Here is a 57,671-nt window from a genome sequence, read left to right on the forward strand (position 1 = left end):
GATTACAGGCGAAATTAAACGGCCTCAGTCCGATGGAATTTAGGACTAAGGCCGCATAACTGGTTTTTATTATTTGTACTGTCTACTTGACGGGGCGCAGTTCATAGGTACACCTCCGGCAGCCTTATTTTGTTATGGAAGGCATCTCGGCTAATCATCTTCCCAGACGGCTACTAATTCGTTGTTTTCGTTGTAGAGCTCAGCTGGATCCGATTCTTTGTTATTCCAAATATTCGCTGCACCCCATTGAAGCAGGTCAAAGTCCGAAGATATTGCCTGGTCTGCAGAGGTGATGACCACTTTTTGCTTCGCGTCCAAAACGTAGTGCTCAAACGGGTAGGTCTGGTTGCCGCGAACACTGATGAGCTTCCAGCCATTCATAGGGATCATTTCATTTGTCGTATTGGCTATGGTGACAAGCTCAGCTTGTTTGTCTACCTCGATGAGAATACCGTTTCGATCCGCTTTCTTCACAGGGAAAACGATAGGATTGCTTTCGGAGCTGCTGCTCCAAAGACCTTGCTTTGCTTGCTTGGCTTGCTGCTCAAGTTGTTTGTATGCGTTTTCCATCTTGACGTTTGGTTCAACAATTAATACTCTCGCCAGACCTTGCTCCAACAGCAGCTCGTTTAATATCCGGCCGTCCTTAAGCTCGACGACCGCAAGCGTACGCTCGAAACGATCAGTCAGCTCCTTGTCGAAGGATAGCCTGACCTCTTGTGATTCAGTCAACAGCTTCTCGGTAAAAGCGGATGCCTCAGGTCCGAACGCCTCCACCGGGTTATTAGGTTTCTTTGTTTCCGGCGTATCTACATAAAGCAGCCGTATCGTCGTTTCATCGGAACCGGTTTTGATCTTAAAGGTGTCGCCGTCAATAAAGCCGGCTACCTGATACCATTGGTTCGTTTGAATAACATTCGAGGAAATCTCAGAAATGGTCGAACAGCCGGCAAGCGGCATACAAATGAGCATGAGGAGAATGATTATAATTCTTTTCATCGATGCGGTACCTCCAGCCCGGTTTACGGTCAAAATAGGAACTACTTATTACTATAACACATTTCGCATATGAAAATCGCGCAGAGCAATTTATAGCAGAGGCATAAAAAAGTGTTAAATTTTGCATACTGTCAGAAAGAAGAACTCTGTTTAGGCTTATGCTTTCGAAGTACGTTTGTTCCACAAACGTAAGCTTATGCTTTCGTAGCAGGTTTGTTCCACAAACTTTTAAGGAGGAGAAGGATGCACGATCTTAATGAAAGGCCATTGATCGTTCAATCGGATTTAATGGTGCTGCTTGATGAGAGCAAGCCTTTGGCACAGCAGGCAAGAGAGAAGCTCGTTCTCTTCATGGACGCCATAAGAAGAGCAGGCTCTATACATACTTATCGCATGACGCCATTAACGCTTTGGAATGCGGCGGCTGCGGGAATCGCAGCGGACGATATTGTCGGGTGGCTGTCGGAATACGGACGGTATGAGCTGCCTTTTCAAGCGGAGGTAATGATACGGAGGCTGATTGGCAGATACAATAAGCTCTGGCTGACGACCGATTCGGATAAGCTGGTCCTGCATGGTGATTTGACTATAATGAATGAGCTGAAAGAGCAACCCTCCATTATGAGCTGTATTACAGCACCGCTGGAGGCCGCTGCTTGGGTGCTGAACGAAAGCTGCAGAGGAGCCCTGAAGCAGGAACTGACGCGTCTTGGATATCCTGTCATTGATATGGCGGGCTATCATTCCGGCGAAGCGCTTGCCCTGCAGCTAAAGGATCGTACGTCAAGCGGACGCAAATTCGAATTGAGGGACTATCAGCAGTCTGCGGTTGAGCTCTTTTATAAGGAGGGGACGGTGCAAGGAGGCAGCGGCGTAATCGTACTGCCATGCGGAGCGGGAAAAACGATCGTTGGAATTGCTGCACTGACTCGTTTAGGCAGAGCAACGCTTATTCTCACCTCCAATACGACCTCAGTCAAGCAGTGGAAGAACGAGCTGCTAGATAAAACGTCGCTGATGGATGCGGAGGTGGGTGAGTACTGCGGCACGTTGAAGCAGGTTCGACCGGTTACCATCGCCACCTACAACATTTTAACGCATCGAAAGTCGAAGGAGGCTCCCTTTACTCATATGAAGCTGTTCTTTGAACGGGATTGGGGGCTCATTATATACGACGAGGTGCATCTGCTGCCAGCTCCGGTATTCCGGATGACTGCGGATATACAAGCAACCCGGCGGCTCGGCTTAACGGCCACATTGGTTCGGGAGGATGGCTGCGCCGAGGATGTTTATTCCTTGATCGGCCCGAAGCAATTTGACATGCAGTGGAAGGCGGCGGAGGCCGGCTCTCATATTGCTGCTGTTTCGTGTACAGAAATAAGGGTGCCTCTCCATAAAAATAAGGAGCTTGTGTACGCACAGGCCAGCGCTCGTTCAAAGCTCAGATTGGCAGCTGAAAATCCGGGTAAAATCCCGGTCGTCCAGAGGCTTTTGCGTGAGCATACAGGCAAGCCGACCCTCATTATTGGGCAATATTTGAATCAGCTGCATGAGCTGTCCAAAACGCTGTCGGCCCCCGTGCTTACCGGAGAGGTGTCCCAGCAGGAGCGGCAGCAGCTGTATGACAGCTTTAAAGCAGGAGATCTATCGGTGCTGATCGTTTCGAAGGTAGCGAATTTTGCCGTTGATCTGCCTGATGCGGCAGTCGCAATCCAGCTCTCAGGCAGCTTTGGCTCGCGGCAGGAGGAAGCGCAGCGGATTGGAAGATTATTGAGACCGAAGGCCGGTAATAATTGTGCATGGTTTTATACGATTGTGACGGATCAAACGAAGGAAACGGAATTTGCGATGAAGAGACAACTGTTTATGCTTGAGCAGGGCTACCATTATGAGAGACTAAGCTTACCGCATGATGATTCGGGGATTGAGGAGGCTGCGGCTTTATGAAAATGCAGCAGCTGGCAGCTAAGCTTTCCACAGAGCATATGGCGAGCTTTATGCAGGCGCCGGCATGGCATTCAGCCAGTCAAAAGGGGCTGACATGGGCTGAGGCGGCTGTAAAGGACGGGGCTATTAAAGAGGCTGCAGCTTTGCTGACGCCATATGCAGCGGAGGTTTTCAAGGAGTTGCTTCGTCTCTTTGCGGCTATGCCCGTTGAAGGAGAGCGGCTCATTAAAGAATTGCGGAGGCACACCGGTCTATCAGGTGCCGAATGCCAGCATGGAATAGCAGTGCTTGAGGAGGCAGGCATTTTGTTTTCCGTGCAAAAAGTATGGGGGGAGAATCTGTATTTTACGCCGTTGGAATGCTTCACCGGATGGCAGAGGGCATTATTCCCATGCACAGCCGAACCGATATCCGTTCATGAGAGGGAAAGACTAATGAATGGCGTCATGAGGCCTTATTGCAGACCGTTGGGAAGACAGCTGTTATCTGCCTTTTCTGCTTTGGGAAGATGCGGTTTAGGTCTTACGGTTAGCGGTACGCTTCCTAAAAAAACGGTGGCCAAGCTGATGCAGGCTGTCGATATCGATGAACGCTATCTAAAAACATTCGATTTAAAATGGTCTTATCCGGACGTTTATCCTTTGACCGTGGCCTTTATTCTGGAAGCTGCGTCTGCATTTGGCTTGCTTGATGCTGCGGAAGGATCACTGAAATGGAACGAAGTGATGCTAAGCGGCTGGCTTAAGCTTGAGGAAGCAGCAAGGGAGCGTCAATTAATGAATTGGTGCCTAGGATTGCTCCTTCCTTCCGGAGCGGGAAGCGCACATTTAGCGGGGGCATTGATTGGATTGCAGGCAGGGGAATGGTATTCGGAGCGGGATATGGAAAAATGGCTGCGTGAGGCTACTGGAATGGATATGCTGACTAATGAAGGCATTACGGAGCTTGGCTGGTTCGGATTATGGCATAGCATGGGATGGCTCGAGCTTGTGGATTGTCATCAATCCGATGATAAGGAGATGTTTTTCAGATGGAAGTCTTCCGCGCCTTTGTTAAATGACAGCCAAACAGGTATCCCGGAGTCTTCTCCTTTCATAGCTGTTCAGCCGAATGGAGAGGTGATGGTTCAGCCGGAATGTCCCTTCAAGATCAGGTGGGAGCTGGAGCTGCTGGCGGAACGGAAATCGGATGAGCAGATCGCAGTCTACCGGCTGGAAGCCGCCTCGATATCCCGCGCACTGGAGCTTGGCAGAACACGGGCGGTCATTCAGGCTTTTCTTCAGCAGTCTTCGGGCGGAGCAGCCTTACCCCCTACGGTGGAGGCGTTGTTGGAAGTATGGACCAGCCGCGCATGCCGCACTGAATTTGCGGAGGTTGTGCTGCTGCGCTGCGATAACGAAGCGATGGCGGCGATCGTCCAGAATGATGCGGCCCTTGCTCCAATGCTCCTTCAAAAGCTTGGTTCCTTAGACTTCATTGTGAATAAGTCTCAAATCAATGAAATTAAAAGCATGCTGCAGAAAGCGGGCTATCCTGCACGCAAGGCGATACAATCAGGCGCTCGGAACGAACAACCCGGTTATCCAATTATTCATTCAGGATGTGAAGACGAAAGAGTTCTGGAAATATGCGCAACAGAAAAGACTAAAACGACTGCACCTTCTTATATTTATGAAGCTTTTCCGCTTCACCATTTTGAACTGAATAAATATGCTGCCAGGAAAAAGCTTCAAGCCTTTTCTCAATTGGAGCAAGTGCCTGCGATGTGGACGAAGCAGCTTCGCGCTTATCACCACTCTACGAGAAAGGAGCTTATTGAACAGGCGCTGCAATGGCAAACACCGGTGCAGCTGCGAATGGATCGCGAGCTTCGTTCATTTATTCCTGAGAAGCTCGAGCAGAAGGATGGCGGCTGGGCTGTCGTTGGGCTGCTGCGGGACGAACCGCAGCGCGAGTTGATCCGGCTTACACCGGATATGTGGGAGGAAATGCGGCTGGTCATTCCCGGTCAAGGAGCACCAATATAATTTCTAACTATTGGCTAAGCGAATATGATATGATAATGTAGAAAAAAGCGAATTGAAATGAGGTGGATGAATGCCAACGGCTGAAGGTTTAACGGCTGTTCAGTTGGAGCAATCGCAAGGCGGCGTTTCTTCTCTCGATATGGCGTCACTGCTGCTTTGTGCTTATGAATTAGGTGATTGGATCAATCAATCGGCTGAAGTTGCCGAATATTTATATTGGAAGTCGGCTGTGAATGAAGACGATGAAGTAAAGCAAATGTCGAAACGATTCGCGAAGGCAAAGGAGCTGTTTGCCGAATGCGAACGATTTGGCCGCTTTCACCCCGATTACAACGAAGCGAAAGACAAGGTAAAGCAAATTGAACGAGAGCTGAGCGAAATCGAAAGCGTTCGCCGCTTCAAGTTCGCGGAACAGGTCGTAGATGATATGCTTTACGATGTATCTCGTACCATTGCGGAGTCTGTTTCGGACAATATTAAAGTGCCCGGCAACGAAAAGGCCGGCGGCGGGGGCAGCTGCGGCAGCGGCGGTTCATGCAGTTGCGGAAGCGGCGGCTGCGGCTAATTTGATGCAGAACGCGGGCATTTGGTTTACGCTTATGAAGCAGGCTTGCGCGCAAACCTAAGCATATGCTACGAAGTAAGGTTTGCAGTGCAAACCTTTTAGGAGGGAAAGGATGCTACCGGATCGAACGGGATATATTGTATGGGTAAGTGATTTGAAAGCGGCTAGATCACTGGAAAGATTCGGGACGGTTCATTATATGTCGAGGAAGATGCATTACGTCGTCATGTACATGAATGCGGAGCGTTCTGATGAGGCTGTGCGGCAAATGGGGAAGCTTCCGTACGTTCGTAAGATTGAACGTTCTTACCGGAATGAAATTAAGACCGAATACAGTAAAGACAGTGAAGATAAAACGAGATTTTACAGCTTATAGAGAGCGTGAACGGTCAGCGCCGTTAATGACGGCGAAAGTTCATAGCGCTTAAATGATAAGCAGGTGCATGAATGAAAAATATAATCAATTATTTTCATAAAACGCACTTCTCAGTGACGAATAACGCTGAGAAGTGTTTTTTTATGCACTTATATCCATTAACTTACAAAAATGGTCTGACTTCAATTTATTGTTGTATTATCGGACAATCGTGGTAAAATGGAATTAAATTCATAGTATAAAAGCCCTGGTTCCTTGGAAGGAGTAGGTTGCGCATTGAAAGATAAAATGACGAGAAGGTGGAGCACATACGAGTCGTTTTATATCGATCTAGGCGATAAGAAAGTAGCGGATATCGTCATTACGAACCATGCCAAGAGTCGGTGGTTAGACCGGATCGAAAGCGAGAAAACCGGTTTTGAAGACATTGCTGAATTTCTATGGGAATGTTTGAAGCAAGGGCGGATCGAGCCCTATTACCGCAACGAACAGGATGTCTATTTAATTGACGATGATCTCGTATTTGTTGCTGAATTTGCTGAATCACTTACGGAAACGGATATTACCGGAATCCCTTTACATAAGATGATCATCGTAACCTTCCTGGGGCGCATGTCAGAAACCATTGAGCTTAGGGATCTTAAGTCCTATTATTCATGGCTTCGTCATTCTCGGCGCATGACTCTTGTAAAGAGCAGCAGAAAACGAAAATAAATTATTATTACTATACAATAATGAGCCGAGCGTGCAATCTGAATAAGATTGCACGCTTTTTTGATACGGTTGTAAGATTCTGTACAAGCTTTGTAGTATAATAAGCACCAGAAGAAAGGATGATTGGTTCATGGCGCTTAATTTTCATCAGCTGCACATATTTTGTACGGTTGCGGAACGCGGAAGTTTTTCAGCGGCGGCGCAATCATTACATATGACTCAGCCGGCCGTTACAATGCAAGTACAGTCACTGGAGGACTATTTCGGCACGAAGCTGCTGCAGCGCTCTACGAAACGGATTGAGCTGACGGAAGCTGGAAGGGCGCTTATGCCTTACGCTCAGCGCAGCATCGATTTAATTCGCGATACGGACCAGGCGATGTCCGCTTTCACGAAGCAGTTGAAGGGAAGACTTCAGCTCGGCTCGAGCTTAACGATAGGCGAATACATTTTGCCGCGCTTGCTCGGTCCGTTCGGTCAGGAGTATCCGCATATCTCAATAAGCATGAAAGTAATGAACACCTCGCAAATCATGGAAGATATTTTAACTCATCAGCTAAATTTTGGTTTGATCGAAGCTCCGGTTAATCATCCGGATATGCATATGGAAGCGGTTATGAGTGACGAGCTTAGATTGATTGTTTCCAAATCGCATCCGTTAGCTGAGCGTTCTTCCGTCACTTTAGAGGAAGTTATGAAATTTCCCTTCGTGCTCCGTGAGCAGGGCTCGGGGACTAGACTTGTTATGGAAGAGCAGCTGAGGAGGAAAAATATCGATCCCGCTTCGATGAAAATCGTAATGGAGCTGGGAAGCACGGGCGCTGTGAAATCGGCTGTTGAGGCTGGCTTAGGCATTTCCTTCGTCTCTTCCTCATCCGTAAAGCATGAGGTGGCGCTCGATTTAATCCGGATGATCAAAGTGTCGGATTCCAAGTTTCAGCGACAGTTTTATTCCATTTATTTGAAATCGGCTATATTGCCGATATCAGCCGTAACCTTCCTAACCTTTCTGAGAGAGAGGGATTTACAGCAATGGCTCTAATGAATGGTCGTGCTGATTTGCACACGCATACAACGGCTTCAGATGGCATGCAATCTCCGGCAGAGAACGTCCGATTGGCTAAAGCGGCGGGACTTTCGGCGGTCGCCATCACGGATCATGATACGGTCGCGGGCGTAGCGGAAGCGATGCTGGAGGGGGAGCGCCTCGGCATAACGGTTGTACCGGGTGTTGAGATGAGCACGGTTGCAAACGGGACGGATATTCATATTCTTGGTTATTACACGAATAATGATGATGTAAAGTGGCTGACGCGTCTCGCAAGCCTGCGCGGAATAAGAGATCAACGGAATGAGATGATCGTAAATAAGCTGCGGGAGCTCGGCATTGCTCTAACAATGGATGAGGTCATAGCTGCCGCACATGGAGAAAGTGCGATGGAATCGCAGAAAGCAGCTGACGCCAGCATCGGTCGCCCGCATATTGCTGCGGCGCTAATCCGCAAGGGTATCGTCTCTAATATGAAGGAAGCGTTCGATCGTTATTTAAAGACAGGTGCAGCGGCTTATGTCAATCCTCCAAGGCTGAATCCGTTTGAGGCCATTGATTGGATACGGGAGGCCGGCGGCACAAGCGTTATTGCGCATCCCGGCTTATACGGCAATGATTCATTAGTAGAGGAGATCATTCGTTACGGCGTTCAGGGGATCGAAGTGCTCCATTCTGACCATGGGCCCGAAGAAGAGCGGCGCTATGCTGGGCTCGCAGCGAGTTATCATTTGATTGCTACGGGCGGCTCGGATTTTCATGGTTCGCGTTCGGGAGTCGTTTTTCATGGTGCCATAGGCAGTCGTACAGTTCATGCAAATGTGCTGCAGCAGCTGGAGCCTTCTTGGAGAAGACAGCAATATGACGCGTAAATCCAATTCGATTTATGAAGCAGCGATACGCGGAGCATTGTTTCCTGATTGCGGAAATGGCAAGAGCTGCATAAAAAAATCAAAAACACGGCTTCTTATTCCAGGTGAATGAGAGACCGTGTTTTTTGATGTTTAAGCTCGTATGAGCTGCTGGCTATTACATAAGATTGTTGAACGCATTTTTTATTTTTGGCATAAGTTTAAACTTCGGCCGTTTACTTTAATTCACATGCCAGCGATTTAATGCGCTGCTCGTCCGGTGTTATAAACAGCGTTTTTTGGTTGTCGTAAATGACGAAGCCTGGCTTCGCGCCGTTTGGCTTCCGTACATGCCGAATGAACGTGTAATCAACCGGAATCGAGCTGGAGTCGCGAGCTTGACTATAATGCGCTGAAAGCATTGCCGCCTCCTCAAGCGTTGCATTGCCGAAGTCGCCGCCTCTGATGACGACATGCGAGCCGGGAATATCCTTCGTATGAAGCCATGTATCGGATGGCGAGGCGAGCCGGTTCGTTAAATATTCGTTTTGCGTATTGTTTTTGCCTACATACATTGTTACACCTTCGGAGGAGGTGTAGCAATGCAAGGTTGGCTTAAGCGCTTTTTTCTTTTTCGGTCCGCGCCGGCCGCGCTCCTTCATATAGCCCTGTTCCACGAGCTCGTCGCGAATTTCGCCTATATCGCCAAGCGAGGCGTTATCGACCTGCTGCAGCAGCGCTTCAAAATATTGAATTTCGGTACGGGCGATCTCCATTTGCTCTGCGACGATGGATAAGCTGTTCTTATGCTTCGTGTACCGCCGGAAATAACGCTGCGCGTTGTCAGAAGGCGAGAGCTGAGGATCAAGCTCAATCGTGACCGTGGCTTGATCCTCATCATAAAAGTTAATGAGCTCTATTGAAGTATCGCCGCGTTTCATTTGATGCATATAAGCCGTAAGCAGTTCGCCTAATACTCTATATTTCTCTGCAGCGTTCGCCTCGACGAGCGTTTCTTCCAGCTTTTTAATTTTTGTGATGTTTTTTGCTTTTTCATTTTGGACGAAACGGATGAGGTCCGCGGCACGCTGCTTAACGGTGTCCCGTTCGGCCTTGTTGCCGTAGAAGCCCTCAAGACAAGCGCTAACGTCAGGGAAAACCGCGGCTTCTCCGTCAATATGCGTGAGCTCCGTGATCGAGAAAAATGATTTTCCGGTATCCGTATTTGTTATGATAGTAGGCTTGTATTGATCCTTCTTTACCAGCTGGATAAAGCTTGCGAAGCTGCTCCATATTTCGCTTATGGTCGGCTGCGATGCGCCTTCTGCATTCGGAAGCTTGTCTGCGTCAGGCTGCGCGCGATACACGAGCTCCTTGGCGAGCAAGGGGCTGAAGCCGCTAAGCTTATCTACCAGCCTTTTATAAAGTGGTGCAGTCTCATCGGTGTCGCTTAGCGCTTCCGAAAATTGCTGCTCGTCTGCAATCGTTAAAGGATCGAGCTTGCCCTGCTCAGGCGGAGAGGTGTAAATACTGCCCGGCAATACAATACGATGGCTGCTAATTGCAGGAGTGACATGATGTATGCCGTCATGAATAATGCCCGTTGATGGATCCATCAAAATAATGTTGCTGTGACGTCCCATGATTTCGATAATAATCGTTTTGTTCGATAAATCGCCGAGCTCGTCGCGATGCTTCACTTCGATATGAATGATGCGCTCGCGCCCGATTTGACGAATGGATTCAATGACGCCCCCCTCGCAATGCTTCCGTAGCAGCATGCAAAACATAGGCGCTTCCATAGGGTTGACGTATGTGCCTGTCGTCCAGTGCACGCGAGGATAGGTCGGATTGGCGGACACAAGCAGCTTGCCCTGCATACCCGCGCCGCGAATGCTGAATACTAGCTCGTGGTCGGTAGGCTGGTGAATTTTATATATACGCGCGCCGACGCAGCGCTGAAGGTCATGCGTGATCGCATGGGTGACGATGCCGTCTAATGCCATGGTGTATGGTTCCTCGCTTCCTTGGTTAGTCTTTCTCTATCATGCCATAGATGAGACAAAAACTTAAGTCCTTCATGGGATATTTTGTGGGCTGTCCGAATACATTTACCCTATAAAGGCTGTCCGAAGGGCCGGCGCCGTTGCTGCTTGGCTCGGTATATTACGGGAGGGAGTTATACCATGGAACAAATGAAATGGCATCAAATGGGGATAAGTGAGTTGGTTGACGCGTTAGTCAGCTCCCCGGATCAAGGGCTGACGACGTCGGAAGCGGCGCAGCGGCTGGAAAAACACGGACGAAATGAATTGAGGGAGGGCAAGCGCGTCTCGCCGATCTTATTGTTCCTCAATCAATTTAAAGATTTTATGGTGCTTGTATTGATGGGAGCGACATTAATTTCCGGCTTGCTGGGAGAATATTTAGACGCGATTACGATTGTCGCTATTATTGTAATTAACGCGGTACTTGGCTTCGTTCAGGAATTTCGGGCGGAACGCTCGCTGCGGGCGCTAAAGGAATTGTCTGCCCCGACGGCCAAAGTTATTCGCGGAGGAGAATTGCTGACCGTCCCTGCTAAGGAGCTCGTTGCAGGTGATCTTATTTACCTGGAGAGCGGAGACCGGATTCCGGCTGACGTGCGTCTGCTCGAAGCGAACAGCTGCTATGTAGAGGAATCTGCTTTGACGGGAGAATCGGTGCCGGTCGGGAAGCATGCTGCGGCTATCTGCGATGATGATCTGCCTTTAGGTGATCAGCGAAACATTGGATTCATGGGCACGATGCTCACGCGGGGCACGGCAAAAGCGGTTGTCATTCGTACGGGCATGGGTACGGAAATGGGTAAAATCGCGGGTCTTATCGAGCAGACGGAATCGATGGAGACGCCGCTGCAGCATCGGCTGGAGCAGCTTGGCAAAATTTTAATCGTCGTTGCGATAGGATTGACGATCATGGTTGTCGCAGCAGGTATTTTGCACGGCCAGCCAGCATACGGCATGTTTCTGGCCGGTGTTAGCTTGGCGGTTGCGGCCATTCCGGAGGGACTGCCGGCTATCGTGACAATCGCGCTCGCGCTGGGCGTACAGCGGATGATCAAACGGAAGGCAATCGTACGCAAGCTGCCGTCTGTCGAGACGCTCGGCTGCGCATCGGTTATTTGCTCGGACAAAACGGGGACGCTGACTCAAAATAAAATGACGGTTACGCATGTATGGATAAGCGGGAGGCAGCTTGAAGTAAGCGGTGAAGGATATGATCCGACAGGCGCTATTTATGAAGATGGCAACGCGCTTGATATCAAGCATGATTTATCCGTTAAACGTCTTCTCCAGGTGAGTGCCTTATGCAATAATGCTCAGCTGGTGAAGGTGGAACCGGCGGATAAGGGCAAACGGAAAAATAAGGAAGTGCAGGAGGAATGGCTGCTTAAGGGAGATCCGACAGAGGGTGCGCTAGCGGTGCTGTCAGCCAAGCTGGGCTCCTCCGCCAAATCGCTGGAGCAGCTTTACAGACGGGAGAAGGAGTTTCCCTTTGATTCGGAGCGGAAGCGGATGTCAGTCGTGGTTTCTCATCAAGGCGGACGTCTCATCTGTACGAAGGGAGCTCCTGATTTGCTGATGGATCATTGCTCCTATGTTCTCTGGGAGGGAAAGGTTGTGCCTTTCACGGCGACGCTTAAACGCAAATGCGCGGAAGCGGGCGAGCTTATGGCACAATCCGCGCTTCGGGTGCTCGGCCTTGCCTACCGTGATTTACGCGTCAGCGATGCTTGCGAGACGGAAAGCGATGCGGAATGCCAGCTTGTATTCGTAGGTCTGACCGGCATGATCGATCCGCCGCGCCGCGAAGTGAAGGAAGCGATCGCCACTTGCAGACGCGCGGGCATTAAGACGGTTATGATAACCGGCGATCATCAACTGACGGCCGAAGCGATTGCCGGGCAGCTTGGCATTATGCCGCGCGGCGGCATCGCAACGAGCGGCAGACAGCTGGAGGCGATGAGCGACGAGCAGCTTGACCGGCTGGTGGATAACATTTACGTTTACGCACGCGTCTCGCCAGAGCATAAATTGCGGATCGTTAAGTCGCTTCAGCGCCAAGGGCATGTCGTTGCGATGACCGGCGACGGCGTTAATGACGCTCCGGCGATTAAAGCGGCTGATATCGGCATCGCAATGGGCATTACCGGAACGGATGTATCGAAGGAAGCCTCAGCGCTCGTGCTGAGCGACGACAACTTCTCGACGATAGTAGCCGCTATTGAGGAAGGGCGGGGCATTTACGAAAATATTCGCAAATTTATCCGTTATTTATTAGCATCCAACGTCGGAGAAATACTCGTAATGTTTCTCGCGATGATGGCGGGGCTGCCGCTGCCGCTGGTGCCTATCCAAATTCTTTGGGTCAACCTGGTTACGGACGGCTTGCCGGCGATGGCGCTCGGCGTCGATCAGGCGGAGAAGGATTTGATGCAGCAAAAGCCGCGTTCGGCCAAAGAAAGTATTTTCTCCCGCAGGCTCGGCTGGAAAATCATTAGCCGAGGAATATTGATCGGGGTGTGTACGCTAGGTGCTTTCTGGATTTCATTGCATGACGCGCCCAGCAGCGCAGCGCAGCTGATGAAGGCACAGACGGTAGCATTCGCAACACTCGTCATGGCGCAGCTCATTCACGTATTCGACTGCAGAAGCTCGCGTTCTATTTTTCACCGCAATCCGTTTCAGAATAAATATTTGGTGCTCGCCGTGTTCTCATCGCTGCTGCTTATGATTGGCGTGCTTTATATCGAGGCGCTGCAGCCCATTTTCAAAACCGTTCCGCTTAATTTCCGCGAATGGTGTCTCGTATTTGTAGCCGCAGGAATTCCTACTTTCGTAATGGGAATTGGCAGCGTGCTGGGCACCTCGAAGAAAACGAAGACCAAAACAAAATGGCCGATCGGACCGCAAACCGCGGCAAGATAACAAAAAAATGCAAATGATGATACAAATTATGAATAGCCTTTCTTCTTGCTTTGCGGTATGCTATTAGGAATAAATAATAGCTTTATTATACCTAGAGATGCGGCAAGGAGAGGGCAAACAGATGAATTTCACAAAAATGCACGGTTTAGGAAATGACTTTGTCGTTATAGCAGGCGAGCAGCAGCTTCCTGATCATGTGGCGGATTTGGCAATCCGGCTTTGCAATCGATTTTTTGGCATCGGCGCTGATGGACTTGTCTATATTTTACCTTCGGAGATCGCAGATTTCCGTATGCGCATTATTAATTCCGATGGTTCAGAGGCAGAGCAATGCGGCAATGCCATCCGCTGCGTAGCTAAATATGTTTACGATAATGGCTTAACCGATAAAGAAGTAATTACGATCGAAACGTTAGGCGCCGGCGCCCAGAAGGTGCAGCTCACTGTTTCGGATGGCGAAGTATCATCTGTACGTGTTGATATGGGAGAGCCGATTTTGAATGGCCTTCAGGTGCCGACTACAATCGATGCCGAACAGGTTATCGAGCATCCGATCGAGGTGGATGGACATGAATTCCGTTTCACCGCCGTATCGATGGGTAACCCGCACTGCGTCATTTACGTAGACGATGCTGTACACTTTGATCTGAGCACATGGGGACCGAAGCTTGAAACGCATCCGTTATTTCCCCGCAAAATCAATGTTGAGTTTGTGACGGTTAACTCCCGTACGCATACCGATATGCGCGTATGGGAACGCGGCGCGGGCCCTACGCTAGCTTGCGGCACCGGCGCATGCGCAACGCTTGTCGCTTCGGTGTTGACCGGCGCGACAGACCGGACCGCTACCGTATCGCTCAAAGGCGGCGATCTTCTCATTGAGTGGAATGAGTCCGATAATCATGTTTATATGACTGGTCCGGCTGCGGTATCGTTCCGCGGCACGCTTTAAGAGCAACGTAAGATGGGTGGAATGAATATAATGAAACCGGATTTGCGGGAAGCGCTCCAGCAGCGTATCTTGACCGGGGACGGCGCGATGGGAACCTATCTGTATCAGATGGGGTTCCCTGTCGGCGTTTCTTATGAGGAATTTAATACACTGCGTCCCGATGTGATCGAGAACATTCATCGCCGCTACTACGAAGCCGGGGCGCGTGTAATCGAGACGAATACGTTTTCGGCCAATTTTGAGAAGCTTTCGAAATATGGCTTAGAGGGCGAGATGGATGCTATTAACCGTGCCGGCGTGCGCGCAGCCCGTGCTGCGATCGGTGATGATGCCTACGTCGTAGGAGCGGTTGGCTCCATTCGCGATGGTAAATTAAAAAATTTGCGAACGGCAAAAGTAATCGAAGCTTATCAGCGTCAAATGCATGCGCTTCTTGATGAGGGCGTGGACGGCATTTTGCTTGAAACGTTCTATGATCTCGATGAGATGCTCCTTGCGCTTCGGATTGCAAGAGCTGCTTCCGACGTTCCTGTTATTTGCCAGTTTGCGGTTGAGGATGTCGGCCGCACGCAGGACGGGAACGGGATGAAGGGAGCCTTTGATCAGCTTCAGGAAGCCGGTGCTGACGTGGTCGGTTTTAATTGCCGCAGCGGCCCTACCGGCATTATGAGGGCGATCGATTCGATAGCGGGACCAGTCGGTTTACCGTTATCGGTATATCCGAACGCAGGTATACCGGACTATATAGACGGCAAATATACGTATTCCGCGGGCCCTGAGTATTTTGCGGAGACAGCCCAGCGCTTCGCCGACCGCGGCGCACGCCTAATCGGCGGCTGCTGCGGAACGACGCCGGAGCATATTAAGGCAATTGCTGCGGCGCTTGATGGCTATATCCCTCAAATCGGACAACCTGCGGCAGCTGTGGCAGCGGTAGAGAAGATTGTCATAAAGCCGAATGAGAAGCCGGCTGCAGAAGACAAGGCACCGCAAAAGCTTGCTGTACAGGAGCCGTCAATCGTTGATCTGGTGCAGAAACGCCATACCGTCATTGTTGAGCTGGATCCGCCTCGTGATCTGGATATCCGCAAGTTTATGGACGGCGCTGCCGCGTTGAAGGAAGCGAAGGCGGATGCGGTTACGATGGCTGACAATTCGCTTGCGGTTACGCGCATGAGCAACATTGCGCTTGCAGCGCTTGTACAGGAGAAGGTAGGCATACGACCGCTCGTTCATATCGCATGCCGCGACCGCAACTTGATCGGGACGCAGTCTCATATGATGGGGTTGGACGCGCTCGATATCGACCACGTACTGGCTGTAACCGGAGACCCTGCACGGTTCGGCGACTTGCCGGATTCAAGCTCGGTATACGATCTTACCTCTTTCGAAATGATCCGGATGATTAAGCAGCTGAATGACGGAACGGCCTTCTCGGGCAAGCCGCTCAAGCAAAAGGCGAAGTTCGTCGTAGGTGCTGCGTTTAATCCGAACGTCAAGTATTTGGATAAGGCTGTACAGCGTCTTGAACGCAAAATATCGTCAGGTGCGGACTATATTATGACGCAGCCCATTTATGATCCGGACCTTATTGAACGAGTCGCGGAAGCGACGAAGCACCTATCCGTGCCTGTATTTATCGGTATTATGCCGCTTGCCAGCGGACGTAACGCTGAATATTTGCATAACGAGGTGCCGGGCATTCAGCTATCCGATGAGGTTCGGCAGCGGATGTCGGGTCTCGAAGGGGAAGCGGGCCGGGCGGAAGGCGTGCAGATCGCGAAGGAGCTGCTTGATGCCGCTTTGCCGTATTTTAAAGGGATCTATTTAATTACGCCGTTTATGTTCTATGAAATGGGTGTTCAGCTCACGGAATATGTGTGGCGGAAGACAGAGCGTATGTAGCTAAATACGATAGAATGAATGCGAAAAACAGCCTTTTTGGCCTGTTTTCGCATTTTCGCTTGTTCGTTTGTGAAAAATCAATTAATATGAAGCATAGATACAGTTGCCACATATATGCAGCATGGCAAGGACAGACTGCCCAAATGCAGCTGCGGCATATGCCGATGCATGCCCCGGGACGTATGTCCGGCACTTTTTTCGTCAACAATAGTGCAGTAGTTCTGTCGGTATTTGGCAAGAACGCAAACTTGTCGTATTCACATTTATAAATATAATAGGGTATTTGATCATTTGAAGGCAGATGCACAAGGGAAGGCCGTAGGCGAAGGAGGAACCAGGCTTGGCTATCAAACTAATTAATATCGGATTCGGGAACATTGTATCAGCAAACCGCATTATTTCAATCGTAAGCCCGGAATCAGCTCCGATTAAGAGAATCATTCAAGAGGCGCGCGACCGGCATATGCTCATTGATGCGACATACGGACGCCGCACGCGCGCTGTTATTATTACAGATAGCGATCATGTGATTTTATCGGCTGTTCAGCCGGAGACGGTTGCGCACCGGTTGTCCACTAAGGACGACGATAACGACGAATAGTACGGGGAGTAATATGGATAAGGGATTGCTAATTGTATTGTCCGGCCCTTCGGGGGTTGGCAAGGGGACGGTTTGTTCGGTTCTTCGTAATAAGGTTCCTGAGCTGGTGTATTCTGTGTCGGCAACGACCAGGCTGCCGCGTCAGGGTGAAGTAGACGGCGTCAATTATTTTTTCAAAAGCAAAGAGCAGTTCCAGGACATGATCGCGCGAGACGCGCTGCTGGAGCATGCCGAATATGTTGGTAATTACTACGGAACACCGCGTGAATTCGTAGAACGCACATTAGCGAGCGGCAAGGATGTTATTTTGGAGATCGAAGTGCAGGGAGCGCTTAAGGTGAAACAAAAGTTTCCCGAAGGCATTTTCGTATTTCTATTGCCTCCGTCCTTGGATGAGTTAAAGCAGCGAATTACCGGCCGTGGCACGGAATCATTGGATACGATCAATAATCGTATGTCTGTCGCCGTTGATGAGATGAATTTGCTCGGTCACTACGACTATGCGGTATTGAATGATGAGATAGATGCTGCCTGCGATCGTATTCGAAGCATCATGATTGCAGAGCATTGCCGCAGAGACAGATATTTGCCCTACGTTTCGGGAATGGTTGCTGCAATTGAGAAAGCATGAGTGAGGAGAATGTACGATGTTATATCCGTCCATTGACGAAATGGTGAAAAAAGTTGACAGTAAATACACGCTTGTCGTAGCAGCTTCCAGACGTGCCCGCATGCTTCGCAACGGAGACAAGTCGGAGCTTAGAAACCCGCGCTCCCGCAAGTTTGTGGGTGTTGCGCTTGAAGAAATTTACGGCGATATTCTCCAAGTGGAAAACCTCTCAACAAAAGAGGATTAATCGATTACCGATCATAGCAAAGAAACAACGGGGTGCATACTGGCGACAGTATTGCGCTCCGTTTTCTTTTCCCGAGCAATAAGGGATACAAAAGGCGCTTGCCATTTGGTAAACTATTTGAGGTGGAAAGGGGCGGCTTGCTTACGAAGCTGCTTTCTTTCGGAAACCTGGGAGGAGGGGGAATATGGACCCTATATTGTTTGGGATTATTTTTTTGGTCATTTCCATGCTTTTGCTGTCGTTCGTTATACGGGGTGCTATTGACTCATCCAAATTGACTAAACAGATGGAGACGCTAAATAGTGAGTTTCAAATGCTCAGAAAAGAAATAAGTGAAAATAAACATATCGTTGACAAAAGGGTGTAATGCACGGATTAGAAGAGCGAAGTGAGGTTGGCCCCTTGCAAATGAACAGGAGCTTTATGAAATAAAGGAATCATTAAGCAAAGTCATACCGTTCATAGGTCAACAATCAATTAACAAATAAATAAAAAGGAAGTCTGCACGAATGAACAGAGAATTAGAAGCGTATCCTGCTCTATCAAAGGGCATTGTAATGGGATTTGTTGAAAATTGCTTTTCACTCGATTATGAGGTGGATGAAGGGCTGGTCAGCAATATAAGCATCATTCCTACAGTAGGCGAGCAATATGTGGTGATGAAGCTCGATAACGGAAGATGGGAGCTTGCCGGAGGGACGCTGGAGCCGCAGGAGCACCATATGGATGCACTCGTGCGTGAGGTGAAGGAGGAGCTTGGCGCTGAGCTTGTTTCGTACACGCTGTTCGGATGCTTTAAATGCCGATCGTTCGCGTCCGAACCTTATAGGCCGCACATTCCGCATCCAAAGTTCGTTAGACTTGTCGGATATGGGGAGGTTCGTCTCGTTGGAGCTCCGCTTAATCCGCCTGATGGCGAGCAGGTCATTGCCGTTGAAGCCGTGGATATTGACGAGGCTGTGAAACGGTTCGAGGAGATTGGCCGGTTCGACATTGCCGAGCTTTACAAGCTGGCTCATGAGCTAAGAAGCGAAGCTCGCAATTATTTGCAGAATCAAGTATAATTGACCGCTCGAAATGTGAATGGTCTGGTTAGATTTTGCACCAGCATATGGTATGATAGAAGATGTGATTGAAGTTGCAGGACGATTGAACAGGAGGGAACGGAATGGACAAATTACGTTATCCGATTGGCAGGTACTCGTTCGATGGAATGACTGTTAAGCATCGTGAGCAGTGGATTGCAGATATAGAGAAGCTGCCTGCGCAGCTGAGAGCGGCGCTGGCGGATTTGGATGCGGAGCAGTTAGATACGTCTTACCGGAGCGGCGGCTGGACCTTGCGCCAGGTTGCGCATCATCTCGCGGATGCTTCAATGAATTGTTTCTCACGCTTCAAGCTTGCGCTCACGGAGTCCAATCCGACGATCAAGCCTTTTAACGAAGAGCGCTGGGCGGAGACGGCGGACAGTCTGCAAGCTTCTCCAGACATCAGTTTAGCGATCGTAGAGGGCATTTATGCGCGATGGGTATTGCTGCTTCGTTCGATGCAGCTTTCTGATTTTGATAAAATGTTCTATCATCCGGAGAAGGGCAGTCAGATTGGCCTAGCTTATTTTCTAGGATTTGTAGCGTGGCATGGCAAACATCATGTTGCCCAAATTACGAGCTTAAGGGAACGCAAGGATTGGTAGCTTAAGCAGAGGATTTGGCGGGTGGATGAAAACAGCAGCCTATGTGAAAATATAAGAAATGACAAGCTTGCTGTTCATGATGCGGCTTATTATTTCATCGCGAAACGGGCTGTCGCCGCTATAGGACGGCAACAGCCGTTTACGCTCGACAGGGAGAATCACCATGTTAAAAGGGAAATCGATTATACTCGGCATTACAGGCGGAATTGCAGCTTATAAAGGCGCAGCGCTATGCAGCAAGCTGGTGCAGGCGGGCGCGATTGTGCACATTATTATGACGGAATCGGCGACGAGATTTATAACGCCGTTGACTTTGCAAACGTTATCGCGAAACCCGGTCTATATCGATACGTTCGATGAGAGAGATCCTGCGGTCGTATCGCATATTCATTTGGCCGATCATGCGGATTTGATCGTTATCGCTCCGGCAACCGCTAATGCGATTGCAAAGCTTGCCGGAGGCCATGCCGATGATATGCTCAGCACGACGCTGCTTGCGGCAACTTGTCCGGTATTGGTCGCTCCGGCGATGAATGTACATATGTATGAGCATCCTGCTGTTGTTAATAATCTGGAGCTGCTTGCAGCGCGCGGTGTTATGTTCGTGGAGCCTGGAACGGGCCAGTTAGCCTGCGGTTATGTCGCTAAGGGACGGCTAGCGGAGCCTGAAGATATCGTACTTGCGATCGAGTCATGGTTTGGCAGAGGCGGCAAGCTGAAAGGGAAACGGGTGCTCGTAACCGCAGGAGGTACGATGGAGCGGCTGGATCCGGTAAGATATTTGACGAATGATTCATCCGGCAAAATGGGCTTTGCGATAGCGGAGGCGGCACTGTTAATGGGAGCCGATGTAACTTTGGTTGCCGGCCGTACCTCGGTGGCGCCTCCTGCGGGCGTTAAAGTCATTCGGGTAGAGTCCGCTGAGCAAATGCTGGAAGCAGTGACGGGCATCTATGACGATATGGACATTGTCGTGAAATCGGCCGCTGTTGCAGACTATCGGGCTGTGCAGATCAGCGGCCAGAAGCTGAAAAAAAGCGGCGAGAAGCTTGTGCTGGAGCTTGAGCGTACGACGGATATTTTAGAGACGCTTGGGCAGCGGAAGCAAAATCAATTTCTCGTTGGCTTTGCTGCAGAAACAGAGGATATCGATCATTACGCGATGGACAAGCTGCGCAGGAAGCATTGCGACCTTATCGTAGCAAACGATGTAAGCTTGGATGGGGCGGGCTTTAACGGAGATACGAACATCGTTCAAATATTTGGTTCGGAAGGGCTCGTGGAAGCTATGCCGCTTTTATCCAAGCGCGAGGTTGCGGTTCACTTGCTGGAATTGATTGCAGGAAGGCTTGCCTATTCCGGAGGGAACGGCAAATGATTGCTAAAGTAATTGTAGACGTGCCGAGCCGCCAGACGGATCGGCCGTTTGATTATAAGGTGCCTGCTGGATTTGAAGAATGGATCGAGGTGGGAAGCCGCGTCGGCGTTCCTTTCGGTGGCCGTGTGCTGCAGGGCTTCGTGACGCAGCTTACTGATACGACGGACATTGACGTCAAGCGGCTCAAGCCCATTTCGGAGCTGCTGGATCACGTTCCGCCGCTGCTGCCCGATCTTATCGAGCTGGCAAAATGGATGAGCGAGAAATATTGCTGCTCGTGGACGATGGCGCTGCAGGCGATGATACCGGCAGCCTTGAAGGGGAAGGCCGAGCGGCTTGTCGGCATTCAGGACGAAGAAGCGGCAAGGGAGGATCTTCCTGCGGCAATGACCGAATGGATGGGAACGAGCGGACAGCTGGTTAAGCTGGAGGTGCTGCTGGAGCGTTTTCCGGAGTATGCGAAGGCAGTGAAGTCCGCTCTTCGCGAAGGTGTGCTGGTCGAGCAAACCTCGATACGCGACCGTCTTGCTGTACGCAAAGTGCTGACCGTGTTCGTTCCTGAAGACGCGGAGGGCGTTCGCGCCCAAATGGACGCTTTGCCGCCTAGAGCTGCGAAGCAGCGCGAGGTGCTTGCTTACATGCTGGAGCATGGCGGACCGCTGCCGCTTGGACAGCTGCTCGCTCAGGCGGGCGGCTCAGCGGCCAGCGTTCGCTCGTTAGCGGAGAAAGGACTGATTGAGCTGCGCGAGGTGGAGCAGCAGCGCGATCCTTATGCGGGCCGGGAGTTCGAAAGAACGACTCCTCTCGAGCTGACTGAAGGCCAGAGGGATGTATATGCCCGGATCTCCAAGGCTGTTGATGCAGGCGAGCCGCAGACGATGCTGCTGCACGGGGTAACGGGAAGCGGCAAAACGGAGGTTTATTTGCAATCGATCCAATTTTGCCTGGAGCAGGAGAAGCAAGCGATCGTGCTCGTTCCTGAAATTTCGCTCACGCCTCAAATGGTTGAACGCTTTAAAGGACGGTTCGGAGATGCGGTTGCGGTGCTGCACAGCAGGCTGTCGAACGGAGAGCGTTACGACGAGTGGCGCAAAATCCGCAGCCGCCAGGTACAGGTAGCCATTGGAGCGCGTTCGGCTATTTTTGCACCGTTTGAACGTATTGGACTTATTATAATTGATGAAGAGCATGAATCTTCTTATAAACAGGAGGAAAGCCCAAAGTATCATGCGCGCGATGTGGCGGTAAGAAGAGCGAAGCAGCATGGGGCGGCGGTAGTGCTTGGTTCGGCAACGCCGTCACTGGAGTCCTTCGCGGCAGCAACCCGTCCGCTCTCGGCACGTGACCAAGGCCGTGAGCCGGCGCTGCTGCCGATGCCGGATCGCGCCCTCGGCAGACCGCTCCCGCCTGTAGCCGTCATCGATATGCGGGAGGAGCTGAAGGAAGGCAACCGCAGCATGTTCAGCCGCCTGCTGCACAGCTCGCTCGCGGAGCGGCTGGAGCGCGGTGAGCAGTCGGTGCTGCTGCTAAATCGCCGGGGCTACTCGACCTTCGTCATGTGCCGCTCCTGCGGGTATACGGCCGCTTGCCCGCACTGCGATATCTCGCTTACTTATCATCAGAAATCGCGTGCGCTGCGCTGCCACTATTGCGGGCATGCCGAGCAAGCGCCAACTGTGTGCCCGTCCTGCCAAAGCGAGCACATCCGTTATTTCGGCACCGGCACGCAGCGGGTCGAGGAGGAGCTCTCGAAGCTGTTTCCGGGCATTCGGGTGATCCGAATGGATGTCGATACGACCACGGAGAAAAACTCGCATGAGAAGCTGCTCAAGCAGTTCGGAGAACGGAAAGCGGATGTGCTGCTTGGCACTCAAATGGTAGCGAAGGGCCTCGATTTCCCATTCGTTACATTAGTTGGGGTGATCGCGGCGGACACATCGCTTAATTTGCCTGATTTTCGCGCTGCCGAACGAACGTTTCAACTGCTTACGCAGGTCGCTGGGCGCGCCGGCAGGCATCATTTGCCGGGTGAGGTTGTCATACAGACCTATGCGCCCGAGCACTATGCGGTCGTAACGGCGCAGCAGCATGATTACGCTGCTTTCGTCAGCGAAGAGCTCCGCCATCGCAGTACGATGGGCTATCCGCCGTATTGCAGGCTGATTCTCGTCACGATGTCGCATGAGCAGCTGCCCTTGCTTTCCTCTATCAGCGAGCAGTTCACTTCAGACCTGCGCGAGCTGGCCGAGAATGATGGTGTATTGCTGCCGCTTAACAGTGGGTTTAGCAGAGCGCTTGAGGTGCTTGGACCAGTCGCATCGCCGATTTCGAGAATGAAGGATCGCTACCGTTTTCAATGTGTGATAAAATATCGTGGGAACATCGATGCTTCATCCTTCGTTCGAAAGGCGCTCATTCCTTATACAGACGGGCCGCCGCAGCGTCAGGTGCAGTTCAGTATTGACGTAGATCCACAAGTTATATTATAAATAGCTATTACTATTTTAATGATCGCAAAGGAAGGGAATACTATGAGTATCCGTATTATTGTGAAAGAGCCAGATCCGGTATTGCGGGAAGTGGCTAAGGAAGTAACGAAGTTTAATGCAAATTTGCAAAAGCTGCTTAAAGATATGGCTGATACGATGTATGACGCTGAGGGAGTAGGGCTTGCAGCGCCTCAAATCGGCATTTCAAAGCGGGTTATCGTCGTTGATGTAGGCGATGAGAACGGCTTGGTCGAAATGGTTAATCCGGTCATCGTGGAGCAGGAGGGCGAGCAGCTTGGTCCTGAGGGCTGCTTGAGCATTCCTAACCTGAACGGAGACGTTCTACGCGCAGACCGCATCGTCGTTACAGGCCAAGACAGCAGCGGACAGACGTTTACGGTCGAAGCGAAGGGCTACTTCGCACGTGCGTTCCAGCATGAGGTTGACCATTTGAACGGCATCTTGTTTACCGATTTGGCGGAGAGCGTCTACGACATTTCGGAAAGAGTCAGAAAAGGCGGCGAATAGCTTCATGCGTATCGTATTTATGGGAACGCCGGATTTTGCCGTTCCCTCTTTGAAGCTGCTCTTGGAGCAGCATTACAATGTTGTCACTGTCGTAACGCAGCCAGACCGGCCGAAGGGCCGCAAAAAAACGTTGACGCCGCCGCCTGTAAAGGAAGCGGCGTTGTCGTTCGGGCTGCCTGTGCTGCAGCCTGAGCGGATGCGCAGCGCAGAAGCCGTTGCAGCGGTTGCAGAGCTGAAGCCGGATCTTATCGTAACGGCTGCTTACGGACAAATTTTGCCGAAAGCGCTGCTTGAGATTCCGCGTCTTGGCTGCATTAATGTGCATGGCTCCTTGCTGCCGAAATATCGCGGCGGCGCTCCTATACAACGCTCTATCATGAACGGAGAGAGCTCTACAGGCGTGACGATTATGTATATGGCGGAAGGATTGGACACGGGCGATATGATTAGTGTCGTGGAGCTTCCGATTACTGACGAGGATACGTCGGGAACAATGTTTGAGAAGCTAAGCAACGCCGGCGCGGAGCTGTTAGGCAAGACATTGCCGGCTATCATTGCCGGCGAGGCGAAAGCAGTGCCGCAGCAAAATGAACATGCGACCTATGCGCCAAATTTGACCCGCGAAGACGAGCGTATCGATTGGATGAAGTCTGCGCGTGCTATATTCAATCAGGTGCGGGGCTTGTCTCCAATGGCTGGAGCCTTCACCTTTCTGAATGGAGAAGTATTTAAGGTATGGCAGTGCGCGGTTCCTTCCGATGCTGCTCCGAAACCGGCTGCGTCAGTGCCTGGAACAGTCATAGCGGCAGATCATAACGGCATTCATGTACAGACCGGCGCGGGCGTGCTTGTTCTGCAGGAAATTCAGCCTGCCGGCAAGCGGACGATGAATGCGGCGGAATGGCTCAAGGGTGCGCGTCTTGAAATAGGCACGCAGCTCGGTGACGGAGGTGCAGGATGACGGAAGGCAATCGTAAGCCAAGCGGCAATAGCGGCAATGGCGGCAATGGCATGAAGAGCAAGCCTAAAGCCCGGCACGGGCATAAACGCCCTGCTAACGGCGGCGGCAAGCCTGCCCAGACTGCCCAGACTGGTCAGCAGCAACCGGGAACACGCAAGGCCAAATCTCCGCGCGAGCTGGCGATGGATACATTGGTAAAGGTCGCCGGGACCGGCGCTTACAGCAATTTGCAGCTTAATCGCACGCTGCAGGATGCAGGTCTGCAGCGCGCGGACGCAGGGCTTGTAACCGAGCTCGTGTACGGTACGATCCAGCGGCAAGCTACGCTTGATTATTGGCTAAGCCGGTTTGTTTCCAAAGGGTTACATAAGCTAGAGCCTTGGGTTCATCAGCTTCTCAGAATGAGCGCTTACCAGCTGCTCTACTTGGATCGCATCCCTCCGCATGCAGCGGTGAATGAAGCGGTAACGATCGCGAAGAAGCGCGGACATTCCGGCATTTCCGGCATGGTGAACGGCGTGCTGCGCAGCATCGACCGCGGCCGCGGAGAGCTGCAGGCTTCCGATATAAAAAATGCCGATCCAATCGTGCAAATCGCGCTGCGTCATTCCTACCCGGAATGGCTCGTAGGCCGCTGGGTTGCGGCTTACGGCGCGGAGACGGCAGAGGCCATCTGCGCAGCAGGCAACGAGCACCCGCATTCCAGCGTTCGCGTAAATACGCTTAGGGGCAGCCGCGAGGAGATAATCGGCCTTCTGAAAGCAGCGGGCTACGATGCTGTACCTTCTTTTATCGCGCCCGCCGGCATTGCGATAGACCGTGGAGGCAATCTGGCCGATACGGACGGATTCCGCGAAGGCTTGTGGTCGGTGCAGGATGAGAGCTCTATGTTGGTCGCAGAGGTCGTAGCTCCGAAAGCGGGCATGCAGGTATTGGATTGCTGCGCGGCACCGGGAGGCAAGAGCACGCATTTGGCCGAGCTGATGGGCGGCAAGGGGAAGGTATGGGCCAATGATTTGCATGCGCACAAGCGCGATTTGATCGTGACGCAGACCGAGCGTTTGAAGCTTCGCAACGTTGAAGCGATCACCGAGGATGCGCTTAAGCTGGCTGAACGCTTCAAACCGCAATCGATGGATGCCGTCCTGCTCGATGCGCCGTGCTCCGGATTCGGCGTTATTAGACGGAAGCCGGAAATCAAATGGACGAAGACAGCGGGTGATGTGTCGGATATTGCAGCGGTGCAGCAGCAATTGTTAAACGCAGTGTGCGGACTGGTTCGTCCGGGCGGCGTGCTTGTTTACAGCACATGCACAATTGAGAAGGACGAGAATGAGCAGCAGGTAGCAAGGTTTCTGCAGGAGCATCCTGAATTTGAGCTGGATCGCAATTGGCCGGAGGCCATTGCCTCACAGCTAAGGCAAGCGGGCGTTATCGGCGAGCATTTTGACGGTCAAGCGCAGCTGCTCCCGCAGCATTTTGACAGCGACGGCTTCTACATTGCTCGGATGGTAAAACGGCCTTAATCTGCCGTTATGGCTGAACATGGGCGTTTGTGGTAAAATAAATCGATGGCGGCGAACGAAATGCATTAGCCGCCCTACTTTAAGATACAGGTGTGATGAAATGAAAACATGTATATATGACTATACGCTCGAGCAGCTTCAGCAATGGCTGAAAGATAACGGCGAGCCGGCTTTTCGCGGCGGCCAGCTGTTTGATTGGCTGTATGTGAAGCGGGTAAAGAGCTTTGAAGATATGTCCAACCTCCCGAAGGCGCTGCGCGAGAAGCTGGATGAGCATTTTCAGATTATAACGCTAAGTGAGATTACGAAGTTTGAATCGAAGGACGGAACCGTTAAGTTTCTGTTCGGCCTTCATGACGCGCATGCGATCGAGACGGTTATTATGCGCCATAACTACGGCAACAGTATTTGCGTGACGACTCAGGTCGGCTGCCGGATCGGCTGTACGTTTTGCGCTTCGACGCTCGGCGGCTTGAAGCGGAATCTGACTGCGGGCGAGATCGTTGCACAAGTCGTGACTGCACAGCAGTTGCTCGACGCTACTGGTGAGCGCGTTTCCAGTATCGTTATTATGGGATCGGGCGAGCCTTTCGAGAACTACGACGCAACGATGACATTCCTTCGCATCATGATTCATGAGAAGGGGCTGAATATCGGGCAGCGTCACATTACCGTTTCGACGAGCGGCATCGTGCCAAGCATGTATAAGTTCGCGGAGGAAAACACGCAAATTAACTTGGCCCTGTCGATCCACGCGCCGAATGACGCGCTTCGCTCGAAGCTGATGCCGGTTAACCGCCGGTTCCCATTCGATGATGTCATTGCAGCTTGCCATAACTATATCGCGAAGACCGGCCGGAGAATTACGTTTGAGTACGCATTGATCGGCGGAGTGAATGATCAGGTAGAGCATGCGCAAGAGCTGGCAGACGTGCTTTCAGGCATGCTGTGCCACGTCAATTTAATTCCTGTAAACCATGTTCCTGAACGGAATTATGTCCGGACACCTCGTGAAGACATCTTTGAATTTCAACGCGTATTGGAGCGTAATAAAGTGAGCGTAACGATTCGTAGGGAGCAAGGCCATGACATAGCGGCTGCCTGCGGCCAATTAAGAGCGAAACATATGGATTCTCAGGCGAGGTGATGACTGATTGTTAACGGCAAACCGCAGTGATATCGGACGGGTTCGTCAGGTTAATGAAGACCAGTCTTGGGTTAGTCAATTAAATAACGGGATAACGCTCGCCATCGTAGCCGATGGCATGGGCGGGCATCAGGCCGGGGACGTTGCAAGCAAGAAGGCAGTGGACGCCTTCCGCAGCATGCTGGAGCAAAGCGCTGTGAAAACAGATTTGTCCCTGCAGGAAGGCAAAATGCTTATCCGGCAAGCAATTACTCAGGCGAATGAGGCTGTGTTTGAGCTGGCCTCCCGTAACGAGCATTATCATAACATGGGCACTACGATTGTGGCTGCGTTAGTTAAACAAGATAATGCGATTATCGGACATGTCGGTGACAGCCGCGCTTACAAGATTACCGCAGGCGTCATTACGCAAATAACGACTGATCATACACTCGTAAATGAATTGGTCAAATCCGGACAGCTTAGCATGGAAGAGGCCGCTCACCATCCGCGCCGCAACGTGCTTACTCGTGCCGTAGGCACGGATTCGCATGTTGATATCGACGTTCAATCGGTGGAGTGGTCCCCTCAGGATGTGCTGCTGCTGTGCAGCGATGGGTTATCGAACATGGTGAGTGAGCAGCAAATGCTGCAAACGGTCACTACTGAGCAGCTGGAGCTGGAAGCTAAAGCTGATCATCTCATTCAGCTTGCGCTGCATGCTGGCGGAGACGACAATATTACGGTCGTTCTCCTGCAAGAAGCAGCTGGTACGAATCGAGAGGGGTGACAAGGATGATCGGACAGGACTTAGGCGGACGTTATGAAATATTGACTCGTATTGGCGGCGGTGGAATGGCGCTTGTATATAAAGCGCATGATGTGCTGCTGAACAGAAAGGTCGCGGTGAAGGTGCTGCGGCAGCAATTTGTACATGACGAGGAATTTATTCGCCGTTTCCGTCGTGAGGCACAGTCAGCAGCTGCGCTATCTCATCCGAATGTCGTCAGTATTTATGATGTAGGACAAGAAGAGGATACGCATTATATTGTGATGGAATATATCGAAGGCCACAATTTGAATGAAATTATAAAAGAGAGTGCGCCGCTGCAAACAGATGAATCGGTGCGCATTGCCATGCAAATTGCCGACGCGCTTGATCATGCGCATCAGAATCATATTATTCATCGCGATATTAAGCCTCATAATATATTAATAGGAAAAAACGGTCGTGTGAAGGTTACCGACTTTGGCATCGCGCGTGCGGTTACGTCATCGACCATTACTCAGACCGGCTCGCTCATCGGCTCGGTACATTATTTTTCACCCGAGCATGCGAAAGGGATCAATACCGGAGAAAAGTCGGATTTATATTCACTCGGCATTGTGCTCTATCAAATGCTGACCGCACAGCTGCCGTTTCTCGGTGAAAGCCCGATTAGCGTAGCTTTGAAGCATTTGCAGGAAAACTTCGACGAGCCGCGTACAGTCAATCCGCATATTCCGCAAAGCGTCGAGAACGTCATTCTTAAAGCGATGCGCAAAAATCCGGGTGAACGTTACAGCTCGGCGCATGAAATGCTGCTGGATCTGGATACCTGCTTGCGCCCTGAGCGGTTGAAGGAGCCTAAAGTATCGTTTACGAGCATAAACGATTTCGACGAGACGCGCGTGATGCCTGCTATTCGCGGCGATATTCGGCCAGCAGCTCAGGCAGAGCGTGAGCAGCCGGTTAATCCAAACGCGAGTGAGGATAAGCATTGGGACGAGAAGGACATGGCGCCGAAGTCAAAGGGGTGGAAAAAACCGCTTACCGTCGTCGGCGTGACGCTGCTTTTGCTGGGGTTAATCATTTGGGGCTTTATTTGGCTCCTTGGCGTACTGGACGTCGCGGAAGTAGACGTGCCTTACGTCGTTGGCAAAACGGAAACGGAAGCGCGGCAGCTGATCGAGGCTGCGGGGCTTAAGATTGAAGAACCGGTCATTCACGAGCATAATCAGGAAATTCCGAAGGATCAGGTATTCAGTCAGACGAAGATGAATATGCGAGTCAAGGAAGGCTCCTTTATTCAAATATCTGTCAGTGATGGCCCGGAGCTGGAAGAGCTCGGCAACTATATCGGGAAATCACTGCAGACCGCGATTGATGAGCTGGGCGCATTAGGCATAACGGAGGAACAAATCATTATTGAACCCGTGTTCAGCGAGGAAGCTGTAGATACGATTATTCAACAGTCTCCAAAGCCGGGCGAGCAATATAATCCCGAATCGGCTGAATTCAATTTCATGGTCAGCAAAGGCCGAGAAACCGTACCGATGCCGAATTTAATTGGCAAGCGGCTGGACGAAGCGAAGGATCTGATCAAGGCAAACGAGCTGACGCTCGATGAGCCGGATATTTTATACGAGCCTAGTTATTTGCATCAGAAGGACTTTGTCATCAGTCAGGACCCGTACAAACCGAAGGATCTTGTATCCAAAGGGGCTAAAATATCGATCCGCGTAAGCTCAGGCCCGCCGGCCGATGCGAAGGAGCATCAATTCAATATTAATATTTCTCCGGCTGAAGCTGGAAAGACAAGTGAAATCCGAATTGTCTATTCCGATGCGCGCGGTGAAAACATTGAATGGGATAAAAGGCAAATTACGAGTACGCAAACCTTCCCTGTTACGGTGATTGTAGCGCCGGATACGGAAGCTAGAGTGACGGTTTATCGCGACAATCAGTTTATCGATACCAGAACGATAACGTATGATGAATTAATGAAGGGTACAAATTCATCCACCTTGACCATTCCGGGTGAAGAAGTGCAGGCGACAGAAGAGCCGGCACAAGCGGAGGTTACCGAAAGCAATGATGAGCCAATTGAAGAAGAGCAACAGCAGCAGCCATAATAGCAAAGCCGGTCATCTCAAAGGCACGATAGTAAAAGCGCTCAGCGGTTACTACTATGTGCGGGCGGAGAATGCGGCATCGGACTCGATCACGATCCAATGCCGCGCTCGGGGCGTCTTTAAAAATAAGGGACTTATGCCGCTTGTTGGCGATGTGGTCATGTACAGCCTAACGGAGAACGGAGAGGGCACCGTCGAAGAGCTATTACCCCGTTCATCAGAGCTTATTCGCCCGCCGGTTGCTAATATCGATCTTGCGATTCTCGTCTTTTCCGTGACGGAGCCTGCACTTAATTTGCAGCTGCTGGATAAGTTTCTTGTGCATATCGAGCATGTAGGCATACCTGTGGTTCTGTGCTTAAGCAAGCAGGATTTAGAGAATGACGGTTTGGAAACGGAGGAGGCGCGCGCTGCGGCTGCCTCCGTTAATCGTATATACCGGGCACTCGGCTATGAAGTGTACGGGACAAGCTCGCGCCTTGGCGAAGGGATCACTCCGTTTCAAGAAAGGCTGAAAGGCCATTTGGCGGTTTTCGCCGGACAATCGGGCGTAGGCAAATCGTCGCTGCTTAATGCGATCGTTCCCGGTCTAGAACTTGAGACAAATGTAATCAGCAACAGACTTGGACGAGGCAAGCATACGACTAGACATGTTGAGCTGATTGAAATTGGCGGCGGTTTAGTCGCGGACACGCCTGGATTTAGCCAGCTGGATTTTCACGAGCTGGGTATAGAGGATTTAGGCTATTGCTTTATCGAGATGCGCAAGCTGTCCCCTGATTGCAAATTTAGAGGCTGCACTCATGTGCATGAGCCAGGCTGCGCCGTCCTCGCCGCGGTTGAGAGCGGTGAGATCGAGAAAAGCAGATATGATCACTACTTACTGTTTCTAGAAGAGATGAAAGAGAAAAAACGGAGGTACTAACAACTATGACAATTATCGCCCCTTCCATACTATCAGCTAATTTCGCAAAACTTGGAGAGGAAATTGCGGCCGTGGAAGCGGCAGGAGCGGATTGGATTCACGTTGACGTGATGGACGGGCATTTTGTTCCCAATCTGACTTTTGGTCCGCCGGTTATATCTGCTGTACGCTCAGCGACTACGCTGCCATTTGATGTTCATTTGATGATTGAACGTCCGGAGTTGTCGATTGCAGACTATATAGCGGCAGGAGCTGACCGGATTACGGTACACGCCGAAGCCTGCGTGCATTTGCATAGAACGGTACATTATATTAAAGAAAAGGGGCTTCCGGTTGGCGTAGCGATCAATCCGGCAACGCCTGTTACCGTGCTGGAGCCTATTTTGCATGATCTCGACCTTGTGCTTATTATGACGGTTAATCCAGGATTCGGGGGACAAAAGTTCATTCCATATTCACTCGTGAAATTGCGTCAGCTCCGCACGATGCTGGAAGAGCAGGGCCTTGATGAGGTGCATGTTCAGGTTGACGGCGGCGTAAATCAATCAACGGCTGCAGTTATCCGCGAGGCCGGTGCTAATGTGCTTGTGGCGGGGAATGCCGTGTTCGGCGAAAAAGACCGTGCTGCGGCAATCGCAGTATTGCGTTAGCGGCTAGAGCGATGAATGAGCGGTTAAAAACGACATTTTGGCTACTCGGCTATACGGTTCTTGCAGGTCTAATGCTGGCGATTTTCTCGATGATAACGGAATTTTACCGGTATCTCTTTTCGTTGTTGGCATTATACATAGGGATACGCTTTTTCCGGAGATTTGAGACGCTTGGACTGCGGATTACCTTCTTCGTCTTGTCGATTGTATTTTATTTGCTTATCACCGTAATTGTAGCCGCAGTTATCTATATAAGGGGTAATTTAGACACAATAACGGGCTTGTAAGGCGCTTTCCTCCGCGGTTCACGATGGAATAGGACGAACTGACAACGCATAGGATGGTTACATGAGCGTAGGAATTTTGTCACGGATTAATTCGATGAGCGTGTCTGAGGAGGGATGAGGCATGAAATTTTATACAATAAAACTGCCTAAATTTTTGGGCGGGTTCGTAAAGGCGATTTTGAATACCTTCCAAAAAAATTAGGTCAGATGCTGCAGGACACCCTTCGGCCGTGATCGTAGAAATGTAAAAGAAAAGCACCTGAGCGCTCAGGTGCTTTTGTCTATGGCCAAAGAGCCATCATTATACGCGGGTAACTTTACCGGATTTCAGTGCGCGAGTGCTGACATAAACACGTTTCGGTTTACCGTCAACCAGGATGCGAACCTTCTGCACGTTTACGCCCCAAGAACGACGAGTTTTGTTGTTTGCGTGGGAAACGTTGTTACCTGTACCAGGTGCTTTACCTGTAAGAAAACATTTGCGGGACATGACTACACCTCCTTTAAATCTTGCGTGTGCAAAACTGATTCCATAAGCTATGGCTTCGTTATGCGTGAGGAAAACTTCATTCGAAAGCGAAATAACATTTAAACACACTTGAATATCGTATCATAAACATCGGTTCTGTTCAACCTAAATATATGGCCAGGTATGTTCTTGATTGAAGAGAAAGCTTGCAATGGCGTAGAAAGATTGGATTTGTCGAACAGACTTCAATAAAGAAGCCGTTTATAGTACAATGGTATATAGTCCATAATGTATAGAGTAAGGGAGTGTATTTCCATGCCACTGCAGCTTAGCACCGAATTAGGTTCCATACAGGTCTCAGACCATTGCATAGCCATTATTGCCGGCTCTGCGGCTATGGATTGTTATGGACTTGTTGGAATGGCGTCACGCAAACAACTGAAGGACGGAATTGCCGAGCTGCTCGGACGGGATAATTTGACTCGCGGCGTTGAAGTTAGACGTGAAAATGAAAAGCTTCATATTGACCTCTACATCATGGTGAGCTATGGAACGAAAATTTCCGAAGTCGCGCATAACATTCAATCCAAGGTGAAATATGTGCTGAATGACGTAATCGGTCTACAAGTGGAAGCAGTCCATATAATTGTGCAGGATGTCAGGGTACTTAAGTAACAGGGAGGGAAATTTCGTTGAGTAAGCGCTTTATAAACGGATCTGATTTTGCTGCAATGGCACTGCTCGGCGCGGACTATCTACAACGTAACGCAGAGCACGTTAACGCATTAAATGTGTTCCCGGTGCCGGATGGTGACACGGGTACAAACATGAACTTAACGATGTCCTCAGGCGTTCGTGAGCTCCGCAGCAAGCCGTCAAGCAGCATTGGAAAAGCGACAGAAGCAATGTCGAAGGGGCTGCTGATGGGCGCGCGGGGTAACTCTGGCGTTATTTTGTCACAGCTGTTCGGAGGCTTCTCCAAATCGCTTGCCGGACTTGACGAAGCAGGAACAGCGCAGTTGGCCGCTGCTTTGCAAAACGGTGTTGACCTCGCTTATAAAGCTGTTGTAAAGCCTGTAGAAGGAACAATACTTACCGTTGCTAAGGAAGCTGCCAAGCACGCCGTTCAATATGCACGCAGAACAAATGACGTAGCTGATTTGATGCGCGAAGTGCATCAGAAGGCATATGAAGTTTTGCAGCGCACCCCTGATTTATTGCCTGTTCTGAAGCAGGTCGGCGTAGTCGATTCAGGCGGACAAGGTCTGGTGTTTATTTACGAGGGCTTCGTACGCAGCCTTTTGGAGCTAGACGGCCATATGGATTCGAGCGCGATGCCATCAGAAGCAGCTCCGCCTGAAGAGGTAGCTGTTCCGACAATCGCTCCTGCGATTCGGGTGCAAGAGCGGATATCGGCGCAATCGCGCTTATCAACGGAAGCGATCGAGTTTTTATACGATATGGAATTTTTTATAAATCGCAAGCTAAGCGGGAAAGCAGGAGTGTTTTTTAATGAATCCGCTTACAAGCGGGCGCTTGGAAAAGACGGCGATTCTATACTGGTCATAACAGAAGACGATATTATTAAGGTCCATGTACACACGCGTAAACCGGGTGACGTGCTTAATCTATCGCTTCCTTACGGCGAATTAACCGATATTCATATCCTTAACATGCGCGAGCAGCATCGTGATCTGCTTGAGCACGAGCAAGACGATTCAAGCGTCGCAGACTTTTCCGCGGCTGAGCTGCTCGCAGGGCAGAACGTTCAAGGCATACCTCCAGGGCAGGTATTCGAATGGGCGCCGTATGGCATCATTGCGGTCGCAATAGGCGAGGGTATCGCAAACATCTTTTTGGAAAATGATGTGGATACGGTATTGTCCGGCGGCCAGACGATGAACCCTAGCACGGAGGATTTCGTGAAAGCGATCGAAGCGTTGTCTGCGGAGCATATTTATCTTCTCCCGAATAACGGAAACATTATTTTGGCGGCTGAGCAGGCAGCCGAGCTTAGCGAGCGCAGTGTTACTGTCATTCCGACCCGCACCATTCCGCAGGGCTTAGCGGCTGTCCTTGCTTTCAAGGAAGAAGAAACGGTCGAGCGCAATAGCGCATGGATGAAAAATGCGGCAGAACAGGTTCTCTCCGGACAAGTAACAAGGGCCGTACGAGATACTGCGATTGAAGGCGTAGACATTCGACAGGGCCATTATATCGGCATCAAGGAAAAAACGATCGTCGTTTCAGATGAGAGCTTGGAGTCGGCCTGCCAAACGCTTATCGTCAGTATGCTGGAATCAGGCGGTGATTTGTTAACGATTCTTACCGGCGTGGATGCTGAAGCAGCCGGGACTGCATCGCTTTGTGAATGGATTGGGGAACATTATCCTGAGCTGGAGCTGGAAGTGCAAAAGGGCGGACAACCGCTTTATCCTTACGTTTTTGCTTTAGAGTAAGATGCATTGTTTAAACGCGGGGAGGGGAATACGGTGGGAAAGGTTCGAATAGTAACGGATAGTACGGCTGACATTCCGGATGAGGTCAGGGAGCGATTGGGGATAAACATCATTCCTCTTAAGGTTCACTTTGGCGAGGAGACGTTTCTGGACGCCGTAACGATTAAGTCCGAGCAGTTCTACGAGAAGCTTGCACAGGCTTCTGCGCCTCCAACGACGTCGCAGCCGTCTCCGATAGAGTTCTCAGATGTATACCAGCGGTTGCTCGCTGAAGATGCGGACTCGCCGATTATTTCGCTGCATGTGTCAGCTGCGCTCAGCGGCACGTTTCAGTCGGCTAAAATTGCTTATTCCATGCTTGAGAATGATGCTGATGTTACGATAATGGATTCGAGATCAGCTTCTTACGGCTTCGGAATGCGTGTCGTGATGGCGGCTGAAATGGCGCAGGCAGGTGAATCGAAGGAACGGATTATCGAGGAAATCGATCGGCTGGAGCGAAATACGAATTTATATTTTCTAGTGGACACACTCGAGTATCTGCAAAAGGGCGGACGGATCGGGAAGGCATCGGCGTTGATCGGTTCGATTCTAAACATAAAGCCGATCCTGTCATTAGATCAGGATGGAGTCGTTACGGCGGTGGACAAGGTGCGCGGCTCGAAGAAAGCGATGACTCGTATCGCCGAGCTGTTAAAGGATACGTACGGAGACGAGCCTGTCGGGATTACTATGGCTTATTCTTTTCGCAAGGATTCGGCAGAGGAGTTATACGAGCTTCTCAAGAGCCGGTTCAATGTGCGGTCGGTTGGCTGGACAACGATAGGCGCAGTTATCGGGACGCATACTGGACCCGGCACATCGGCTGTGTTCATGTACAGGATGTGATAGGATGATGACGCTGGATCAAATTTCTGTTCGGCAAATCAAAGGCGTGAGTGCTCCTAAGGAACAGGAGCTTCACGCCTTTGGCGTGAGAACAGTTGCGGATATACTGGACTATTTTCCATTTCGCTACGAGGATTACCGCATTCGCGAGCTCACCGACGTGAAGGAAGGCGAGAAGGTGACGGTGCTCGGACATGTTAGAGGCATCCCTGTCCTGCAGCGTTACGGCAAGAGCAAATCGAGACTAACGTGCAAGGTTGAAGTCGGACAATGGCTGGTCACGGCGGTATGGTTCAATCGTCATTTTCTGCAGGATCAGCTTGTAACCGGCCGGGAAATTATGCTTACGGGCAAATGGGAACAACAGCGCCTTCAAATTACGGTATCGGACTCGGAATTTCCAGGCAGCGGCGGGCCGGCTAAATCCGGAACGCTGCAGCCGGTTTATTCGGTTGGCGGAAGCATAACGCAGCCGTGGATGCGGAAGACGGTGCGCCAAGCGTTGACGCAGTATGGAACGATGATCGAAGAAATGCTTCCACATGAGCTTGTCTGCCAGCATGATCTGATGGCGAGGCGCGATGCTGTGCAGCGCATCCATTTGCCGGATGATACGAAGGAAGGACAGGCAGCCCGCAGAAGGCTGGTATATGAGGAGCTGTTTCTGTTCCAGTTAAAGCTTCAAGCATACCGGGCGCTTAATCGCAAACGTAATGACGGCATTGCACATCGGATCGAAAGCGAGACGATTCGCCAGTTTGCTGCGATTCTCCCTTTCGAGCTGACCGATGCGCAGAAGAAGGTCGTCAATGAAATTTGCGTGGACATGAGAAGGCCGTCTTGTATGAATCGGTTGCTGCAGGGTGATGTTGGCTCCGGTAAAACGGTTGTTGCGGCGATTGCGTTATACGTTGCAGTCAAGTCAGGCCATCAAGGCGCACTGATGGTGCCGACCGAAATACTGGCGGACCAGCATATGCGCTCGCTCTCGAGAATGTTTGCAGATTTGGGCATAGAGGTCGCTTTGCTGACGGGGAGCGTCACGGAGCGCAAACGAAGGGACGTGCTCGCCGGTCTTCAGATGGGACTGATCGATATCGTTGTCGGGACGCATGCGCTTATTCAGGACGATGTTTTTTTTCGGAGCCTCGGGCTCATTGTTGTCGATGAACAGCATCGTTTCGGCGTGAATCAGCGGAGCGTGCTGCGCCGCAAAGGGATGAATCCCGACGTGCTTACGATGACTGCGACACCTATCCCAAGAACGATGGCGATTACGGCGTTCGGAGATATGGATGTGTCGACGATTCGCGAGCGGCCGCATGGGCGTAAGCCGATTAAGACGTATTGGGTGAAGCATAGTATGATGGAGCGCGTGCTTGCCTTTATTCGGAAAGAGGCGGATAAAGGGCGGCAAGCTTACATTATTTGTCCGTTGATCGAAGAGTCGGAAAAGCTCGATGTGCAAAATGCGATTGACCTATACGTGCAAACGCAGCAATCGTTTCCGGATTTGCGGGTCGGCTTGCTGCACGGACGGCTTTCAGCTGCGGAGAAGGAAGGCGTCATGGGCGCTTTCAGCACAAATGAAACGCATGTGCTAGTCGCTACGACGGTCGTCGAGGTAGGCGTGGACGTGCCTAATGCGACGCTTATGATCATTATGGACGCCGAGCGGTTCGGCTTGTCCCAGCTGCATCAATTGCGGGGGCGGGTAGGACGAGGCGAGCATCAATCGCATTGCATATTGGTAGCCGACCCGAAATCGGAAACCGGACGAGAGCGGATGAAAGTAATGACGGATACGGACGACGGCTTCGAGGTATCGCGGCGCGATCTTGAGATTCGAGGGCCGGGTGATTTTTTTGGCACGAAGCAGAGCGGTCTGCCGGAGTTCCGATTGGCGGACATGGTGGCCGATTATGAGGTGCTGGAGCTTGCCCGGGACGATGCCGCTGAATTAACGGGGCGTGACGATTTTTGGTCGAATGAGTCCTATGCCAGAGTTCGCAGCGTGCTGCAGAAGGATCCATTTTTTCAAGGGGAACAGCTGGACTAGGCAATATTTACCTCCAGGCGGCATATAGTTTAACGATGTGATTGGATTGCCGGATGGAGGTGTCAGGGCAGTGAGTTACCAAAACTATGGAATTCGGCCGCAGCTGGTCGAGCGCGTTAAATACAAGATGAAAAACCCTGTCGTGAAGGATCGAATCAGGCAGCTGCTGGGCAATGTGACGAAGTACGATTTGCAGGACCGGCCAAAGGTGAGGAAGCTTGTGAAAGCGGCGGCCGTTATTTTGCAGGAGCAGCTTACGGATACGCAGGAGGACCAGCTCGTTGCCTTCGTCATGGGGCAAAAAATCGATCCCAACAACACGTTTCATTTGTTGAAGCTGTGGGGGATGTTTCGCTGACCGCTTGGGGTCAGCGATTTTTTTTGCTTATACGGGCAGCCCTGGCCACTACCACAGCTCTAGCTGCTCGTCCGTCCAATAGGGCTCGATTAACGCAGGCTCGTCGTTGCGGACGTTTCCGACAGCTGCGGAGACAGGATATGCTTCGAGTTCATTCGCCGGGTATGGCTGCAGGAGCGGAGCAATCGCAGTGACGTCCGTTACGACGCGGTTCAGCCAGAGCTGTTCATCCTCGGGGCGCAAAATGACCGGCATGCGGTCGTGAATGGGGGCAACGAGCTCGTTCGGCGTCGTGGTCAAAATGGTGCAGCTATTTATTTTTGTTCCTTCGGGTGAGAGCCATGTTTCATACAAACCGGCCATACTGAATAAGGCTCTGCTCTTCAGCACGATCCGCATAGGCTGCTTGCCTTGTGCCGTCGTTTTCCACTCATAAAAGCCATCGGCTGGGATCAGGCAGCGTTTGCGTCTCAGCGGCGCCCTAAAGGCTGGCTTACCGGCTGCCGTCTCTGAGCGTGCGTTAAGCATCTGGAAGCCGATCTTCGGATTGTCAGCCCATGGGGGTATAAGTCCCCATTTCAGCTCTCCTAGCCGGTTGCTATTCCCGTCGTTTAAGATCGTTAGCACCAGCTGGCTGGGAGCTACATTATATTTCGGGCGGTGAAACGGCACCATCGTTTCTCCGATCATATATCTGACCATCAGCTCCTCCAGCGTGACGGTGAGCGTATATCTCCCGCACATGACTCTCATCCCCTTTCTATACGTTTCCCCCTATTATACATTGCGGCTGGCTGAAGCGCATATGTTGCTAAGATGGTATGACTAACCGCACGGTGGATGATACTGGATCATATAGACTTATAGCGATGCATCACTCCTGCATAGGCAATGACGTTGAATAAGGAGCGCTGACGATGGGCAAAAAGAATGAATCACGGACATATAGCCGTTCATTCGGCTACTGGCTGCGGGAGCTGCTCGCGCTGCCAGGTGCGGCGTTCGACTATGCCGTTGGAAAATGGGTGGCGATGACCGCAGCGCACACGATGATGGCCGAGGCGATACCACTGCAGCTGTCGGCTCCCGCTGTAGCAAAGCTGATGTATGCGTGGTCAAAGCCCGGCGCAGCGCTTGAGGCTGGGGCAACTTGCGGATGGACCGGAGAGGAGCTCGCGCTCATTGAACGAATCCGCACAGAGACGGCTGCTTGCAACCGCAATAATGTCACGCGGACAGAGGCCTACCGCAGCGTATATTTCCGCACGTCCGAGCTGCACTGGGCGCTGCTTGCCCATATGGTATCGCGCAATGGCGGCTGGAACATGACAGATTTGCAGGGGGAGTGGCTTCCTTGGCTGCTCAGCGCGGAGAAGCGGGAGGCGGTGTTCCGGTTTTTGGAGCAGGCGAACGCGTTGATCTTTCAGGATGCTTATCCGCAGCTGCTATTGTATGAATGGAGCCGGCGTGAGGGCAGGAGCTTGTTCCATCTGCTGCCGGCTTTTGGCGTATCGACGTTCATGATGCCGGTCTGGAAGCAGTTTTGGCGGGATCGCGATTCGGTGCCGCTGACGATTGCGCTGATCGTCAACGAGCAGCATTATATCGAGCAGCGCGTCGTGCAGCATCCTTATTTTCGCGAAAAGGTGCTTCATACGTTATTTTTTGGACTGCAGTCTCTGCTTCAGCTGAACGGCGTTATTTTTCCGTACGGGAATGGAAAAGAAAAAGGCGATGGAGCTGCCGTGCTGAAGCTCTCCGGGCTTATTATGGAGCGATTCGAAAATTTGCAGGAGCGGATTGAATTCGGCAAGCGGCTTTACGCGATGCTGTTTGGCATTCCGCGCGTATATGAGGGCGCCAAATGTTTTGCCGGGGCGGTTAAGCATACCGGCTCGCGCGCGGACTATGCACCGCATATGTTCGCGCGAGTGCGCAAGCAGCCTCCAAAACGCGTTTATGTTGAACGTCTGCTTGGCGGACGGCTGAAGCCGGGGGCCGAGCCGCTCTACAGTCCGGAGCTTCACACAGCTTGGGGCGATCAGCCGCTTGAAGCTTCAGATGGCGGCGACTGGTTTAAGTCGGCAGCTGACGTAGCGCCTTTTTTTCAAAAGCTGCCGCTGCCGCATACCTTTGAAATTACGAATGAATACGGACTCATACTGAGCAAGATCGAGCTGGCGGTACTTGCGATGCAGCGCGGGAAGTAAATCTGTATGGATCCCCCATTGCCCTGTAGTACATATGCTCAGTAGAATGACAGGCTATTGGTCTGTTACCGCTCCTTCAATATCTTTGATGGCAAACCACTCGCCATCGACCATAAAACGGCCTTTCAGCTGATCGATCCGATCCACGATGCCGATGACGGTAAGCTCCTCGAACGGGTGGAACAGACGGAGCGTAACGGGCTGCCGCTGCTGCAGCGAATCGGTCACGGAGCGGGCTACATTCTCCCACTCCTGTTCATCGAGCTCAATGCGCTGCCGCTGCCGCAATGCCTTCTCCTGCTCATTAATCGCTACCTTGTGCTCGGGCAGCATCATGCGGCTCGATTCCCAAAGCCCGTTTCCTTCAAGCTTCTTTCTCATTTGTAATGTCCTCCAATCTTCTCAGAGCGGTGCAGCGCCTGCCCGGCGGGAGTAATGGAAGCCGCTCTTAAAATAGCAGCGTCCCCGTACTTTTGTTTGAGTGCATCGGTCGCCCGTTCAAGCGCCATCGTCTTCTCGCGGTGCGGGTCAAACAAGGAAAGCTGGTACTCATCATCCTGCGAAAATGACGATAGGCTTACGCCGACCTTTCTCACCGGATAGCCGTCCCAGTGCCGCAGCACCAGCTCAATGGCGGTGCGGTAAACCTGATTGGTGACGTTGGTCTGATCGTCCATTTTCATTTGGCGGCTAAAGCCGGTTGGCCGGTCATAATCGGCCCCCATTAAGCCGACCGAAACGACCTGCCCCATATAACCTTTGCCCCGGCAGCGCTGGCAAACGAGCTCCGTCAGCTCAAGCAGCACGACCTTGATCTCCTCGAGCTTTCCATAGTCGCGCGGCAGCGTCATCATATGTCCCACCGTCTTCGGAGCAACCTGATGTGTACCCGGCGTAACGGGACTATCATCGATTCCATTCGCAATGCGCCAGTACAGCTCGGCGTTAATATCGGAGTTTTTGCCGAATTTGCGGCGCATCATCAGCTTTAGCTTCTCGAGCGGCGTTTCGGCTAATTGACCGATCGTCTCCAGCCCCATCGCATTAAAATGCCGCGTCATTCTGCTGCCGACCATGAACATTTTGGAGATGGGCAAGGTCCAAAGCGTTTCCTGGAGCTTATCCTTCGATAAAATATAAATGCCGGAGTCGTTTTTCTTCGCGTAGTTGTCGCAGGCCGTCTTCGCCAAAATTTTATTTTCCGCAATGCCGAAGCGGGTATACACCCCGAGCTCTGCTTGAATGCGGGTTTGGATGTGATGCGCCAGCTCCTCCGGCGATCCGTACAAATGCAGCGAGCCGCTCACATCGAGAAACTGCTCATCGATCGAATAGGGCTCGACGAGGTCGGTATAGGACTGATAAATACGCGTAATAATCATGGAAATATCGATATACAGCTGCATTCGCGGTCTAATGATCACTAGATCCGGACACTTCGCAAGCGAGTCGCCGAGCCTCTCGGCAGTCGTTACCCCGAAGGACTTGGCGATCGGACAAGCGGCGAGGATGATGCCGGATCTGCGTTCGGGATCGCCCGCAACGACAACCGGCAAATCGCGATATTCGGGATGCTCCGCCTTCTCCACTGAAGCATAAAACGATTGGCAATCCACAAGCATAATTACTTTGTCAAGAGACATGTCGGCTCACCAGCTCTGCCGCTAATACATTTGCCGCCAGAAAGACGCGCTGTGCGCTCGAGTCTATGCAGAAGGCTCTGACGTAACCGTCTCTCACGGATATGACCCGAATCCTTCGTTTCGTAAACTTGCCTTTTTGACTCATATAAATAACATCAACGACACAACCGATTGCGCTGAACCATTTTTCCAATGTCATGATGCTATCCCTCCACAGCAAGAACGTTTGTTCTTATTATATACAGAACATGCGTTCTTATACCACAGGATTTTTGTGGTTATTTTTGACAAGGTTTGTCGAGGCCCGCTGCGGAGACTTCTGAGCGGCAGTTCCGTGAGATTTTAATGACAAAGCAAGAGGGTGGTCCGGCATGGGGACTGCCCTCTTAGACGTGCAGGCAGCTCTTCGCCGGCGCAATTATGCAAATACGAGAGAGCAGCGTACATATTTACATCCATAATGCGCCAAAATAGAAGCAACATGGAAACGAAAGGTGCCGCTATGAACAAAAAAAACGCAGGAAGGCTAACGCCGTTCAGTCCATCGCTGCATGCGAACCTCGAAATGCTTCGCGATCGTTTCGGCAGAAGCTCGGATATCGTTATTCGGATGTTTCGCAGCGACGCGGCTCCAGATCGCGAGATCGCGATTATTTATGTGGATGGAATCGTGGACACGGAGACGATTAATGAAAGCGTCATGGAGCCGTTAATGTCGATGAAGCTGCCGCAGCACGCGTACGTCAAGGGCGGAAAGCTGCTGGAGGCGCTTCGCAGCTGCGTCGTTTCAATCGGATCGGTGCAGGATGTAAATACAGTGGAACAAGCTCTCCAATATATGACGAACGGGCTTTGCGTTATTTTGGCGGACGGGAGCGCTGCGGCATTGACCGCGGATGTGGGCGGAGGCGAGCAGCGCAGCGTTACGATACCTCAGACCCAAACGGTCATCCGGGGACCGCAGCACGGATTTGTAGAAAGCGTCCGAACCAACATTAGCTTGATCCGGCGCATTATCCGCTCCTCCGACCTTCATGTGCAAGTGCACAAGATCGGTCAGCAAACGCATACCAACGTAGCCGTGCTGTTTTTGCGCGGGGTAGCGGACGAAGGGATCGTGAAGGAGGTTTACCGCAGACTGGCGGCAATCGAAATAGACGGCGTGCTCGAGAGCGGATATGTAGAGGAATTTATTCAAGACGAGACCTTTACATTGTTTCCGACGCTATTGAATTCAGAGAGGCCGGATACTGTGGCAGCTGCGCTGCTTGAGGGTAGAGTAGCGGTCATGGTCGACGGGTCGCCTATGGCCCTAATGGCTCCGACAACTTTTTTTACCTTTTTTCAATCCCCGGAGGATTATTATCAACGGTTCGATATTGCGACATTCGTACGCATCATTCGTTACGCCGCGTATGTGGTCTCGATTTTGCTGCCTGCCTTATACATCGCTGTTACTACCTATCATCAAGAGATGCTTCCGACTACACTGCTTATTAGTCTAGCGGCGCAGCGGGAAGGCATCCCGTTCCCGGGGCTGGTCGAAGCGCTTCTGATGGAGATCACATTCGAGGTGCTGCGCGAGGCGGGGTTACGAATGCCGCGGGCGATCGGGCCCGCGATTTCGATCGTCGGCGCTCTCGTATTAGGGCAGTCTGCCGTGCAGGCGGGCATTGTGTCTGCGGGTATGGTTATCGTTGTATCCTTCACAGCCATATCTAACTTTGTTATGCCGGAATTTAATATGGCGGCAACCTCTCGCATTATCCGCTTCCTCTTTATGATCATGGCGGGTATTTTCGGGTTTTTCGGCATTTTTATTTCGGTGCTGTTTATGTTGATCCATCTAACGTCGCTGCGCTCCTTCGGCGTGCCGTACATGTCTCCGATGGCGCCGGGTCCGACAAAGCAAGGGATATGGAGAGATACGTTCATAAGGCTGCCATGGTGGGCGATTGTTCTTCGGCCGCTTGATTTGAATCTGCGTAATCCAAAACGGCGGCCGAACGGAAAAAAACCGCCGGCACAGCGCCATACCCGTAAGCCGTAACGAAAGGGAGGAACGGCAATGAATAAATGGAGGCTAATGCTTCCGCTGCTTGTTTGTTTGCTTATTAGCGGCTGCTGGAACCGCGTAGAGCTGAACGATATTGCCGTTATTTCCGCAACCGGCGTTGATTGGAAAGATGGAAAATGGGTGTTATCGTATCAGGTGGTTATTCCGCAAGCGATTTCCAGTCAGAGCGCTACCAGCAGCTCAGCGGCGGTCAATGTCTTTTCCACGAAGGGCGAGAGCTACCGGAGCGCGGTCAGCAAGGCGAGCCAGGAGACATCGCGGCGTCTCTACTTCTCGCATACGCAAATCGTCATCATCGGCCAGGAGGCTGCCCGCAAAGGGCTGGGTCCGCTGCTTGACACTTATTTGCGCAATCATGATTCCCGTGAGACGGTCAGCGTCTACCTGTCGAAGGGCAGCGCGCGCCGAATGCTGGAGCAGCTGATCCCGCTGGAGAAAATTCCAGCCGCAGCGATTCAACGCATGATCACCAATGAAGAATTGAACAGCTCTATATTTCGTCAAATGACGATTCATCAGGTGCTGCTGGATTTGCTGGGCACGACACATGCTACCGGCATTCCGGGCCTCGTTATGGCAGGAACGAATGAGAATATGGATAAGGCCGAGAAACTGACCCGTACGAATACGCCCTCCAAGGTTAGATTATTTGATTTGGGGCTAATTGCCGGCGATAAGCTGGTAGGCTGGATTAACAATGAAGAGAGCCAAGGCATCATGTGGCTTGCGAATCATGTGAAGAGAACGACGATCTCCTTTGCATGCTCGGAGGGCGGGGAAGGGCGAAAGAGCTCATCTATCCGAATTACGTTTGCGAAAACCAAGCTGCGTCCCGAGCCTTCAAGCGGCAAATGGATTATGCATGTGAATGCGGACGCGGAGGGGACGCTGATGGAATACAATTGCGAGGGCGATCTTTCGGAGCCGAATGAGGTGGAGAAGGTCGAGAAGCTCATTGAAGGCGAGATTGCCTCCATTATGGAGAAAGGCTGGAAGGCCGTACGCAGGCATAAGGTCGATGTGATCGGCTTCGGCACCGCGATCCACAAAAAATATCCGAAGCAGTGGTCGGAGGCGGAAGAAAGCTGGATGGAGCTGTTGCCAAGCACGGAAGTGAAGATCGCGGTAAAGGTGAAAGTATATTCAACAGGGATGAGCGGAAGCGGATTTAAGAAGGAACAGAAGAAGGAATAGAAGAAGGGCAGCTCATAAACGGAAAGGAGATACTATGCAGCAGATCGGGAAAAATCAGCTTTCTATTTTGATCATCGTTTTTTTGATCGGCAGCACGCCTTTATTCGAACTCGGCATAAAGGCTAAGCAAGACGCATGGATCGCAATGACGCTCGCTGCGTTTGCCGGCCTGCTGCTAACTGTCATGTATGTCCGCATACAAAAACGTTCTCCTGAATCGGAGCTGGCCGAGCTTTACATCATGCATTTCGGACGGTGGATCGGCGGCTTAGTAGGATTTCTCCATGCTTTGTGGTTTGCGTACGAATCGATGCGCAATGTACGGGATGTAGGCGAGCTTACGATGATGGCGCTGCTTACCTTAACTCCAAAGTGGATTGTTATGCTGCTTATTATCAGCGCGGCGGCATACACCGTCAGCAGGGGCCTTGAAGTATTTGTCCGCGTCGTGCAGCTGTTGTTTCCGATTGTAGCGCTTAGCTACACTGCCATTGTTTTATTTCTGTTTATTGCCAGATTGCCGAAGCTAACGCATTTGCTGCCTCTTTTGGAGAATGGGATGCTCCCCGTTGTGAAGGCTGCATTCCCGGACTTATTGTCCTTTCCATTTGGTCAAATCGTTGTTTTCCTCGTATTTTGGAAGCATGTCAGCGAGAAAGAAATTATCGGACGCGTCTCCTATTGGTCTTTTATCGGGGCATCCGTTTTTCTTATCCTTATGAATTCGATCACGATGTGCGTACTAGGACCGGAGATGGCTGCGATTACAGCTCTGCCGCTGCTTGAGGTCGTTCAGCTGATTAGGCTGGCTAACTTTCTGGAGCGGCTTGATGTTATCGTGACGCTGCTGCTGTTTATCGGTCTCTATGTAAAAATAACCGCGCTGTATATGGCCTCGGTATTCACGTTTAATGCGGTTACCGGCATAGCATACCGTTATTGCGTGCTGCCGATCGGTCTCATCATCTATGCAGCGTCGTTTTTGGAACCGAATAATACGTATCACATGTGGATCGGACTTAATATTACGCTGAAGATCGTTCCGTTATTTCAAGTCGTGCTGCCGCTGCTTATGCTTATGGTCGGCATACGGAAGAAGTATAAAACAGCAGGATAGACCGATAGTTGTTATGCACGCCTCACCGAAACGGCTGCGTCGACATATTTTATGGGTACAGCATGAAATATAAGATTTTATAAAGTTCACTGTTATAACCTGTCTATATTTCCTAGCGAAACGGGCTTTTGCCGCCAAAGGACTGCGTAAGCCGTTTACGCTTGCTTGAGGGGGATACGCGTGAGCGATGCCAATGGGTGCGTGACAAGCATTATTCTCGTTACCTACAATAAGCTTGATTACACGAAGCAATGCGTGGAGAGCATTCGGCGGCATACGCAGCGGAGCTGCTATGAGCTGATTATTGTAGATAACGGTTCGACGGATGGCACGGCAGAGTGGGCAAAAAACGAATGCGGCATCATTGTAATCGCCAATGGCTGCAATGAAGGATTTCCTAAGGGCAGTAATCAAGGGATGGCTGCGGCTTCGGGGGATCTTCTTATGATGCTTAATAACGATACGATCGTAACGCCGGGCTGGCTTGACGGATTGAAGCGCGGCTTGCTCAGCGATGACCGGATCGGGGCAGTCGGCCCCGTCACGAACTCGGCTTCATATTGGACGAATATTCCGGTCACGTATAAGACGATAGAGGAAATGGAGCTGTTCGCTTCCGCACTTCATGCCATCCCCGACAAAACGAAATGGGAGGAGCGCGTAAAGCTGGTCGGCTATTGCCTGCTCATGCGGCGGGAGGCGTGGGAGAAGGCCGGACCGCTTGACGAGCGATTCGGCATCGGCAACTTTGAGGATGACGACTATGGCTTGAGGCTGCGGCTGGCAGGCTACAGGCTATTGTTGTGCGGAGATACGTTTATTCATCATCATGGCAGCGTCTCTTTTAATTCCGATCCGGAGCTGTTTCAACAAACCTTGAGGAACAATGCACAAGTTTTTATGGAAAAATGGGGCTTTCATCCGGGAGATCTGGCGCAAATACGAATGGATTTCAGCACGGTCATTCAGCGGGAATCTCATGAATACAAACGCGATGATTGCTCGTTCATGGAAATCGGCTGCGGCTGCGGAGCGACAATTTTGCATATGAAGAAACAATTCCCGTATGCCAAATGGTACGGTGTCGAGCGTAACGAGCTGGCGGCGAGAGTTGCCGAGGCGTCGGGAATTACCGTATTCCGCTCGGGAGAGCAGGAGAATTGGGCTCTGCCTGCCGAAGGATTGGACGGAATAATGATCGGAGATGCCCATGCCTACGGGACGCCGCAAGCCATGAAGCGGCTTGTCAGTCTGCTGAAGCCCGGAGGCTGGATAATCGGCTGCTTTGCGAATCGATTTTATTTTGAGAATGTACGGCAATATTTGGATCCGGCGAATGTGAGGGCGAAGCGCCAAGCGGCTATCCAATATACGCTGCAGCAGGTTAATCAGCTGTACGTACAGTCCGGTTTTTCTTATGTGAAGGTTACGCTCGCCGAGCATAAACCGCAGGAGCAGCTTGATTATATTCGCCTCCTTGAGCAGCTAACGGATGAAGCGATTACGGATCAGCTTACAGCCGCTTATTTACTTGTGTACGGACGCGTCCCGTTTGCGGTCCAGCGGGAGGAAGCAGACAAAAACGGCGAGCCGGCTGAACTTGGAGGAAATGGAGAAGAAGGGGAAGAATCGTCGGCTCAGGCCTATATTCAGGAGACTGCGCAAGCAGAACAGACGAACGAAGCAAAGCAGTTATCGCCTCGAGAAGATGAATCGGACCAGCTCGCGGAGCAAAACGATGTGCGGTTTACAGGCGAGCGGCTGGTTGTAAATCAAACGGTCAAGCAAAGCTATAGCAGCGTCTATCATGAGCATATGAGCCGTTATGAATTTGCCGGTCCGCTGGTGAAGGGAATGCGCGTGCTGGATGCCGCGTGCGGAGCGGGTTATGGAAGCGCCATGCTAAAGCGGGCGGGAGCGGCTGAGGTGGTGGGTATCGACGTTGATAAACGATCGCTCGAGCTGGCCGAGCGGGACTACGGCAGCAGCGGCGTCTCGTTTGCGGAAGGAGATGTGCTGCGGCTGCCCTTTAAGGATGAATCGTTTGATGCTGTCGTTTCTTTCGAAACGATCGAGCATGTCACCGCGGGAGCGGATTGGATAAGGGAATCGGCTCGCGTGCTGAAGGATGGAGGCTTGTTTATCGTATCGACGCCGAATCGCACCGTTACGAATTCGCATATTTATTTTGAGGAGCAGCCCTTTAACCAGCATCACCGCTTTGAATACCGTACGGCTGAGCTGATAGGAGAGCTTGTGATGCACTACGCAGTCGAGGCCGTATATGGTCAGAATGCGTTCGATGATTCGAGGTTTCCTGCGATGCGCTGGCTGCGCCAAATGAACGCCATCGCACCGGATCGAGGCGAGGTGCATATGCGTACTTGGACGCCGCACATGCTGATCCCGCTCCACGAGCTTAAGAGCGCCGAGCCGATGTATGTCGTGGCGGTGTGCCGGAAGACGAAGCAAAATAAGGCTTGATGATAATCGTTTTAGAGAAAAACTAGCATAATGTGCGGGTTTTGCTATACAATTGATGGTGTTGACGAACCGAATATGTTCCGGGGAGCTGCTAAAGCCGGCTGAGAGGGAATTATCTGTACAATTCCGACCCGTTAAAACCTGATCTGGATAATGCCAGTGTAGGGACAGAAGCTTTGTTTGCTTGCCAGGCTCGTTCGGAGCGATTCGGCCTTTGCCGGTACAAACAGCTACAGTCGATTGTAGGGCGTCCTCCGGATAAGGGGGACGTTTTTTGCTTCCATCGCCTAATTCAATCGTGCAGGAGGCCATCCGGATTTGGCCGCGGCTAATGACACATACGGAAGCGACGGTGCAGCTGACGCTGCTCGGCTTCGCGGGAGGATCGGCGGTGGGCTTCGTGCTCCCGCTTTGCTGTATTTAATTCCCGGCGTATGAGCGGGATTCCTATCCGCATGTGCTGTCCGGAGGTATGCTGCAGCGGGTTTCTTTCCTTCGGGCAGCATCGAGGAGGCGCTGTTTCTATCCGATCGGATTATGCTTATGATCAGCGCGAAGGAAGGGAGCGGATAGAAGGTGAACGAAATCGAAGATGGCCAGCTTGAGGGAGCATTAAGCCCGGAGTCCGCCTTGCCCGCAGGCCCATGCATAGATGCGCATCTTCACATTGATTTGTATGCTGCAGAGGAGCGGGAGCCGCTGCTGGAAAAGGCTTTCGCTGAAGGCGTCGCTGCGGTGGTTACCGTCTCGATGCATCTGCAATCCTCGGTAGTGAACCGCGAAATTGCCCTTCGTTACGTTGGACGGGTGCATCCGGCTTACGGTTTTCATCCGGAGCAGCCTATTCCTGCTGAAGCGGAGCTCGATGAGCTGTTCGCATGGATTCGTTTGCGCCATGCAGCGGGCGAGAGGTTTGCAATTGGAGAGGTCGGGCTTCCGTATTATACGCGGACGGAGGCGGAAGAAGCGCGAGTGGGCGTGTCATTTGACGAGAAGCCTTATTTGGAGCTGCTTGAGCGATTCGCCGCACTGGCCGCTGAGCTGGATCGTCCGATTGTGCTGCATGCGGTATATGAGGATGCAGATAAGGCATGCGACATTCTGGAGAAGCATGGCGTTCGCAAAGTACATTTCCATTGGTTCAATGGCAGTGCTAACACGGTACGCCGGATGGCTGCCAGCGGCTACATGGTATCGGTTACGCCGGATATTGCTTACGAGGAGGAAATTCAGCGGCTTGTGGAGCAGTATCCTTTAGATCAGCTGATGGTGGAGACGGACGGGCCATGGCCGTTCGAAGGGCCGTATGCCTCTCAGCCGACCCGGCCCGCGATGGCTGCCGATGCGGCGGGGCATATTGCGGCCATAAAGGAGCAGCCCGCCCGGCGAGTTGCGGAAATACTTCTTGCCAATACTCTTCGCTTTTACGGAATCATATAGGAGTTTATAAATGAGGATAAAGGCCGACCCCTGAGGATGAACGATTCTTACAGGGCGGTCTTTTCGTTTGGTTGCACGTATCGTACGCAATTGTCAGTTGCCGTTGGTCCTGCCGCTGCATACAAAGATAAGGACAGGGTTAGATTACGGGCCACATAGCGCGGCAGAAAGGAGTAAAACGATGGCACAGCTGACTAGGATTCAATTTATTGCGGTGTTGGCACCAACGGTATTACGGGTTAAGCGGGAAGGGTCTGCGATGTTTCCTTCCGTGAGGTTAGCGCAAAACTTGCTCGAAACCGGAGGCGTGATTCACGAATGGTACAACTTAGGGGGCATCAAGGTTGGCAGCGGTCAGACGAATGCTTTCTGGCATGGAGAAGCAGTCGTTAAGGGCACATGGGAAGTTGTTGATGGGCGAAGCATGAATACGCGAGCTGCTTTCCGCGCCTACAAGAGCATCTATCACTTTTATAAGGATTTGGATTTGCTGCTGGCAGCTCCGCGGTATGAACGGGTGCGTAAAGCAATGACGCCTGAACGTCAAGCAGACATGCTATTTGCTTGCGGCTATGCGACTGATCCGGCTTATCCGAGCAAATTAAAAGTGATTATCGAGCAGTATGGATTAAAAAAATATGATGCGCTAGGCAGCAAGCAATTTCCGAAGCCGGAGAAGCTGAAGGATGCGGAGCTCATTGTTGTTTTGTACAAGGGGCAGGCCACTTCGGACGGCTACTTGATTGGAGGAGTGACCTGGGTGCCGGCCAGGCTGCTTGGCGAAGCTTTGGGAGCGGAAATCGGTTGGAGGGGATCGAAGGTAACCGTTAACGGAAAGGAGCTCGAATCCATTTTATCCGAAGCAACGGGCTATGTTCAAATTCGGGATCTGGCAGCAGAGCTTGGGCTTGCCGCCAGCTGGGATTCGGCAGCGAGAGTCATATTGCTGGCGTAGGCTGCAAGCAAACAAACCGGCGTCCGGCCATATGCGACCGGACGCCGGTTTGTTTGCCGTGCTTAAAATAAGCAGCTCATTTGCCTTTCCTGGATGCGGCCCAAAAGGCAAGTATAATAAGGGGAATAAGGATGTACCACGGGATTGTAATCGTGCCTCCAACGATAAAAGCCAGCGCCATCACGATAATGACGCCGAGGATAATGTAAAGACAGCCTCTGCCGAATGTTTCCATCGTCAATCGCCTCCTAAAACCCTCTATGCAAGCAGCTACTTCCTGAAAGTATATTCGATTATAACGTTTTTATGGGCTATAGGGTTGCAAAAATTAAAATGGACAGAGGTCGAAGCGACATAATTAAAGCTACTCGCTATGACAGGAACTTCCATGGATGCCTACTATTGCAGAGTTAATAATACAAATGTGATAAGCTATGCGACAGCGCCTAACTATCGTCAGTCTTATAAATTCGCGAAGCAGGAGGCCACCTTAATATGCAGGCTGCAAATAAGGAAAATATGAAAAATACGCTTTCGATTTTTGCATTAGGGGGTGTTCATGAAATTGGGAAAAACATGTACGTGATTCAATATGACGAAGATATCGTCGTGATTGACTGCGGATCCAAATTTCCCGACGAAAGCTTACCGGGGATCGATCTGATTGTTCCCGATATCACTTACCTGAAGGAAAATAAAGATAAGGTTCGGGCCATCATTTTCACCCATGGACATGAAGATCATATTGGGGGTATACCCTATATACTGAAGCAAATGAATATACCTATTTACGGGTCGCAGTTAACACTCGGATTAATAAAAAGAAAATTAAAAGAAAACAATCTTCTAAGAGATACGGAGCTCCATGAAATCAACTCGGACTCGGTTATTGAATTGGGTACGTTAAAGCTGGATTTTTTTAAAACGAATCACAGTATTCCCGACTGTCTCGGCGTCGTCTTCCATACACCTGAAGGCACAGTCGTACATACGGGCGATTTCAAGTTCGACTTAACGCCTGTTAATAAGGAGTATCCGGATATTCATAAAATGGCCAGCATAGGCGCTAACGGAGTACTCGCCTTGCTCTCTGAAAGCACAAATTCAGAACGGCCAGGCTTCACGCCTTCTGAAAGGCTTGTCGGCGAGCATATTGCGGATGCTTTCAAAAAAGCGGAGCATAAAGTATTTGTTTCAACTTTCGCTTCGAATGTTCACCGTCTCCAGCATGTTATTGATGCGGCACAGCAAACGAACCGGAAGCTGCTATTGCTGGGACGAAGCATGGTGAATGTCGTATCGGTAGCGGAGGAGCTTGGCCATTTGAATATTCCGGAAGGAATGCTGGTCGAGGTGAAAGAAGCAAGTGAGATGCCACGGGATAGAATTGCCGTGCTCTGTACGGGTAGTCAAGGGGAGCCAATGGCTGCACTTTCTCGTCTCGCAAGCTCGAGCTACCGTCAGGTGGAAATACAGTCCGGCGATACCGTAATCTTTGCTGCTTCTCCGATACCCGGAAATGAGCGGAACGTATCCCAGATCGTGGATAATTTATATCTTTTAGGCGCAAACGTCATTTATGGCTCAGGTACAGTGACAGGCATGCATGTATCCGGACATGCCAGTCAGGAAGAGCTTAAATTAATGTTAACGCTAATGAAACCGAAGTATTTTATCCCTATTCACGGCGAGTACCGTATGCTGTTTCAACATCGTTTATTAGCGGAAGCAGTCGGAGTGGAAAGAGACAATATATTTATTGTCAACAATGGCGATGTCGTTGATTTTAAAGATCAGGCCGCCGTCCAAAGCCGGAAAATACCAGCAGGGAATACACTTGTTGACGGGTGGGGGATAGGCGACGTCGGAAATGCCGTATTACGGGACCGGAAACACCTTGCCGAGGATGGCATTCTCGTTGTGGTCGTTACATTAAGCAAAGAAGAAGGCAACTTATTGTCCGGGCCGGATATGATCAGCCGAGGATTCATTTATGTTCGGGAATCGGAGGTTTTAATGGAGAAAATAAACGATTTGGTTATACAGGAAATTAAAGAATTGCAAAGTAGCGGTAATTTTATAAAATGGACGATTCTGAAGCACAAAATAAAAGAATCAGTTGGAAAGTATATTTACACACAAACCAAAAGAAGGCCAATGATTCTTCCCATTGTTATAGAAGTGTAATTTGGTTCCCGGTTTCCGTATAGTTTTTTGAGGTTGAGACAAAATAAGCCCGAACGAAAAAACTGATAAGGGGACGAGTAAATGAAAAAGTTTTGGTCCATTTTTTGTGTGATTTCATGTTTGGCTTTTGTACTTGCTGTACCTGCTTTTGCAGATCATTCGAGGACGGGCACGATGGAAAATTACACCAACAGAAGTATGGGCAATGCCGTTCCGGATACAGGTTTGCGCTCTGATACCAGAATAGGCATTGATAATACGACTCGCGCACTCGATGTAGACAACGATACAAGACTGAATACGAACGCGAACATGAACACGAACGCTTACAGAACGAACGCAGCAGACAATGACAATGATTTCAATTGGAGCTGGCTTGGGCTGTTCGGTCTGCTAGGCTTAATGGGTTTAAGAAACCGCAACCGTGAGCGTACCTGATAGTGGATGAAGCTCGTTAAACAACATAAAAACCCTGCTGTTACAGCAGGGTTTTTATGTTGTTAAACGTCGTTTCTAATGGACAAACCGTCCTTGCTCCGGCACAGCGATTTCTTTAAATTTTTTCGTTAGAAGCGTTAGGTTATCTTTTAGGGATTCACCGAACATGGGCTCCCCATGTCCCGTAATCGCTTAATAAGGATTAAGGGCAGCAAGCTTCTTAACGGATTTTTCCGCCGCATCCCAATCTGTCGTAAAATATTTTGGCGGACCGCTTATTTCCTGCTCCTGAGTTATGACTTTGTAAAGTGATTCCTGCTTGACCGTCACAAACGCATCACCGGCAATCAGGGTGCCATCCTCTTCACGGAACAGTGAGATATGGCCTGGCGTATGACCCGGCGTATGAATGTATTTCCAATCAGGCAGTCCCGGTATAATTCCATTCGCAGGCAGCGGCTTTACAAGGTCGTCCAGATCAATTCCATCATGGGGAAAGAAGGGGGACATTTCCGATACGAGTCCGCCATTTACGGTAGGATCTGCAGGCGGATAATCAGACTCGCCGGTTAAATAAGGGAGCTCCAGCTTATGCGCGTATACGGGAACATTCCACCGTTCAATCAATTCAATAATGGCACCGACATGGTCAAAATGACCGTGTGTTAAAATAATCGCTTTAGGCGCAGAATTGAAACGTTCCTCCGCCTCATTAATGATTTTTTTCGCGGATCTTGGCATACCGGCATCAACGAGAACCCAGCCCTCTTGCTCTTTATTCGGGTCTCCGATAAGACAAACATTTACGATTTGGATAGGGAGACAATAAATATCTGGCCGGTAAGCAAGACCCTCTCCGCTAGCAAAAGTCGTAATTGGCATAAAAGATTGCTCGAATGAGCTTTCCAACACTAAGCGCCTCCTTTGTCATCACTCTCCTCTATAAACTGTCCAAATGTTTTCTGCTTATTCCAGCCTCCGCGCAGTTGGATCGCATGGCGGGGATGGGATCTCTCCGCTCTCCGAAAGCTTCAACAAATAATAGCATTCCTCCCTGTACATATGATCAGGAACCAGCGGATTTATTCGGCTTAACAGCTCGGCACTTAAACCCAGCTCTTCAATTTCCTTTAAAAAACCCATAAAAACGCTCATCTCTAAGTTCACATCCGCATGGAACTTAGCCATAGCTAAGAATGCAATGTTATCAATAACCGGCTATCGCAAATGGGGAATAACGAATGGCAGCGTAAAAACAAATCACCCCCTTGCTAAATGGAGAAAAGCAAGAGGGTGATTTGTTTTTACTGACCTATTTATTTAGTGTTGAGCGTAGTTGGAATATTGGCCCGCATTGCTTTGATTACTCATGTAGCTTGGTGTTAAGGATGCAGTGCTCGACAGCTGATTGCACATGCTATTGATTTGCTGCAGCTGCTGCATAGCCGTTTGGTGGCCTTGCAGTGCGGTGTGAATAATTTGAGCCGCTTGATGCTCGCGCTGCGCAATTTGCTCAAGCTGCATGGCGTTCATTTCTTCCTGTTTAAGTAATTGTTGATACTGCATGGATGCTTGCTCTGTTTGCCGCATTAATTGATTGACGAGCTGGGAAATTTGCTGTGTTTGCGTAATTTGATTCAAAATAACGCCTCCTAAATGGATTGGAATTACTCGAATATTATGGATTGAAGCGTTCGTTTTTATTCCGGTTTTCGATTTGAAATTATTAATTTTATGTAAGGAGCGGCAATAAAGTTGTTGTAAAATATAAAAACACAAAAGACCCATGAAATGGGCCTTTTGAACAAATATTCAAAGGGGATATTAGTAACCTTTGCCATAACCGCCGACGCCGAAGATACCACAGCTACAAGCGATAATTACTAATAAAATGAAAAGGACAAGTATCGTTCCAGTATTATTGAAAACACCGCCTACATGACCAGACATTTATCATTGCACCTCCTTAAGTGTTGAGTACACTTTAAATTATGCGTGGTTTTAACGTTTTGATTGGGTGTTTGCCTCGGAGACATTTTATAAATGTCATTAGCCTGTAAAAAATATTTTGGAAGGTATTATGGCAATTTGAGTGCTTGAAGCATAAGTCTTAGACTTCTTTAGCAGCATTTATTAAAGCCGCCAACGAAACCTCCTACACAGCTGCATGCGATAATCACCAATAAAATGAAAAGGACCAGAATGGTACCAGTATTCGAAAAAGCACCACCAACGAATCCGGACATTGTTCATAACACCTCCTTGTTTCTTGAGTACTCTGTAGATTATGTATCGTTGCCGCATTCTGATTGGGTGTTTGTGACGGAGATGCTTTTTCCGTGTCACCCGCCTATAAATTGGCAGAATAACAGATGCTCAAAAAAGCCTATCGAGGCTAAAGACCATTTCTCGATAGGCTTTGATGCTTCATGTGTTTGAATCAGCTGATGATGTAATCGGACTACATGTTATAAGGTGCTCCCGGATACCGCATATTTTGTCCGAGCGGCGTAGTGGACGGCGCTTCCACTTCTCTTTCGATGTACGTCTTGTTACAGTGCATATTAGAAATACGCGGGATATAGACCGATGAGCCCGGTTGGATTTCTTTAGGATTAGCAATGTGCGGGTTTGCTTCCTCAAGAATGACGCTAGGTATGTTATACATATGGGAGACCTTTTCTAGTGTATCTCCGGCTAATGTCTGGTGGACAGCGAAGTACATATCATTTCTTGCATCTTCACCGTCCTCCCGGAAAAAAGGAAAGAAAAAAAACGGGGAAAAGAAGAAAAAGGGAAACAGAAAACGGCGTGGAAAAAAGGGATGAGGAAAAGGCCGGAAGGGCGAATGGAATCCTGGTCCGCCAAATGGTATAAATGCTCGATTCATTTTAAAACCTCCAAAGACAGTATAGTCAAATGACTATATAACATATGAACTTGAAAACAAATGGTTCCAATCAACCCTTGGATTAGGCTTGTTTCTTGGTTGTGCCGGAAATTGTTGACGCTATTTTTTATCAAAGCTATTATAGATTGAACAAATCCGTAAAGAGGAGAATGATCGTGCCGGATTGGTCGTATCAGACCTTGTTTCGCCCTTTATTATTTAAATTTCCTGCAAGACTGAGCAGATCTGTAACGCTGACAGCCATCGGCAAGCTGGGCAGATTGCCTGGCGGCTCATTCGCCATTCGAACGCTTGGACATATGAAGCCGTCGCCGTTACTGGCGCGGGATATGGCGGGCATCGCCGTCAACAGCCCTGTGGGCTTGTCCGGCGGCGTAGACCCGGAAGGCGCCGCACAAAAAGCATTGGCGCAATTTGGCTTCGGTTTTATTGAGCATGGGCCTGTCACGGTTCAACCTATCCGAAGCGATCAGCCGATAGAGAATCATATCGCTGCTGAAACCGTACGTTAT

At 50.7% G+C, this 57,671-nt stretch carries 55 protein-coding genes, 1 pseudogene and 1 riboswitch (1 of these 57 running past the window's edge); of the genes and pseudogenes, 43 read left to right on the forward strand and 13 right to left on the reverse strand.

All coding sequences use genetic code 11. The features are described 5' to 3' along the window. Window positions 1-150 precede the first annotated feature (150 nt). On the reverse strand, window positions 151-999 hold the full coding sequence (locus tag ASG81_RS17625; RefSeq protein ID WP_056636840.1) for a thermonuclease family protein: 849 nt from the start codon (window positions 997-999) through the stop codon (window positions 151-153). Between the two features lie 243 nt (window positions 1,000-1,242). Between ASG81_RS17625 and ASG81_RS17630 the strand changes: the two genes are divergently transcribed. The 7 genes from ASG81_RS17630 to ASG81_RS17660 all read left to right on the forward strand — a co-directional run bounded on the left by ASG81_RS17630 (window position 1,243) and on the right by ASG81_RS17660 (window position 8,548). Then, a complete protein-coding gene (locus tag ASG81_RS17630; protein WP_056636846.1) occupies window positions 1,243-2,946 on the forward strand; it encodes a DNA repair helicase XPB in 1,704 nt (567 codons plus the stop codon). Next, a complete protein-coding gene (locus tag ASG81_RS17635) occupies window positions 2,943-4,973 on the forward strand; it encodes a helicase-associated domain-containing protein (protein ID WP_056636851.1) in 2,031 nt (676 codons plus the stop codon). Before ASG81_RS17630 ends, ASG81_RS17635 begins: the two co-directional genes overlap by 4 nt. Window positions 4,974-5,043: 70 nt before the next feature. After that, window positions 5,044-5,538, forward strand: coding sequence for a YlbF family regulator (locus ASG81_RS17640; RefSeq protein ID WP_056636854.1), 495 nt, complete (start codon window positions 5,044-5,046; stop codon window positions 5,536-5,538). Between the two features lie 112 nt (window positions 5,539-5,650). Beyond that, window positions 5,651-5,914, forward strand: coding sequence for a YlbG family protein (locus ASG81_RS17645; RefSeq protein ID WP_056636856.1), 264 nt, complete (start codon window positions 5,651-5,653; stop codon window positions 5,912-5,914). A gap of 276 nt (window positions 5,915-6,190) precedes the next feature. After that, window positions 6,191-6,628 carry a hypothetical protein gene (locus ASG81_RS17650; RefSeq protein WP_056636858.1) on the forward strand — a complete coding sequence of 146 codons (438 nt, stop codon included), beginning with the start codon at window positions 6,191-6,193 and terminating at the stop codon, window positions 6,626-6,628. Window positions 6,629-6,758: 130 nt separating this feature from the next. Beyond that, the gene (locus ASG81_RS17655; protein ID WP_056636860.1) at window positions 6,759-7,670 is read left to right on the forward strand and encodes a selenium metabolism-associated LysR family transcriptional regulator; all 912 of its coding nucleotides are present in this window, start codon (window positions 6,759-6,761) and stop codon (window positions 7,668-7,670) included. Beyond that, window positions 7,661-8,548 (forward strand): PHP domain-containing protein, encoded by an 888-nt coding sequence (locus tag ASG81_RS17660; RefSeq protein WP_235548921.1) that lies wholly within the window; start codon window positions 7,661-7,663, stop codon window positions 8,546-8,548. Before ASG81_RS17655 ends, ASG81_RS17660 begins: the two co-directional genes overlap by 10 nt. Before the next feature lie 215 nt (window positions 8,549-8,763). Here the strand turns inward: ASG81_RS17660 and ASG81_RS17665 are convergent, their stop codons facing one another. Then, window positions 8,764-10,533 (reverse strand): Rqc2 family fibronectin-binding protein, encoded by a 1,770-nt coding sequence (locus ASG81_RS17665; RefSeq protein ID WP_056636862.1) that lies wholly within the window; start codon window positions 10,531-10,533, stop codon window positions 8,764-8,766. Window positions 10,534-10,713: 180 nt separating this feature from the next. Here ASG81_RS17665 and ASG81_RS17670 point away from each other — a divergent pair, with 180 nt between their 5' ends. The 20 genes from ASG81_RS17670 to spoVM all read left to right on the forward strand — a co-directional run bounded on the left by ASG81_RS17670 (window position 10,714) and on the right by spoVM (window position 32,472). Next, on the forward strand, window positions 10,714-13,497 hold the full coding sequence (locus tag ASG81_RS17670; protein ID WP_056636864.1) for a calcium-translocating P-type ATPase, SERCA-type: 2,784 nt from the start codon (window positions 10,714-10,716) through the stop codon (window positions 13,495-13,497). A 121-nt stretch (window positions 13,498-13,618) separates the two neighbouring features. Continuing rightward, the gene (gene dapF / locus ASG81_RS17675) at window positions 13,619-14,449 is read left to right on the forward strand and encodes a diaminopimelate epimerase (RefSeq protein ID WP_056636867.1); all 831 of its coding nucleotides are present in this window, start codon (window positions 13,619-13,621) and stop codon (window positions 14,447-14,449) included. Window positions 14,450-14,479: 30 nt separating this feature from the next. Beyond that, window positions 14,480-16,354 carry a bifunctional homocysteine S-methyltransferase/methylenetetrahydrofolate reductase gene (locus tag ASG81_RS17680; protein WP_056636870.1) on the forward strand — a complete coding sequence of 625 codons (1,875 nt, stop codon included), beginning with the start codon at window positions 14,480-14,482 and terminating at the stop codon, window positions 16,352-16,354. Between the two features lie 340 nt (window positions 16,355-16,694). Next, window positions 16,695-16,955: an extracellular matrix/biofilm regulator RemA gene (gene remA / locus ASG81_RS17685; RefSeq protein WP_005548256.1), complete on the forward strand. Its 261-nt coding sequence runs from the start codon at window positions 16,695-16,697 to the stop codon at window positions 16,953-16,955. A 13-nt stretch (window positions 16,956-16,968) separates the two neighbouring features. Continuing rightward, complete coding sequence (gmk, locus tag ASG81_RS17690) at window positions 16,969-17,586, forward strand: guanylate kinase (RefSeq protein WP_056636873.1); 618 nt, start codon at window positions 16,969-16,971, stop codon at window positions 17,584-17,586. A gap of 16 nt (window positions 17,587-17,602) precedes the next feature. Beyond that, a complete protein-coding gene (rpoZ, locus tag ASG81_RS17695) occupies window positions 17,603-17,812 on the forward strand; it encodes a DNA-directed RNA polymerase subunit omega (RefSeq protein ID WP_056636877.1) in 210 nt (69 codons plus the stop codon). A gap of 509 nt (window positions 17,813-18,321) precedes the next feature. Beyond that, a complete protein-coding gene (locus tag ASG81_RS32855; protein ID WP_056636883.1) occupies window positions 18,322-18,876 on the forward strand; it encodes an NUDIX hydrolase in 555 nt (184 codons plus the stop codon). 104 nt (window positions 18,877-18,980) lie between these two features. Continuing rightward, entirely contained in the window at window positions 18,981-19,505 is a 525-nt protein-coding gene (locus ASG81_RS17710) for a YfiT family bacillithiol transferase (RefSeq protein WP_056636886.1), read from the forward strand. Between the two features lie 163 nt (window positions 19,506-19,668). Then, window positions 19,669-20,883 carry a bifunctional phosphopantothenoylcysteine decarboxylase/phosphopantothenate--cysteine ligase CoaBC gene (gene coaBC, locus ASG81_RS17715; protein ID WP_056636891.1) on the forward strand — a complete coding sequence of 405 codons (1,215 nt, stop codon included), beginning with the start codon at window positions 19,669-19,671 and terminating at the stop codon, window positions 20,881-20,883. Further along, complete coding sequence (gene priA, locus ASG81_RS17720) at window positions 20,880-23,372, forward strand: primosomal protein N' (protein ID WP_056636895.1); 2,493 nt, start codon at window positions 20,880-20,882, stop codon at window positions 23,370-23,372. Before coaBC ends, priA begins: the two co-directional genes overlap by 4 nt. 42 nt (window positions 23,373-23,414) lie before the next feature. After that, a complete protein-coding gene (gene def, locus ASG81_RS17725; protein ID WP_056636898.1) occupies window positions 23,415-23,900 on the forward strand; it encodes a peptide deformylase in 486 nt (161 codons plus the stop codon). A 4-nt stretch (window positions 23,901-23,904) separates the two neighbouring features. Beyond that, on the forward strand, window positions 23,905-24,861 hold the full coding sequence (gene fmt / locus ASG81_RS17730; RefSeq protein ID WP_056636901.1) for a methionyl-tRNA formyltransferase: 957 nt from the start codon (window positions 23,905-23,907) through the stop codon (window positions 24,859-24,861). Next, window positions 24,858-26,387 carry a 16S rRNA (cytosine(967)-C(5))-methyltransferase RsmB gene (rsmB, locus tag ASG81_RS17735; RefSeq protein WP_056636904.1) on the forward strand — a complete coding sequence of 510 codons (1,530 nt, stop codon included), beginning with the start codon at window positions 24,858-24,860 and terminating at the stop codon, window positions 26,385-26,387. The genes fmt and rsmB overlap by 4 nt, the downstream gene beginning before the upstream one ends. A 100-nt stretch (window positions 26,388-26,487) precedes the next feature. After that, on the forward strand, window positions 26,488-27,534 hold the full coding sequence (rlmN, locus tag ASG81_RS17740; RefSeq protein WP_056636907.1) for a 23S rRNA (adenine(2503)-C(2))-methyltransferase RlmN: 1,047 nt from the start codon (window positions 26,488-26,490) through the stop codon (window positions 27,532-27,534). 7 nt (window positions 27,535-27,541) lie between these two features. Continuing rightward, window positions 27,542-28,303 (forward strand): Stp1/IreP family PP2C-type Ser/Thr phosphatase, encoded by a 762-nt coding sequence (locus ASG81_RS17745; protein WP_056636909.1) that lies wholly within the window; start codon window positions 27,542-27,544, stop codon window positions 28,301-28,303. 5 nt (window positions 28,304-28,308) lie between these two features. Further along, entirely contained in the window at window positions 28,309-30,408 is a 2,100-nt protein-coding gene (pknB, locus tag ASG81_RS17750; protein WP_056636913.1) for a Stk1 family PASTA domain-containing Ser/Thr kinase, read from the forward strand. Then, the gene (rsgA, locus tag ASG81_RS17755; RefSeq protein ID WP_056637696.1) at window positions 30,371-31,333 is read left to right on the forward strand and encodes a ribosome small subunit-dependent GTPase A; all 963 of its coding nucleotides are present in this window, start codon (window positions 30,371-30,373) and stop codon (window positions 31,331-31,333) included. Before pknB ends, rsgA begins: the two co-directional genes overlap by 38 nt. A gap of 5 nt (window positions 31,334-31,338) precedes the next feature. Beyond that, window positions 31,339-31,983 (forward strand): ribulose-phosphate 3-epimerase, encoded by a 645-nt coding sequence (gene rpe / locus ASG81_RS17760; protein ID WP_056636918.1) that lies wholly within the window; start codon window positions 31,339-31,341, stop codon window positions 31,981-31,983. A gap of 11 nt (window positions 31,984-31,994) precedes the next feature. Further along, window positions 31,995-32,270 carry a hypothetical protein gene (locus ASG81_RS17765; RefSeq protein WP_056636924.1) on the forward strand — a complete coding sequence of 92 codons (276 nt, stop codon included), beginning with the start codon at window positions 31,995-31,997 and terminating at the stop codon, window positions 32,268-32,270. Between the two features lie 121 nt (window positions 32,271-32,391). Then, window positions 32,392-32,472 carry a stage V sporulation protein SpoVM gene (spoVM, locus tag ASG81_RS17770; RefSeq protein ID WP_010345573.1) on the forward strand — a complete coding sequence of 27 codons (81 nt, stop codon included), beginning with the start codon at window positions 32,392-32,394 and terminating at the stop codon, window positions 32,470-32,472. Window positions 32,473-32,571: 99 nt separating this feature from the next. Here the strand turns inward: spoVM and rpmB are convergent, their stop codons facing one another. After that, entirely contained in the window at window positions 32,572-32,760 is a 189-nt protein-coding gene (gene rpmB, locus ASG81_RS17775) for a 50S ribosomal protein L28 (protein ID WP_056636926.1), read from the reverse strand. A 294-nt stretch (window positions 32,761-33,054) separates the two neighbouring features. On the opposite strand from rpmB, the gene ASG81_RS17780 reads away from it, so the two are divergent. The 5 genes from ASG81_RS17780 (at window position 33,055) to ASG81_RS17800 (ending at window position 38,503) form a co-directional block, all read left to right on the forward strand. Next, window positions 33,055-33,414, forward strand: a complete 360-nt coding sequence (locus ASG81_RS17780) for an Asp23/Gls24 family envelope stress response protein (RefSeq protein ID WP_056636929.1) — start codon at window positions 33,055-33,057, stop codon at window positions 33,412-33,414. A 56-nt stretch (window positions 33,415-33,470) separates the two neighbouring features. Next, the gene (locus ASG81_RS17785) at window positions 33,471-35,198 is read left to right on the forward strand and encodes a DAK2 domain-containing protein (protein WP_081417422.1); all 1,728 of its coding nucleotides are present in this window, start codon (window positions 33,471-33,473) and stop codon (window positions 35,196-35,198) included. A 33-nt stretch (window positions 35,199-35,231) separates the two neighbouring features. Beyond that, complete coding sequence (locus ASG81_RS17790; protein WP_056636935.1) at window positions 35,232-36,086, forward strand: DegV family protein; 855 nt, start codon at window positions 35,232-35,234, stop codon at window positions 36,084-36,086. 7 nt (window positions 36,087-36,093) lie between these two features. After that, the gene (gene recG, locus ASG81_RS17795; protein ID WP_056637699.1) at window positions 36,094-38,145 is read left to right on the forward strand and encodes an ATP-dependent DNA helicase RecG; all 2,052 of its coding nucleotides are present in this window, start codon (window positions 36,094-36,096) and stop codon (window positions 38,143-38,145) included. Window positions 38,146-38,215: 70 nt separating this feature from the next. After that, window positions 38,216-38,503, forward strand: coding sequence for a stage VI sporulation protein F (locus ASG81_RS17800; RefSeq protein ID WP_056636938.1), 288 nt, complete (start codon window positions 38,216-38,218; stop codon window positions 38,501-38,503). Window positions 38,504-38,551: 48 nt separating this feature from the next. On the opposite strand, the gene ASG81_RS17805 is transcribed toward ASG81_RS17800, so the two are convergent. Next, entirely contained in the window at window positions 38,552-39,247 is a 696-nt protein-coding gene (locus tag ASG81_RS17805; RefSeq protein WP_056636942.1) for an SOS response-associated peptidase, read from the reverse strand. A gap of 173 nt (window positions 39,248-39,420) precedes the next feature. Between ASG81_RS17805 and ASG81_RS17810 the strand changes: the two genes are divergently transcribed. Beyond that, window positions 39,421-40,713 (forward strand): DUF2515 domain-containing protein, encoded by a 1,293-nt coding sequence (locus tag ASG81_RS17810; protein WP_056636945.1) that lies wholly within the window; start codon window positions 39,421-39,423, stop codon window positions 40,711-40,713. 54 nt (window positions 40,714-40,767) lie between these two features. On the opposite strand, the gene ASG81_RS17815 is transcribed toward ASG81_RS17810, so the two are convergent. Genes ASG81_RS17815 through ASG81_RS17825 form a run of 3 tightly spaced genes read right to left on the reverse strand, consistent with a single transcriptional unit; the run spans window position 40,768 to window position 42,555 of the window. Then, the gene (locus tag ASG81_RS17815; RefSeq protein WP_056636948.1) at window positions 40,768-41,094 is read right to left on the reverse strand and encodes a YolD-like family protein; all 327 of its coding nucleotides are present in this window, start codon (window positions 41,092-41,094) and stop codon (window positions 40,768-40,770) included. Next, entirely contained in the window at window positions 41,091-42,356 is a 1,266-nt protein-coding gene (locus ASG81_RS17820) for a DNA polymerase IV (RefSeq protein ID WP_056636951.1), read from the reverse strand. The genes ASG81_RS17815 and ASG81_RS17820 overlap by 4 nt, the downstream gene beginning before the upstream one ends. Beyond that, window positions 42,346-42,555: a hypothetical protein gene (locus tag ASG81_RS17825; protein WP_056636954.1), complete on the reverse strand. Its 210-nt coding sequence runs from the start codon at window positions 42,553-42,555 to the stop codon at window positions 42,346-42,348. The genes ASG81_RS17820 and ASG81_RS17825 overlap by 11 nt, the downstream gene beginning before the upstream one ends. Window positions 42,556-42,858: 303 nt before the next feature. On the opposite strand from ASG81_RS17825, the gene ASG81_RS17830 reads away from it, so the two are divergent. The 7 genes from ASG81_RS17830 (at window position 42,859) to ASG81_RS17855 (ending at window position 51,623) form a co-directional block, all read left to right on the forward strand. Then, window positions 42,859-44,406 (forward strand): spore germination protein, encoded by a 1,548-nt coding sequence (locus ASG81_RS17830; RefSeq protein ID WP_081417423.1) that lies wholly within the window; start codon window positions 42,859-42,861, stop codon window positions 44,404-44,406. Between the two features lie 18 nt (window positions 44,407-44,424). Next, window positions 44,425-45,627: a Ger(x)C family spore germination protein gene (locus ASG81_RS17835; protein WP_056636961.1), complete on the forward strand. Its 1,203-nt coding sequence runs from the start codon at window positions 44,425-44,427 to the stop codon at window positions 45,625-45,627. A gap of 34 nt (window positions 45,628-45,661) precedes the next feature. Further along, window positions 45,662-46,744 (forward strand): GerAB/ArcD/ProY family transporter, encoded by a 1,083-nt coding sequence (locus ASG81_RS17840; RefSeq protein WP_056636964.1) that lies wholly within the window; start codon window positions 45,662-45,664, stop codon window positions 46,742-46,744. A 180-nt stretch (window positions 46,745-46,924) separates the two neighbouring features. After that, window positions 46,925-49,228, forward strand: a complete 2,304-nt coding sequence (locus tag ASG81_RS17845) for a methyltransferase domain-containing protein (RefSeq protein ID WP_056636967.1) — start codon at window positions 46,925-46,927, stop codon at window positions 49,226-49,228. A 71-nt stretch (window positions 49,229-49,299) separates the two neighbouring features. Continuing rightward, window positions 49,300-49,413: riboswitch (TPP riboswitch) on the forward strand. Between the two features lie 89 nt (window positions 49,414-49,502). After that, a complete protein-coding gene (locus ASG81_RS31030) occupies window positions 49,503-49,652 on the forward strand; it encodes a hypothetical protein (protein WP_155971634.1) in 150 nt (49 codons plus the stop codon). 161 nt (window positions 49,653-49,813) lie between these two features. Continuing rightward, window positions 49,814-50,668, forward strand: a complete 855-nt coding sequence (locus ASG81_RS17850; protein ID WP_442952916.1) for a TatD family hydrolase — start codon at window positions 49,814-49,816, stop codon at window positions 50,666-50,668. 181 nt (window positions 50,669-50,849) lie between these two features. Beyond that, complete coding sequence (locus ASG81_RS17855; protein WP_056636970.1) at window positions 50,850-51,623, forward strand: glucosaminidase domain-containing protein; 774 nt, start codon at window positions 50,850-50,852, stop codon at window positions 51,621-51,623. A gap of 76 nt (window positions 51,624-51,699) precedes the next feature. Here the strand turns inward: ASG81_RS17855 and ASG81_RS32120 are convergent, their stop codons facing one another. Beyond that, on the reverse strand, window positions 51,700-51,858 hold the full coding sequence (locus ASG81_RS32120; protein ID WP_181425935.1) for a hypothetical protein: 159 nt from the start codon (window positions 51,856-51,858) through the stop codon (window positions 51,700-51,702). Window positions 51,859-52,118: 260 nt separating this feature from the next. Between ASG81_RS32120 and ASG81_RS17860 the strand changes: the two genes are divergently transcribed. After that, a complete protein-coding gene (locus ASG81_RS17860) occupies window positions 52,119-53,810 on the forward strand; it encodes a ribonuclease J (RefSeq protein WP_056636971.1) in 1,692 nt (563 codons plus the stop codon). Window positions 53,811-53,891: 81 nt separating this feature from the next. Further along, window positions 53,892-54,248 (forward strand): WGxxGxxG family protein, encoded by a 357-nt coding sequence (locus ASG81_RS32125; protein ID WP_056636974.1) that lies wholly within the window; start codon window positions 53,892-53,894, stop codon window positions 54,246-54,248. Between the two features lie 75 nt (window positions 54,249-54,323). On the opposite strand, the pseudogene ASG81_RS17870 reads toward ASG81_RS32125, so the two are convergent. The 5 genes and pseudogenes from ASG81_RS17870 to ASG81_RS34045 form a co-directional block, all read right to left on the reverse strand. Continuing rightward, a pseudogene (locus tag ASG81_RS17870) lies at window positions 54,324-55,130 on the reverse strand (MBL fold metallo-hydrolase). An 84-nt stretch (window positions 55,131-55,214) separates the two neighbouring features. Continuing rightward, a complete protein-coding gene (locus tag ASG81_RS17875) occupies window positions 55,215-55,436 on the reverse strand; it encodes a DUF2935 domain-containing protein (RefSeq protein ID WP_081417408.1) in 222 nt (73 codons plus the stop codon). Window positions 55,437-55,568: 132 nt separating this feature from the next. After that, a complete protein-coding gene (locus tag ASG81_RS17880; RefSeq protein ID WP_442952909.1) occupies window positions 55,569-55,889 on the reverse strand; it encodes a hypothetical protein in 321 nt (106 codons plus the stop codon). Between the two features lie 183 nt (window positions 55,890-56,072). Next, the gene (locus tag ASG81_RS29990) at window positions 56,073-56,198 is read right to left on the reverse strand and encodes a sporulation protein YjcZ (protein ID WP_081417409.1); all 126 of its coding nucleotides are present in this window, start codon (window positions 56,196-56,198) and stop codon (window positions 56,073-56,075) included. 511 nt (window positions 56,199-56,709) lie between these two features. Continuing rightward, window positions 56,710-56,916 (reverse strand): hypothetical protein, encoded by a 207-nt coding sequence (locus ASG81_RS34045; protein ID WP_235548922.1) that lies wholly within the window; start codon window positions 56,914-56,916, stop codon window positions 56,710-56,712. Window positions 56,917-57,314: 398 nt separating this feature from the next. Between ASG81_RS34045 and ASG81_RS17890 the strand changes: the two genes are divergently transcribed. Beyond that, window positions 57,315-57,671 carry the beginning of a hypothetical protein gene (locus tag ASG81_RS17890; protein ID WP_056637708.1) on the forward strand. It continues 1,614 nt past the right edge of the window, so 357 of the gene's 1,971 nt are visible here — the first part of the coding sequence; the start codon lies at window positions 57,315-57,317; its stop codon lies beyond the right edge, outside the window.

This window comes from Paenibacillus sp. Soil522, assembly GCF_001428245.1.
Classification (GTDB): domain Bacteria; phylum Bacillota; class Bacilli; order Paenibacillales; family Paenibacillaceae; genus Pristimantibacillus.

Excerpts from the sequence above, each read along its gene's own strand:
- ASG81_RS17625 (WP_056636840.1), bottom strand. The coding sequence starts at position 999 with ATGAAAAGAATTATAATCATTCTCCTCATGCTCATTTGTATGCCGCTT.
- ASG81_RS17630 (WP_056636846.1), top strand. The coding sequence starts at position 1,243 with ATGCACGATCTTAATGAAAGGCCATTGATCGTTCAATCGGATTTAATG.
- ASG81_RS17635 (WP_056636851.1), top strand. The coding sequence starts at position 2,943 with ATGAAAATGCAGCAGCTGGCAGCTAAGCTTTCCACAGAGCATATGGCG.
- ASG81_RS17640 (WP_056636854.1), top strand. The coding sequence starts at position 5,044 with ATGCCAACGGCTGAAGGTTTAACGGCTGTTCAGTTGGAGCAATCGCAA.
- ASG81_RS17645 (WP_056636856.1), top strand. The coding sequence starts at position 5,651 with ATGCTACCGGATCGAACGGGATATATTGTATGGGTAAGTGATTTGAAA.
- ASG81_RS17655 (WP_056636860.1), top strand. The coding sequence starts at position 6,759 with ATGGCGCTTAATTTTCATCAGCTGCACATATTTTGTACGGTTGCGGAA.
- ASG81_RS17660 (WP_235548921.1), top strand. The coding sequence starts at position 7,661 with ATGGCTCTAATGAATGGTCGTGCTGATTTGCACACGCATACAACGGCT.
- ASG81_RS17665 (WP_056636862.1), bottom strand. The coding sequence starts at position 10,533 with ATGGCATTAGACGGCATCGTCACCCATGCGATCACGCATGACCTTCAG.
- ASG81_RS17670 (WP_056636864.1), top strand. The coding sequence starts at position 10,714 with ATGGAACAAATGAAATGGCATCAAATGGGGATAAGTGAGTTGGTTGAC.
- dapF (WP_056636867.1), top strand. The coding sequence starts at position 13,619 with ATGAATTTCACAAAAATGCACGGTTTAGGAAATGACTTTGTCGTTATA.
- ASG81_RS17680 (WP_056636870.1), top strand. The coding sequence starts at position 14,480 with ATGAAACCGGATTTGCGGGAAGCGCTCCAGCAGCGTATCTTGACCGGG.
- gmk (WP_056636873.1), top strand. The coding sequence starts at position 16,969 with ATGGATAAGGGATTGCTAATTGTATTGTCCGGCCCTTCGGGGGTTGGC.
- rpoZ (WP_056636877.1), top strand. The coding sequence starts at position 17,603 with ATGTTATATCCGTCCATTGACGAAATGGTGAAAAAAGTTGACAGTAAA.
- ASG81_RS32855 (WP_056636883.1), top strand. The coding sequence starts at position 18,322 with ATGAACAGAGAATTAGAAGCGTATCCTGCTCTATCAAAGGGCATTGTA.
- ASG81_RS17710 (WP_056636886.1), top strand. The coding sequence starts at position 18,981 with ATGGACAAATTACGTTATCCGATTGGCAGGTACTCGTTCGATGGAATG.
- coaBC (WP_056636891.1), top strand. The coding sequence starts at position 19,669 with ATGTTAAAAGGGAAATCGATTATACTCGGCATTACAGGCGGAATTGCA.
- priA (WP_056636895.1), top strand. The coding sequence starts at position 20,880 with ATGATTGCTAAAGTAATTGTAGACGTGCCGAGCCGCCAGACGGATCGG.
- def (WP_056636898.1), top strand. The coding sequence starts at position 23,415 with ATGAGTATCCGTATTATTGTGAAAGAGCCAGATCCGGTATTGCGGGAA.
- fmt (WP_056636901.1), top strand. The coding sequence starts at position 23,905 with ATGCGTATCGTATTTATGGGAACGCCGGATTTTGCCGTTCCCTCTTTG.
- rsmB (WP_056636904.1), top strand. The coding sequence starts at position 24,858 with ATGACGGAAGGCAATCGTAAGCCAAGCGGCAATAGCGGCAATGGCGGC.
- rlmN (WP_056636907.1), top strand. The coding sequence starts at position 26,488 with ATGAAAACATGTATATATGACTATACGCTCGAGCAGCTTCAGCAATGG.
- pknB (WP_056636913.1), top strand. The coding sequence starts at position 28,309 with ATGATCGGACAGGACTTAGGCGGACGTTATGAAATATTGACTCGTATT.
- rsgA (WP_056637696.1), top strand. The coding sequence starts at position 30,371 with ATGAGCCAATTGAAGAAGAGCAACAGCAGCAGCCATAATAGCAAAGCC.
- rpe (WP_056636918.1), top strand. The coding sequence starts at position 31,339 with ATGACAATTATCGCCCCTTCCATACTATCAGCTAATTTCGCAAAACTT.
- ASG81_RS17765 (WP_056636924.1), top strand. The coding sequence starts at position 31,995 with ATGAATGAGCGGTTAAAAACGACATTTTGGCTACTCGGCTATACGGTT.
- spoVM (WP_010345573.1), top strand. The coding sequence starts at position 32,392 with ATGAAATTTTATACAATAAAACTGCCTAAATTTTTGGGCGGGTTCGTA.
- rpmB (WP_056636926.1), bottom strand. The coding sequence starts at position 32,760 with ATGTCCCGCAAATGTTTTCTTACAGGTAAAGCACCTGGTACAGGTAAC.
- ASG81_RS17780 (WP_056636929.1), top strand. The coding sequence starts at position 33,055 with ATGCCACTGCAGCTTAGCACCGAATTAGGTTCCATACAGGTCTCAGAC.
- ASG81_RS17785 (WP_081417422.1), top strand. The coding sequence starts at position 33,471 with ATGGCACTGCTCGGCGCGGACTATCTACAACGTAACGCAGAGCACGTT.
- recG (WP_056637699.1), top strand. The coding sequence starts at position 36,094 with ATGACGCTGGATCAAATTTCTGTTCGGCAAATCAAAGGCGTGAGTGCT.
- ASG81_RS17805 (WP_056636942.1), bottom strand. The coding sequence starts at position 39,247 with ATGTGCGGGAGATATACGCTCACCGTCACGCTGGAGGAGCTGATGGTC.
- ASG81_RS17810 (WP_056636945.1), top strand. The coding sequence starts at position 39,421 with ATGGGCAAAAAGAATGAATCACGGACATATAGCCGTTCATTCGGCTAC.
- ASG81_RS17815 (WP_056636948.1), bottom strand. The coding sequence starts at position 41,094 with ATGAGAAAGAAGCTTGAAGGAAACGGGCTTTGGGAATCGAGCCGCATG.
- ASG81_RS17820 (WP_056636951.1), bottom strand. The coding sequence starts at position 42,356 with ATGTCTCTTGACAAAGTAATTATGCTTGTGGATTGCCAATCGTTTTAT.
- ASG81_RS17825 (WP_056636954.1), bottom strand. The coding sequence starts at position 42,555 with ATGACATTGGAAAAATGGTTCAGCGCAATCGGTTGTGTCGTTGATGTT.
- ASG81_RS17830 (WP_081417423.1), top strand. The coding sequence starts at position 42,859 with ATGAACAAAAAAAACGCAGGAAGGCTAACGCCGTTCAGTCCATCGCTG.
- ASG81_RS17835 (WP_056636961.1), top strand. The coding sequence starts at position 44,425 with ATGAATAAATGGAGGCTAATGCTTCCGCTGCTTGTTTGTTTGCTTATT.
- ASG81_RS17840 (WP_056636964.1), top strand. The coding sequence starts at position 45,662 with ATGCAGCAGATCGGGAAAAATCAGCTTTCTATTTTGATCATCGTTTTT.
- ASG81_RS17855 (WP_056636970.1), top strand. The coding sequence starts at position 50,850 with ATGGCACAGCTGACTAGGATTCAATTTATTGCGGTGTTGGCACCAACG.
- ASG81_RS32120 (WP_181425935.1), bottom strand. The coding sequence starts at position 51,858 with ATGGAAACATTCGGCAGAGGCTGTCTTTACATTATCCTCGGCGTCATT.
- ASG81_RS17860 (WP_056636971.1), top strand. The coding sequence starts at position 52,119 with ATGCAGGCTGCAAATAAGGAAAATATGAAAAATACGCTTTCGATTTTT.
- ASG81_RS32125 (WP_056636974.1), top strand. The coding sequence starts at position 53,892 with ATGAAAAAGTTTTGGTCCATTTTTTGTGTGATTTCATGTTTGGCTTTT.
- ASG81_RS17875 (WP_081417408.1), bottom strand. The coding sequence starts at position 55,436 with ATGGCTAAGTTCCATGCGGATGTGAACTTAGAGATGAGCGTTTTTATG.
- ASG81_RS29990 (WP_081417409.1), bottom strand. The coding sequence starts at position 56,198 with ATGTCTGGTCATGTAGGCGGTGTTTTCAATAATACTGGAACGATACTT.
- ASG81_RS34045 (WP_235548922.1), bottom strand. The coding sequence starts at position 56,916 with ATGTATAACATACCTAGCGTCATTCTTGAGGAAGCAAACCCGCACATT.